The sequence below is a fragment of the Monashia sp. NPDC004114 genome (assembly GCF_053603855.1).
In genome coordinates, this window is the sequence record NZ_JBSGGK010000016.1 from 53,839 (window position 1) to 108,481 (window position 54,643).

Genomic DNA, 54,643 nt, shown 5'->3' on the forward strand with positions numbered 1-54,643 from the left:
CGACCGAAACCTCGCCCAGGCGGTCGGGTCGGCCAACGGCCGCAACCCCATCTCCATCGTCGTCCCCTGCCACCGGGTCATCGGCAGCGACGGCTCGCTGGTCGGTTATGCCGGTGGGCTCGACCGCAAGCGGTACCTCCTCGCGCTCGAGGAGCCTCCCGCGGACCAGGTCGGCCGGCTCTTCTGAGCCCGCTCGCTCGACTCGATCTGGGGGGCTGGTGCGATGCTGGGCCCGACCTCACACTTACGCGGGCTGGAGCGTCTACCGGGCATGAGGACACCGTTCGAGCAGGCCGTCACCGACCACGGGGCCGTGGTGCTGCGGGTCTGCCGCGCTGTCCTGGGCCCCATTGAAGCCGAGGACGCGTGGTCAGAGACCTTCCTGTCCGCGTTGCGTGCCTGGCCGGACCTGCCGGACGACGCGAACGTCCGGGCCTGGCTCGTCACCATCGCCCACCGCAAGGCGCTCGACGTGGTCCGGGCGGAGAGGCGGCATGCGCTGCCGGTCGAGTCGGTGCCGGACCGACCGGGCCCCCAGGCGGACCAGCCCGACGCTGCTCTGCCCGACGAGGCCCTGTGGTCGGCGCTGGCCCAGCTGCCCCCGAAGCAACGCCAGTGCGTGGCCTACCACCACGTCGCCGGCCTGCCACACCAGGAGGTCGCCGTGATCGTCGGAGGCACCGCAGCGGCCGCACGCCGCGCGGCCGCCGACGGCATCGCGCGACTTCGCGAGACCTATCTCACCCGCGAGGAAGTGAGCTCCTATGTCTGACAATGTGATTCAGCTGCTGTCCGATCCCAGCGCCGGTGACGCCGAGCGGCTTGTGGCCCTGCACGATGCACTCGTCGAGCGCGCCACGTCTGCAGCGCTCGTCGACGTCACGTACCGCACCGTCGACTCCCCCGTCGGGCCCCTGCTGCTCGCCGCGACCGATGCCGGCACCGTCCGCGTCGCGTATGCCGTCGAAGACCACGACCGCGTGCTGGAGACCCTGGGCAGGCACATCGGGACGCGAATCCTCAAGAGTGGCAAGCGTTTCGACCAGCTCGTGCAGGAGCTGGACGAGTACTTCAACGGCCGGCGCCACACCTTCGAGACTCCCGTCGACCTTCGCCTCGCGCACGGGTTCCGCCTATCCGTGCTCCAGCACCTGCGCGACATCCCATACGGCTCCACCGAGAGCTACGCCCAGGTCGCCGCGGCCGCGGGCAGCCCCAGGGCAGTTCGCGCCGTCGGGTCGGCCTGCGCGACAAACCCAGTCCCGATCGTGGTGCCGTGTCACCGGGTGGTCCGCTCGGACGGCAGCCTCGGCGGGTACCTCGGCGGCATCGCCGTGAAGGAGCGGCTGCTCGGCCTCGAGTCCGCCGCCTGACCTCCTAGGGGCGATCCTCCCCGTCCCTGTGATCTTGCTCCGTATTCCGGAGCAAGATCACAGGGCGCGAGGCCGCCACCTGCAGGGCGCGTGGATGGCACCATTCCGGCATGGCTGACGGGACGCGACGATGACCTGGCCGGTGCGGCATACCTGCGTGGTGTATGAGAACCCGTGGCTCACCGTCCGGGAGGACGCGGTGGTCCGGCCGGACGGCACCGACGGCATCTACGGGGTCGTCGAGCTCCGCCGCCCGGCAGTGTTCGTCGTCGCCCTGACCGGCGAGGACGAGGTCGTCCTCGTCACGGTCGACCGCCACACCGTGGGGCTCTCGCTCGAAGTGCCGGCGGGTGGCACCGACGGCGAGGACCCGCTGCTGGCGGCGCAGCGCGAGCTCGCCGAGGAGACCGGCCTCGCCGCGGACACGTGGCGCCAGGTAGGCGTCATGAACGCCCTCAACGGCGTATGCCGCGCGCCCGAGCTGGTCTTCCTCGCAACGGGCCTGCATCCCGCCCCGGCCGTCGACCACGACGCGTCGCGCGCCGAGGAGGGCATCCAGGCGGTCTCTCGGGTCCCGGTCGCCGAGGTGCTTCGACGACTCTCCGACGGGTCGATCACCGACGGCGAGACGGTCGCCGCGCTCATGTTCGCCCTGGTGGCGCTTGGTCGGGTGCACTGACCTCGTGCATTTCGCCGCCTGGGCATGCAACGGTTCGGGCGGCTGGCGGGTCCATGAGGTGTACGACAGTGACAGCAGAACCGACAGACCGGCGATCCACGACCTGGCGGGAGCAGATGAGACGCAGGGACGAGGCGGCCTTCCGCACGTTCGTCGTCGAGCAGCAGACCATGCTGCGTCGACGCGCCTTCCTGCTCTGCGGCAACTGGGCCGACGGCGACGAGCTGGTCCAGGAGGCGCTCGCCCGGGTCTACGTCGCGTGGCCACGCATCGGGGAAGGCGCCGAAGCGGCATACACGAGGCGAACCATGTTGAACCTCTACCTCAACCAACAGCGGAAACGACGACGCGAGGTCCTCACCGACACCACACCAGAGCCGGCCATCGAAGGCCCCGACCGCGAGCTCGCGATGACGCTCACGCAGCTGCTCGAGGACCTTCCCGAGAAGCAGCGAGCGGTGCTCGTGCTGCGCTTCTGGGAGGACCTCACCGTCCCTCAGATCGCGGAGTGCACCGGAGTCAACGAGGGGACGATCAAGAGCCAGATCTCGCGCGGGCTGTCAGCCCTGCGCAACAGGCTGGCCGATCCACCACTCACCGGGGCAGGAGCGGTGACATGAGCGACGACATGAGCGAACACCCGATCCGCGACGGCGCGCCCGACCCCGCCGAGCAGGCGCTGCGAAAGGCGCTGGGCACCATGAACGAGCTCGAACCGCCACAGGACGACCTGTTCGTCCAGCGCGCCCTCCTGCGCGGCCGGGCCGCCACGGCCCGACGCCGCTCGGCGCTGATGGGGGCGGCCGCGGCCTTCGTGGTCCTCGGCTCGGTCGGCGGGACCTGGTATGCCGCCAACCACGGCCTGACCGCGAACAGCGCGACCTCCGCGGGCGCCGGGGAGGCGGGCTCCGAGGCCAAGGCGCCTGCGGACGCCTCTGGCGGCTCTGGGTACAGCAGCGGCGGCAATGCGCCTGACGTCCCGCGCGGGCCGGCCGTGGCCCCGCAAGGCACCGCGTCGGTCTGGTTCGAGGGGCCTTCCACGCCGGTCACGCAGGGCTTCGACTCGGTGTGGCCGTCGATCGCCTCGCGCTGGCCCGACACCTTCTCGGGCGCCTACACGACCGATGCCACGAACACGCACCTCGTCGTCGCCGAGACCCAGCCGAACCCGGCCCTCGAGGCGCTGGTGCGGGGCGCGATGCCCTCGCCCAGCGACGTCGAGTTCACCACGGCCACGCACTCGTTCGCCCAGAAGGAGCAGGTGGCGCAGCAGGTGGTCGACGACACCGCGTTCTGGCGCTCCCAGGGCGTCGAGGTCTACAGCGTGCGCCAGGACGGGCGGGCGGACCAGGTCGTCGTCGTCGCGGACGAGGGTTCGACGCCGGGGGTGATCGCCCGACACTACGGCGACATCGTGCGCGTGGTTCCTGCGTCCCCAGCGCCCCCGACCGCTCCCAACGCGAGCAGCCTGCCGAACCTGCACCCCTGAGGCCGTCCTCGACCGCCGGCAGGGTCGGACGCCGCGGTTAGGCTGGCCGCCATGGAGGAGCCGATCCCGCCGCAGGCACCGGTCAGCCCGCTGGAGGCGCTGCGTCGCATCTGCTTCCTGCTGGAGCGGGGCCGCGAGAGCAGCTACCGCATCGACGCGTTCCGCCGCACGATCGAGGCGATCACGCTGGTCCCCGAGTCCGAGCTGCACGAGCGCGTCGAGGCCGGCACCCTCAAGCAGATCAAGGGAGTCGGCGACTCCAGTGCCGCGATCATCACGCAGGCGGTGCGCGGCGTCATGCCGTCCTACCTCACCTCGGCGGAGGAGAAGCACGGCGCACCCCTGACGACCGGTGGCGCCGAGCTCTATGCCGCGCTCCGCGGAGACCTGCACGCCCACTCGAACTGGAGCGACGGCGGCAGCCCGATCGAGGAGATGGTGCTGACCGCCGTGGAGCTCGGCCAGGAGTGGATGGCGCTGACCGACCACTCGCCCCGGCTGACCGTGGCCAACGGCCTGACCCGGGAGCGCCTCGCGGACCAGCTCCGGCGGGTCGAGGCCATCAACGCGAGCCTCGGAGACCACTTCACCCTGCTCAAGGGCATCGAGGTCGACATCCACCTCGACGGGACCCTCGACCAGGACGACGACATGCTCGACCAGCTCGACGTCGTCACCGCCTCCATCCACTCCAAGCTCCGCCAGGCGGCATACGAGCTGACGCCCCGGATGGTCACCGCGGTGCGTAACCCGCGCACCAACGTCCTCGCGCACTGCACCGGGCAGCTCGTCATGGGAAACCGCGGCAAGCGGCCACCGTCCACGTTCGACGCCGAGAAGGTCTTCCGCGCGTGTCTCGACAACGATGTCGCCGTCGAGATCAACTCCCGGCCGGAGCGGTGCGACCCTCCGGACGAGCTCATCGAGCTCGCCCGCGATCTCGGCTGCCTGTTCACCATCGACTCGGACGCCCACGCGCCCGGCCAGCTCGACATGAAGTCGCTCGGCTGTGAGCGGGCCGAGCGGCTCGGGATCCCGGCCGAACGCATCGTGACCACATGGTCGGTCGACGAGGTGCGGGCGTGGGCCAAGGGGTGAGCCGGCGGATTTGGAGCCGTGCCCAAAAACCCCTATAGTTTCGACGTCCCAACGGAGATGGGTCCCCATCGTCTAGCGGCCTAGGACTCCGCCCTTTCACGGCGGCAGCACGGGTTCGAATCCCGTTGGGGATACGCAGTTCAAGTTCATAGCAAGGCCCCGTAGCGCAGTTGGTTAGCGCGCCGCCCTGTCACGGCGGAGGTCGCCGGTTCGAGCCCGGTCGGGGTCGCTCGTAAGGTCGAGTGGCCGCGTCGTCACACGCATCTCGGTGAAGGTTGCCTTCACGTGGGACTGGTGTGACGACGCGGCCACTCGACGTTTTGGTGCACAGCTAGCGGTAGCCGGCGCGCAGGACCAGCTCGAGCTCGAACCGCGCCTCTGGATCGTCCAGCAGGTCCCCGAAGAGCTGCTTCAGCTGGGCGACGCGGTAGCCGACGGTCTGCTGGTGGACGAAGAGGTCCTCGGCGATCGGGGCCCGCTGGCCCTGGTGCCGCAGCCACGCCAGCAACGTCTCGCTGAGGCGCTCCCGCGCGAGCGGCCGGAGGCTGTCTAGCGGAGCCAGCCGGCTGCGCGCGAGGTCGGCGGTGGCCAGCGGCTCGGAGTGCACGACGAGCGCCGCAAGGTGGTCCTCGACCCAGAGCGGCTCGGTGCGCGTCCGGTCCGTCTCGCGGGGGGCCCCGATGTCGTGTGCGGCAGCGCTGTCGGCCAGGTGCAGGCTCTCCGACGCCTGCTGCCACGGGCGTGGCGGCCCGACGATCGCGGCCCTGCCGCGCAGCGCGCGGGCCAGGTCGCGGCGTCGCCTCTGGCCGGCCACGAACGGGTACACGACGAGGGCGTCGGTGCCCCGCTCCGCGACGAGCGCATCCGGGCCCAGCGCGGCTCGCAGGCCGTCCGCGAGCGGCAGCGGGACGAGCGCGACGACGACGGTCTCGGGCAGCGACCAGCCGAGTGCGGCCGAGGCACGGCTCACGGCGCCGTCCGTGGAGTCGCCACGCAGGATCATGTCCACGAGCTCACCTCGCAGGCGCTGATGCTCGCCGGCGCGCTCGGACTGCTCCTGTGCATAGCCCTGCGCACTCGCGGCCGACAGCTCGTCGATGTACGCGAAGAGCGACTCACCCAGCGACAGAAGGACATCCGGCGCCATCTGCGACACGTCGACGTTGTGGGAGATGGCCCGGAACGTCACCCGGGCGCCATAGCGGTATGCCGCGAGCAGCGCCTCGAGGCTGCGGCCCGAGCGGACCTCTCCCCGCCCGAGGCTCTCGTAGACCCACTTGCCGTCGTCCGACAGGGCCGGGAGCCGCGTGCCGGGCAGGTCGAGGAAACGGTGGATCGCCATCTGGACGCCCTGACGCACACCCTGGCCGAAACGGCCCTCCATCGGCATCGCGTAGACCGGCACGTCGCGCGGGATGCCCGCGATGATCGCCTCGACGATGTCGCCGACGACGGGTCGCAACATCGTGCTGATTTCGGCCGGGAGATACAACCACGGCGGGTCGGACGTGGCGTGGGCCACTGTGCCCTCCTGCTTTTTGTCGTCAAACAATAGTTTCTTGTGCCAAAGAGTACGCGCTGGCCCAAGATCCGGACAGGGCTTGGCAAGGACCATGGATGTATGAGCCAGATCCGTGCCCTTCGCCGCGTGGCGTCGATCCTGACGACCCCGCACACACCGGAGGACTTCCTCGGTCTGCTCAACCCGCTCTCCTCGTCACGGCAGCTGCGTGGGGTCGTCACGCGCGTCGTCCGCGAGACCCCGGACTCGACGACGATCCACTTCCGCCCCGGCCGCGGTTGGAACCCGCACCTGGCCGGTCAGTGGGCCCGCATCGGCGTCGAGATCGAGGGCGTGCGCCAGTGGCGCAGCTACTCGCTCTCGGCCGCCGCCGGCCACGACCCCGCGATCACCGTCACCGCGATCGGCGTCGTCTCGACCGCGCTGGCCCGCCGGACCAAGGTCGGCGACATCCTCTTCCTCGACACCCCGCAGGGCGACTTCGTCCTCCCGACCCGCCCGCGGCCGCTGCTCATGCTCACAGCAGGCAGCGGGCTGACCCCGGTCATGTCGATGGTCCGCACTCTCGTCCCGCGCCGTCCGGACGCCGACGTCGTCCTGGTCCACTCGGCGCGCCGGCCCGAGGAGGCGCTGTTCCGCGACGAGCTGCTCGAGCTGGCCGACCAGTTCCCCGGGCTGCACGTGCGCCACTGGTACACCCGGGTCGAGCCCGGGCCCGCCGATGCCGCAGACGTCGAGCAGGCCGGCCGCAGGCTGGACCTCTCGGCGCCCACCGACCTCGACCTGCTGTGCCCCGACTGGCGGCAGCGAGCGGCATACGCCTGCGGTCCCGCTGACTTCCTCGACGACGCGACGGCACTGTGGGAGCGTGAGTCTCCCGGCGGTGTCGACGACACCGGCGCGAACCTGACCATCGAGCGCTTCGCTCCCGTGCTGCTGCCGGGAACTGGCGGCGAGGGCGGGCTCGTTACGTTCGAGAAGTCCGACAAAGAGGTCGAGGCCGGCGGCGACGTGCCACTGCTCGACGCCGGCGAGCAGTGCGGCGTCGTCATGCCGAGCGGCTGCCGCATGGGCATCTGCCGCAGCTGCCTGACTCCCCTCGTCGCGGGCAAGGTCCGCGACCTGCGCACCGGTGAGGTGCACGGCGACGAGGGCGAGCTGATCCAGACCTGTGTCAACGCGGCCGCAGGCCCAGTCCACCTGGACATCTGAGAAGGGAATCCCATGACCGCCACAGCGAACCGCCCCACGACCACCGCGGCCGGCACACCGGTCGCGGCCCAGGGAACAGGGGCACCAGGGGCATCCCAGGGCGCGCTCGTCCGCGCCAGCAAGCCCGTGCTCGCGGCCTCCGGCGGCCCGGTCAAGCGGCCCGGCGCTGCCGCCCACCTCAGTGACGCCGATGTCGAGCGGCTCGGCCAGGAGCTGGACGCCATCCGTGACCGGATCATCGCCTCGCGCGGAGCCAAGGACGCGGCATACATCCGTCGCGTCATCCGGGTGCAGCGCACCCTCGAGGTGGCGGGGCGCGTGACGCTGCTGTTCTCGAAGAAGAAGGCCGCCCTCGTCGCCGGGACGGCCATGCTCTCGGTCGCCAAGATCCTCGAGAACATGGAGATCGGGCACAACGTCCTGCACGGCCAGTGGGACTGGATGCGCGACCCCGACATCCACTCGACGACCTGGGAGTGGGACTTCGTGTCCCCGGCGAAGTCGTGGAAGCACACCCACAACGACCTGCACCACACCTGGACCAACGTCCTGGGCAAGGACAAGGACGTGGGCTACTCGATCCTGCGCATGGACGAGGACCAGAAGTGGGAGCCGCGGCACCTGTTCAACCCGCTCTTCAACGCGGTGCTCGCGCCGTTCTTCGAGTGGGGCATCGCGATCTACGACCTCGAGCTCGAAGCCTGGCGCGACGGCGACAAGTCCACCGAGGCCGTCAAGAGCGACCTCAAGGACACGATGCGCAAGGTCGTCCGGCAGTTCGGCAAGGACTATGTCGCCACCCCCGCCGCGGCGATCCCGTTCGGGTCGGGCAAGGAGGCCTTCATCGGCACGTTCACCGCCAACATGATCCGCAACGTGTGGGCGCACTCGGTGATCTTCTGTGGCCACTTCCCTGACGGCGTCGACACGTTCACCGAGGAGGAGATCGAGGGCGAGACCCGCGGCGACTGGTACATCCGCCAGATGCTCGGGTCGGCCAACATCTCCGGCAGCAAGCTCATGCACATCATGACCGGCAACCTCAGCCACCAGATCGAGCACCACTGCTTCCCCGACCTGCCGAGCAACCGGTATGCCGAGGTCGCGGTCGAGCTGCGCGAGATCTGCGAGCGCTACGGCCTGCCCTACACGACCGGGCCCCTCCCCAAGCAGGTCGGCTCGGCCTGGGCCAAGGTCTTCCGGCTCTCCCTGCCGCCGAAGCGCAACCGGAGGCTGCCCAAGGCCGCGGTGAACACCGTGCCGCCGATGGCGCGACGCTCCCCACTGCCGGTGGCCGCCCGTGTCGTCTGACGCGGTCGCCGCGGTCCCCTCGGCCGCGTTCTTCGACCTCGACCGCACCCTGATCCGCGGCTCGGCGAACTACCCGCTCGCCGTGGCTGCCTTCCGGGGCGGCCACGTGCCCTGGCTGGACCTCGTCAAGGACACGTTCAACGCCATCGCGTTCCACCGCAAGGGATCCACGGACGAAGGGTCGGCCGCGCTGCGTGAGCGGATCCTCCGGGCGGTGGCGGGCGTGCGGCAGGCCGACGTCATCCACCTGGCCCACGGGATCGTCCCGAGCATCGTCCGCAAGGTGATCCCGGCGTCGGCCGTCCTGCTGTCCGACGCGCGGGCGCTCGGCCAGGACCGCATCGTCGTGTCGGCCTCGCCGATCGAGCTCGTCCAACCGATCGCCGACGCGCTGGGACTCGAGGGCGCGGTGGCGACCCGCAGCGAGCTGGACGGCGAGGGCCGCTACACCGGACATCTGGCAGGCGAGTTCTGCTACGGCGCCGGGAAGGTCGTCGAGATCGAGAAGCTTGCGGCGGAGCGCGGCTACGACCTGTCCCGCTGCGCGGCATACAGCGACTCCATCAGCGACCTGCCGATGATGGAGCGCGTCGGCACGGCGGTAGCGGTCAACCCCGATCGCGAGCTGCGCGAGATCGCTCGCCACCGCGGTTGGCGCATCGTCGAGGTCGGCCGCAAGCGCCACTGAGCGAAGCCGGGCCCGCCCGACGCTCAGGCGTTCAGGTCTTGCTGGCGCGCCTCGAGGCTGTCGAGGGCCGAGGTCACGGCGTCCAGAGCAGCCTCGACATCGCGCCTGCACCGCTTGATCTCACTGCGCACGGCCAGGTCGGTGAAGATGTTGTCGAACCAGATGTCCATGCCTCGGGTCAGTCCGTCGAAGTCTCCGAGCCGGATGCCGGGCAGGTGCAGGTCGTCGAGCTCGCGAGTGAAGTCCGCGAGCGCCTCGGCAGCGGACTCCAGCCGCCCACGCGCGTCGTCGAGTCGCTCGTGCTTCATCATCGAGCTGAACATGCCGCCGCCGCCGAAGGTGTCCCATCCAGACCAGGAGTCGGCCTCGGCGACCACCGAATGGGCGTCGCGAAGCGACTCGTGGGCGGCCTGCCCGGCGACGATCGCCTGCTCGATCTCGCGCAGCTCACGACGCACGGACAGCTCGTTCGCGGCCGCTGCGACGGCGTGCGGAGCGGATGCCTCGAGACCGTCGATGCCGCGAGCGACCATCTCGAGCGCCACCTCCAGGTCGGCGTCGGCGTCGGCCAGGGCCGCGGCACTCGCGGAGAGCGCGTCGACCACCGCACCCTGACGGTCGACCTCACGCTCTGCGTGCTCGACGGCCGCGACTGCCGCGTCGACCTCGCCGCGCTCGCGCCCGAGATCGACGTCCCGAGTGCCGCGCAGCGACGACCAGAGCCGCCTCGGCGACGCCCCCTCGAGACGCTCGACGTCGCGGGACTCCGCGGCCAGTGCGTCATGCGCCTGGTCGAGCTGCTGAAGGGCGGCGTCGAGCGCGCGGGACTCGCGGTCGAGGCGCTCGAGGACTCGATCGCGCTCGGCGACGTCGTCGCGGGCCTGCTGCAGCCGCTGCAGGGGTGGGATCACGTCGTCGGGAACAGCCGGGTGCATGGTCATGCATGTAGGGATGCACCAAACCGCGCCGGCGTTCCATGCATCGCACCGTCTCGTGTGACGGGAGTGAGGGGCCGCTCAGTCGACCGGGGTGGAGGCGCGCGCCTGGCGCGGGTTCGATGAGCCAGCCGAAGGTATGCCGTGGGCGGGGGTGATCACCCCCAGCGACGGCATACCTTGTGCTGGTTCACAACGTCCAGCTCGACTTCTCGTAGCCCACGGCCACACAGCGCGTCGGGGTGCACGCGAGCTTGAACGGCTCGAACGCGAGCTTCGTCGGCGACTCCGTCCACGTGCTGCCGTCCCAGGTCCACACGGTGCCGCCGATCCCCGTGGTGAGGCAGCGCTTGCTGTTCTGGCACGCGAGCCGGTCGGACGCGCTCGGCAGCACCCGGCGCACCGACCACGTGGAGCCGTTGAACGTCGAGAACGAGGCCGTGCTGGACGCGACGATGCAGAAACCGGTCGAGGTGCAGCTGAGCTGGTTCGCCTCGGTCACACCCGAGCGACGGACGGCGGACCACGACGTGCCGTTCCAGGTCCGGAACAGTCCGTCATAGGTCATCGCGATGCAGAAGCGCGGTCCACGGCAGGCGACCTCGGGCCTGCGGAAGTCGGAGAACAACCGAGTGGGTGCAGACCACGTCTTGCCGTTCCACCGTCGGACATCGCCGTCCTGGAAAGTGAAGCAGGCGGTGGTCGAGGCGCAGGCGAGGGGCCAGTTCGGGTTGATGCTGTCGAAGGCGATCGCCTTGCCCCAGGCTCCGGTCCACAACCGGTAGGTGCCCTGCTGCATGTCAACGGTCATGCACCAGGTTGCGGACAGGCACGAGACTGAGGAGGGCCGGTTGCCGAGACGCGTCAGCCCGGTCCAGCCGACTCCGTTCCAGCGCACGGCGTTTCCGAGGTCGTCGGCCGCCATGCAGAAGGTGTCGGTCGGGCAGGAGAGGTCCACGACCCACCCGGACGTCGGGTCGAAGCCGACGGCAGGGGTCCACGTCGAGCCGCCGCCGCGCATGAACCGGCCCCGGTCGTCGACGATGAGGCAGGTCGACGCACTGGGGCAGTCGAGGGAGTACTCCGCCCCGTAGAGGCTGGTGATGGCGCGGATCGACCAGGCGGACCCGTTCCACCGTCCGACACGCATGTCGCCGGCTGCCTGGCACGAGGTCGGCGACGTGCACGACAGCGTCTCGACATCGAGGAGCATGCCGCTCTGCGCGTCACCGGCATATCGCCAGGTCGACCCGTTCCAGCGCCATGTGCGGTAGGACGAGCCGCTCGTCGCCAGGCAGAACGTCGTCGAGGTGCACGAGATGTCGAACGTCGAGCTGAAGCTGACCTTGTTGAGGAACGTGGCGACCCATCCAGAGCCGGAGGAGCGCAGCGCGATGGCCCCACCGTCGCTGGCGACACCGATGCCGTGGCAGGTGGTCGCGGACGGGCAGGAGACCGCGTCCACGCGGGAGGCCCAGGGCGCCGTCACGACACCCACGATGGTCGACCCGTTCCAGTAGCCGATCTTGCGAGGGCTGTAGTAGTCGCCGCCCACGACGGCGCAGCGCGTTGCGCTGAAGCAGTCGACGGCGTGGAACGGTGCCAGCGGCGAGGCCACGACCGTCCAGACGCCCGAGCGGTACACGCCGTACGAGTGGGCTGCCACGGCCAGACAGAACGAGGTGGTCGGGCAGGAGACGGCGCGGATGTCGTCGTTGCGTGAGTCGACCCGGGGGAACACGAGCGTGGCCGCGCCCCAGGTGCTGCCGTTGAAGGTCATCGCGCGACCGCCGCGGTCAACGGCCATGCACCACGTCGTGGTCGGGCACGAGACGTCGCTCGGCTGACCACGGTCCGGGATCGCCGTGACCGGCGCGCTCCAGACGGGTGCAACCGCTGCCGCTGCTGATGCAAGCCTCGGCCCGGAACCCGCGGCGGGCACGGACCCGCCGGCCGGGCCGGCCGCGGTGGAGGTGAGCGCGACCAGTGTCAGCGCTCCGAGAATGCGACCGAGCGTTCGTGTGGCACGCACCATGACTCCCCTGTCACTCGCGCGGGCACCGCGACGCCCGCGCGCCGAATGCTAGCCGCTTCCCGGTGCTGCAGCCCGCCAAGCAACGAACGAATATCTCGAATCGTCGCCCCAAGCCCGCTCGACGCGGCTAGAGGGTCCAGCTCGCCTTCTCGTAGCCGATGGCCATGCAGCGGGTCGGCCCGCAAGTGAGCTGGATCGCCTGGAATGCCAGTCGGTTCGGCGAGGCCGTCCATGAGGTGCCGTTCCAGATTGAGACGACGCCGTCCATGTCCGTCCCGAGGCATCGGGTGCTGGTTTGGCAGGCGAGGGTGTCGACGGCTGGCGCCACTCGACGCACCGACCACGCGGTCCCGTTGAACGTCGAGTACAACGTCGACTCCGACTTCACCATGCAGAAGGTGCTGGACGTACAGGTCAGTCGAGTGGCCTTCGTGACGCCGGAGCTCCGGACCGCAGACCAGAAGGTGCCGTTCCAGGTCCGGAACCGACCGTCGTAGGCCATGACGATGCAGAACTTCGGGCCTGTGCACTGGAGCTCTTGGATCCCGCCCACGAGAAGCGATGTCCGGGCTGACCACGTCTTGCCGTTCCATCCGCGCACCGCCCCCGACTGGAGTAGGAAGCATGCTGTTGTCGACCCGCACGCCACCGGCCAGCTGGGGTTGATGGTGTCGAAGGCGATCGCCTTGCCCCAGGCGCCCGTCCACAACCGGTAGGTGCCCTGCTGCGAGTCCACGGTCATGCACCAGGTCGCCGACAGGCACGACACTGAGGACTGCAGGTTGCCCAGCCGCGCCATCCCGACCCATGCGATGCCGTCCCAGCGCACCGCGTTGCCGACCGAGTCGGTGGCCATGCAGAAGGAGTCCGTCGGGCAGGAGAGGCCTGCGGGCCACCTCGAGGTCGGGTCGAAGCCCGCTGCAGGCGTCCACGTCGAGCCGCTGCCGCGCTGGAACCGGCCACGGTTGTCGACGATGACGCACATCGTCGAGGTCGCGCAGTCGACGGCGTAGGTCGCGCCGTAGAGCTTGCTCAGGTCGCGAGTCGACCAGCTGGACCCGTTCCATCGGCCGACCCGCATGTCGCCAACCGCCTGGCAGGCGGTGCTGGAGATGCAGGAGAGAGAGTCGACGGTCAGCTGGGTCTCCCCGGCGTAGCGCCAAGCCGACCCGTTCCAGCGCCACGTCCGGTGCGAGTAGCCGCCCGTTGCGAGGCAGAAGGTCGTCGATGGGCACGAGACGTCGAACGTCGACTCCACGCCCGCCTTCCCGAGATACGACGCGACCCAGCCGGACCCGGATGACCGCAGGGCGATGGCGGCTCCGTCGCTGGCGACGCCGATGCCGTGGCATGTGGAGGCGGACGGGCACGAGACAGCATCAATACGGGCTACCCATGGCGCCGTCGCGAGGCCGACCAGAGCCGAGCCGTTCCAGTACCAAATGCGGCGGGCACTCTGGTCACCCCCGCTGACCACCGCACAGCGGGTCGGGCTGTAGCAGTCGACGGCCCGGAATGGCGCCGCAGTCGAGCGGACGAATGACCACGCGCCCGAGCGGTACACGCCGTACGAGTGGGCTGCCACGGCCAGACAGAACGAGGTGGTCGGGCAGGAGACGGCGCGGATGTCGTCGTTGCGTGAGTCGACCCGGGGGAACACGAGCGTGGCCCCGCCCCAGGTGCTGCCGTTGAAGGTCATCGCGCGACCACCGCGGTCAACGGCCATGCACCACGTCGTGGTCGGGCACGAGACGTCGCTCGGCTGCCCACGGTCCGGGATCGCGGTGACCGGCGCGCTCCAGACGGGTGCAGCCGCTGCCGCTGCTGATGCAAGCCTCGGCCCGGAACCCGCGGCGGGCACAGTCCCCGCGGCGGGCACAGTCTCCGCGGCCGGCCCAGCCCCCGCGGCGGGCACGGACCCGCTGGCCGGGCCGGCTGTGGAGAAGGCGAGCGCGACAACTGTCGACGCTGCGAGGATCCGACCGAACCGACGTCTGGCACCCACGATGACGACTCCCCTGTCACTCGCTCGCGGGCGCGGCGCCGCCCGGCTGCCGAATGCTAGCCGGTCAGGGACGACTCAGCCGGCCGTAAGGCCGAACGAATATCTCGATCGGTCACCAGGAGGTGTGCAGCGGTCGCCCCTCGGCGAAGCCGGCGGTGCTCTGGAGCCCCACGATCGCGCGCTCGTGGAACTCCTCGAGGGTGCGCGCACCGGCATACGTGCAGCTGCTGCGCAGCCCCGCGATGATCTCGTCGATGACGTCCTCGACCGAGGGGCGGGCGGGGTCGACGTACATCCGGGCCGAGCTGATGCCTTCCTCGAAGAGGGACTTGCGGGCGCGGTCGTATGCCGTGTCGCTCGCGGTGCGGTTGCGCACCGCACGCGAGCTCGCCATCCCGAAGGACTCCTTGTACTGGCGCCCGTTGCTGTCGGTGTAGAGGTCGCCCGGGGACTCCAGGGTGCCGGCGAACCACGAGCCGATCATGACGTTCGACGCTCCCGCGGCGAGAGCGAGGGCCACGTCGCGCGGATGCCTGACGCCGCCGTCGGCCCAGACGTTCTTCCCGAGCTCCCTTGCGGCAGTGGCACATTCGAGGACAGCCGAGAACTGCGGACGACCGACCGCGGTCATCATCCGGGTGGTGCACATGGCGCCGGGGCCGACGCCGACCTTGACGATGTCGGCTCCTGCCTCGATGAGGTCGCGCGTGCCCTCGGCGGACACGACGTTGCCGGCGACGATCGGGATCTGCGGGTCGAGGGCGCGGACGGCGCGCAGCGCGTCGACCATCTTCTCCTGGTGACCGTGCGCGGTGTCGATGACCAGGACGTCGGCGCCGGTCTCGAGCAGCTGCGCAGCCTTGGCGGCGACGTCACCGTTGATGCCGACGGCGGCGGCGATCCGCAGGCGGTTGTTCGCGTCGACCGCGGGCTGGTAGAGCCCCGCGCGCAGCGCCCCTCCACGGGTCAGGATGCCGACGAGCTCACCGTGCTCGGACACGACAGGTGCGACCTTGCGTCGCGCCACCGAGAGCCGCTCGAACGCCTCCTGGGGCTCGATGTCCTCAGGGAGCACGACCATGTTCTCGTACATGACGTCCTGGACCTGGGTGAACCGGTCGACGCCGGTGAGGTCCTTCTCCGTGACGATGCCGACGGGCTTCGGGCCGTCGACGACCACGGCGGCACCGTGGGCGCGCTTGCCGAGCAGGACGAGCGCCTCGCCGGCGGTCGTGTGCCGGTCGAGTCGGATCGGTGTGTCATGGACGAGGTGCCGCTGCTTGACCCAGCCGACGACCTCGTGCACGACCTCGACGGGGATGTCCTGCGGGATGACGGCGATCGCGCCGCGGCGCGCCACGGTCTCGGCCATCCGGCGCCCTGCGATCGCGGTCATGTTCGCCACGACGAGCGGGATGGTCGTGCCGGTGCCGTCGACGCTCGAGAGGTCGACGTCGAGCCGGCTGGTCACCGACGAGCGGCTCGGGACCATGAAGACGTCGTCGTAGGTCAGGTCGAACTGGGGCTGCTGGCCGTTGAGGAACTGCACGAAAGACCACTGTATGCCGCCGCGCGGGCTTCCCACGCCGCTGGCCGGTTCGTGGAACCCAGGACAAGCTGCGGGCCCCACCCAAGTCGAGTGGCCGCGCAGTCACGGCGGAGCGACAAGGCAGCTGAGACGACGCGGCCACTCGAGTGGCGCGCGACTGGGCTCGACTCAGGGTCCACCCCGATCCATCCCTGAGGACAACCCCCAAATCTGGCCGCAGCCCTGTGCGGGAGCTAAGAGGCGACCTAGCGTTGACCGAGGGCCGCGTTTCGCGGCGATGACTCCAGCAGAGGGGCAAACGCCATGAATGACAACAAGATCGGCGATGTCGGACGTCTCGCCTGGGTGCCCTCGTCACGGGTCACCAAGTGGGTCGTCGCCGCGTTCTGGCTCATCCTTGCAGGCGTGCTGGCCAGCTCGGCGGGCAAGCTGCAGGGGGCGCTCAACAACGAGGCGGCCTCCTGGCTGCCCGAGAACGCGCAGTCGACCCAGGTCGTCAAGCAGATCGAGGCGTTCCAGAGCACGAACGAGTTCCCAGCGGTCATCGTCTACGAGCGACCGAGCGGGGTCACCCAGCAGGACCTTGCCTCGGTCACGGCTCAGGTCGCCAAGTTCAACGCGCTCCCGTCGGTCAAGCGGGATGCCGTCGGGCCGATCCCGTCCCAGGACAAGCAGGCCATCGAAGTCGTCGTCCCGGTCGACGCCGGGCCGGACGGCTGGGACTCGCTCGGCACGGCTGCCGACCAGATGCGCGACATCGCCAAGGCCTCACCGGCCGGGCTGTCGATGCACGTCACCGGTCCCGTCGGGTATGCAGCCGACTCGTCGGAGGCCTTCTCCGGCATCGACGGCAAGCTGCTCTACAGCGCCGCCGCCGTGGTCATCCTCATCCTGCTCATCACGTACCGCAGCCCGCTGCTGTGGATCCTGCCCGTGGCCTCGGCCGTCATCTCCCTGCTCATCGCCCAGGCCGTCATCTACTTCCTCGCCGACAGCGGCACGCTGACCGTCAACGCGCAGAGCTCGGGCATCCTCACCGTGATCGTCTTCGGCGCGGGCACCGACTATGCCCTGCTGCTCGTCGCGAGATACCGCGAGGAGCTGAGACGCCACCAGGACCGGCATGAGGCCATGGCGTTCGCGTTGCACCGGGCCGGGCCGGCCATCTTCGCATCGGGCTCGACCGTCATCGTCGGCATGCTCTGCCTGCTCTTCGCGACGATGAGCTCGACCAAGGGCCTAGGCCCCGTGGCCGCCATCGGCATCGCCGTCGCCCTGCTCGTCATGCTGACCTTCCTGCCGGCCCTGCTCGTCATCTTCGGCCGCTGGTTCTTCTGGCCCGTCCGGCCGGCATACGGCTCCGTGGACCACACGCGCGACGGCTTCTGGGCCCGGATCGGCACCCGCATCGCCCGCGCACCGCGGCAGACGTGGATCCTCACGTCCGTGCTGCTGGCCGTCGCCGCGCTCGGTGTCCTCCAGCTCAACGCCGTCGGCCTGCAGAACAAGGACTCCTACACCAGCACGCCACAGTCGGTCATCGGCGAGCAGATCGCCGCGAAGCACTTCCCCGCCGGGGCCGGCTCGCCCGTCGTCGTGCTCGCCAACACCCCGCAGGCGGAGGCGGTCAAGTCGGCTGTCGCCTCGACCCCGGGCATCGCCCAGGTCACCGACCCCGTGTCCCGCAACGGCCGCTCGATGATCCAGGCCACTCTCAAGGACGCGCCGGACTCCGACGCCGCATCCACGACCGTCGAGCGGGTGCGCGACGCGATCGCCACCGTGCCTGGTGCCGATGCCATCGCCGGCGGCGACACAGCGACGCGGCTCGACACCTCGCAAGCCTCGAGCCAGGACAACCTCCGGGTCATCCCGGTCATCCTCGGGGTCGTCCTGCTGATCCTCATCCTGCTGCTGCGCGCTCTCACCGCACCGCTCGTGCTGATCGGGACCGTGGTGCTGTCGTTCGGCGCGGCAATCGGCTTGTCGGCGTTGGTGTTCCGCCACGTCTTCGGCTTCGCCGGCGCGGACACGTCGTTCCCGCTGTTCGTGTTCGTGTTCCTCGTCGCCCTGGGCATCGACTACAACATCTTCCTCATGACCCGGGTGCACGAGGAGTCGAACCAGGTCGGGATGCGCCGTGGCGCGCTCATCGGGCTCGCCGCGACGGGTGGGGTGATCACCTCTGCAGGTCTCGTGCTCGCCGGCACGTTCTCGGTGCTCGCGACGATGCCGGTCGTGGCGTTCGCGGAGATCGGCTTCGCGGTGGCGCTCGGGGTCCTGCTCGACACCCTCATCGTCCGCTCGGTCCTCGTCACCGCGCTCAACCTCGACATCGGGGCCCGCATGTGGTGGCCCAGCCGCCTGGCCCGCCAGGACCGAGAGCTCGCCGCTGCAGCCGACGCCGCCGAGGCGGCCGAGGCCGAGGCGGAAGCCTCCGGGAGGCCGGGCAAGGAGCCCAGCCTCGAGCCTGCCGGCTGACGACCCAGCCACGACGAGACACCAGGTATGCCGCCCGCCGAGCCGGGCGGCATACCTGCGTTCTCGTGTGGTGGGGATCTCCGGTTCGAGGTATCCGGGTCAGGTATCAGGTCGCTGGATGCTGCGAGCTTTCACCTCCAGCCGGCTCCTGCGGGCCTTCGCTGACCGCGGGGATCCCGCCGGCCATCCGGAAGGAGAAGCGCGCGACTCGGGGTGCCCATCGCTGGTAGACGGGCATGCCGTGCGGCTCGACGGCGACGACGAGGTCTTCGAGAGGCTTGTACACGTGTGGAAATGCCGCCTCGAGGAAGTCCTTGAAGACCGCTTCCTTGGGCTGCGACATCAGCGCTGAGAACACGTCCGAGACATCCGAGGGGCGCCCGACGAGGATGCCGAGCAGCACGACGACGACCTCGAACTCGCGACCGTGCTCTGGGTCGAAGTCGCTGAGCTCCGTGTCGGGCACGCTGACGCGCAGCATCCGGTAGATGTTCACCAGTCGCTTGGTGGAACGGGGGGTCAGGGACAGGCCGTCAAGCTCGCCGAGAAGCCGTCTCTCCTCCGACGATATGAAGAGCGCCTCGGACCGCGGCAGCGCTGGTGGGGCCTCGGGGGCCGGCGCCTCCGCGTGGTCCTCCGGCTCCTCGGTCTCTCGGTGCCCGTCGGGCGCGGCGTGCTCCCCGCTGGCTGTGTCGTGCGCGTTGGCGTCGTCCTGCCCGGCGTCGTCCTCCCGGGCGTCGTCCTGTCCGGCGCCGTCCTCCGGGGCCGGCTGGGCTCCTCGCGCTGGAGGGGCGGGCTCGCCCGCGGGCGCACCGTTGGCACCCGGTCCGTCCGCCGTGCTCGGGGTGCCTGTCTCGCTGTCGACGACGGCCTGCTGGGAGACGGAGGAGTTCCCGTTCGAGCCCGGCAGACCCGGCGAGGCGGGCGCCGGCCCCGGGCCACGACGCTCGTCCCCGCTGCTTGGCGGCGTCTTCGGCGGAGGTGTCAGCTCCACGATGAGGTCGCGATAGCTGTCGGTCGACATGCGCCGCAGGATGTAGGGGATCTGGAAGATCTTCTCGAGATACTGCGACGGCTCTTCGAGGAGGTTCTCGAAATGGGCGTCCAGCGAGCGGACGAGCCATCGGCTGTCGACGCCGACCACGACGACGAAGAGCTCGAATGCGAGCAAGAGGTGAACGGCCTGAAGCACCGCGACGACCTTGTCGTCCGGACATCGGTCGAGGTCATCGATGAACAGCACGATGCGCTCGGCCTTCTTGATCGGGGCCCTGACCTCTCCCGTGCCTTCAGTCCCAGGCTCTGACCGCACCTGCTGGGTGGCGGGCCCGTCCGCGCTGGCCGGGCTTGGTCCTTCGTCGGACAGGGCGGCGCTCCCTTGGGACTTGCCGTTCTGACTGGCCCCATCGGAGGAGGTTGACGAGATCAGGGCCACGAGCTGCTCGAAGTCGTGCCTGAGCTGCGACATCACACCGAGCCTGCTGCGGTAGTCCGCGCTGGCGGCCCGCTCGCGGACGAAGTTCTGCAGCTGCAGGCCCTGATCGTGAATGTCCCGAACGTCGCGCTCGCGCCTCTCGACCTCTCGCTCGGCGAACTCCTCGGTCGCGCGCGCCTTGACCACCGCCTCACGCTTCAGCTCGAGTGGCCGTTCCCGAGCCTCGCGGGCCTCACGAGCAAGACTCAAGATGCGCGTCGTGGCCGCGAGGGCCGGTGCCAACGCGGCCGCGCCGGCGACGACGACGGCGAGTGCTTTCTGGGCCGTGTCCCAGCTGTTCCCCCAGGCGAGCCAGCCGGCGGCGACCAACAGCACGAAGAACGTCACCAGGGTCGCCGTGCGGCTTCGATGAAGGACCTCCTCCCGAAACAAGCGCCGCACATTCTGCACCTGCTGCCCCACGGTCTCGGCCGCGCCAAGAGCCTCCGCGAGCCGGTTTGCGTCGTCTGTGGACGCGGCCGTGCTGGGGGCGCCGGCCTGGGTGGTGGGCGCACCGGCCTGGGTGGTGGGCGCACCGGCCTGGCCCTCGACCGTCTGGTCCTCGGCTACGGCCTGCTCCGTGGCGACGATGGTCTTCAGGTTCGCCGCCAGGTCCTTGTCTCCGCGCACGACGTGGAGGGCGACGGCAACGGATGGACGCCACGCGGCCGTGGCCTTGCCTGTGCTCTTCTCGAGCACGTCGAGCTGTCGCTCCAGCTCGATGCGATCCTCCTTCGCCGTGTCCACGACGCTGCGGGCACTGTCCAGTGCGTCCAGTGCCTTGGCTGCTGCGTCTTCCTCCGCGCCGTCGGCGAGCGCGTCGAAGAGTGTCGCGGCGAGGCTGGCCCAGAGGTCGGCGTCCACGTAGTGCCAGGCGTTGAAGCGAACCGTGCGGACGTTCCCGCAATATGGCATGGCTTCTGGCACCTTCTTGCCTGCCATCGAGGACAGCTCGCCCATGCGCTCCTCCATGAGCGCCATGAAGAAGCTCTTGCCACTGCCCCAGTCACCGAACAGTCCCACCGCGAGTGGCAGAGGCGTGTCTTTCGCCAAGAGCACCGAGACGAGCATCTCGACCTCTTCGGTCACCCCGAGGCGGTCCGCCTTGCGCACCCGGCCGTCTCCGGGCCTCGGGACGGTGTCGGCCGCTGCACCGGCCAGCAGCTGCGCTCGGCCTGCGGGTCGTGCGGCGGGACCGCTCTGGGTCTCCGGAGGCGGTGTCGTGCTGTCGTCGGGGCGCGAGGCAGTGTCGGCCGAGGCGGCCGAGGCGGCCGAGGCGGCCAAGGCGGCCGAGTCCGCCGCGACGTCCACGGCGGCGCTCTCTTCGCCGGCCCCGCGCCTGGCATTCAGGCCCTCGATGACGCTGCGGAGCACGTCGCTCGACACGGCGGTGACCATGCGCTCGGTGAGGCTCGCGGCCAGGCCGATGACACGACCTCCGGCGAGGATCGGCGCTCCGGCGACGACGACGTCCGGAGCGACGGTGTCCACCTCAACCGAGAGGGACGACGGATCGGGGGAGCTGACCGACCCACGGACCACGCGAAGCTCACCCTCGGAAGCCACCATGACCACATCGACAGCGTCACCGCGGACCGCGGGACCGACTCCGAGGCTGAGCTGAGCCGACGTGGCCTCGAGGGGGGACTGGGGCGCAAGCACAGCAACCCGCCGAGAGGGGTCTGCGCCGTCGTCTCGGACCACCCCCGCCTGGCTCGAGACCTTGGTCCCCAAGGACTCGATGTCGACGAACGGCAGACCGTCAACGGCGGCGAGCGACGTCACCACGGTCTCGTCCTCGACCAGGACGGCGATTCCACGGATCCCCTGCGAGCCGAGCGTGTCGATGGCGAACACCCGATCCAGGTAGGGCGGGACCCAGGGGTTCTCAGCGACCGGGCCGAGAATGCTGTCCCACTCCACGGCCGACTCACTCCTCCAGCGCAGGCCGATCGCGTTGCGTAGGGCTGTCCGCAGGTCTTTCTCGTCAACTCCCAACGAGGACAGCACGACTGGCTCGATACGTTCGTCGTCGAGCGCCGCCGCGAGGACATGGTGTGCGTAGATCTCTCGCGCTCCGACGCGGCCGGCAATGCTGTCCGCACTGCGGATGACGTCCAGCAGCCGCGAGTACGTGTCCGCGTCGGTGTCCTGCAGAACCACCTTCCTGCGATCCACTCCGACCGAGCGCATCGCCCTCGAGACTCGCTCGTCCGATGGCGCCGGAACCATCTCGCGGACCAGCGCGGTAGCCCCGGCCGCGAGCTGTCGCAGGTCCAGCTGCGTGTGCTCAGGCTGGACGAGTATGGCGAGGAGCACGTCGAGCGCGGACACGTCCTTTGCACCGCGAAGGAGGCTCACCGACAACGCCAGCCGCAGCAGCTCGTCAGCCGCAGGACGCAGCGGTCGACGCGAAGGCACCTCCGTCTCGCCCTTCTTCGACGCAGCTGAGGTGGCGGCCTCCACGGCGTCGGGGTCGACTTGCCACGCCGACAGGTCGGAGGCGAGTCGCTCGATGAGCGGATCGTCCGGCTCCCCGCGCCACTCGGTGAGCATGACGGTCTGCATCGCTCGAAACGCGGGCGGGACGGTGCCGTCGATCGAGACCGGCAGCAGCTTGCTTTCGTCCTGGGCGATGGCGGCTTCTCGAAGCACGAACGATGACTTCGCAGACTCCGCTGACCACACGACGACGACCACGGCTGCATCGCCCAGCATCTTCGTCAGCTCTTGGTCGAACCTGCTGCCTGCCGGAACGTCGTCGTCCCAACGAACTGAGAGTCCCCGCGCCCGGAGAGCACCGACCAGCTGAGCAACAGTCGCGTGATCGTTGTGGCTGTAGCTGACGAACACATCGCGGGAAGTCACCATCAGTCCCCTCGTCGCGCCTGACGAGGAGCCGGGACCACAGGAGAAGCCACCGCACCTGAGCCACGGCATTGCCCCGCAGAGCGCGTGACGCCCTTTCCCTTTGTCGTCGGAGCGATTCGATCCTTTGACCAAGTTTATTCGCGTAGCAGTAGGGCAATGTCTGAATCGAAGAACACGCGATCTGGCCCTGGGCGCCAATCGGGGCGGACGGCATACTCCGGTTTCTCCGTGGCAGGTCCGGAGTGCGAGGACGATTGTGCTCGGGGGTCGACGAGGACTCCCCTATGACCAAGGGGGACTGCCATGACTGACGCTGCAGAGCACGTGTGCTTCGACCGCATACTGCCCAAGGACCTGATGCGCCCGCACCGGCGGGCGCAGGGGCCTGACGGCGGGGACCGCGCGATCTCGCCCATCGGCAAGGCCTGGGTGAACGGGACAACGCTCAAGGTGCGCTTCCTTGCGGGCACTCCTGCCCAGCAGGCCACAGCGCGCGAGCAGGCAGCCTGGTGGCAGGCGGCCTGCAACATCTTCTTCGACTTCGGTGACCATCCCGACGCCGACATCCGAATCTCCTTCGACCCCAACGACGGTGCGTGGTCGTACGTCGGCACGGACAACAGGGGCATCCCAGCGAACCAGGCGACGATGAACCTCGGTTTCCTCGACGGCGGCACGGCGGGACACGAGTTCGGCCACGCCGTCGGGCTGGCGCACGAGCACTCAAACCCGGCGGGCGGCATCCAGTGGAACGAACCCGTCGTCCTCAAGGCCCTGGCCGGCCCGCCCAACTACTGGGACGAGGGGACGGTTCGGCACAACGTGTTCATGAAGTACCGGCTCGACCAGATCAAGGGCACCCAGTTCGACGCCGACTCGATCATGCTCTATGCCTTCCCCGCGTCCTGGACGCTCAACGGGGTCGCGACGCACGCCAACGACGTCCTGTCGGCAATGGACAAGGCGTTCGTCTCCGGGGCGACGATGTACCCACGGTCGGCACCGGTGGTCAGCGACGCCACACCGATCACCGTGGGCGGCCCGAAGGTCAACGGCTCGATCGGGAAGCCGGGCGAGGAGGACCTCTACTCGTTCACGGCTGATGCGGACGGGCTGTACGAGGTGTCGACCCGCGGCGTGACGGACGTCTACCTCAAGCTCTTCGGGCCGGACAGCGACACGCACCTCGTGGCCGAGGACGACGACAGCGGTTATGGCCTGAACGCGCGGATCCGGGCTCAGCTGACGCCGGGCAAGTACGTGGCCCAGGTCCGGCACTACAACCCGTCGAGCGGCACGGGCACGTACTCGATCCGAGCCCGACGCCGCTGACGGATGTCCGCCCGCCTGACGCTGGTCACCTCGACGGGTTTCGTCTCCGGGCTACGGGACCTGCCGGAGCCCTGTGATTCTGCTCCGGAATACGGAGCAGAATCACAGGGTGGCGGGAGGAGGGCATGGGTTCCAGTCCGGCCCCGGTCGGGACCCGGACCCGCTGACGGCCAACCTCGATCGGTTGCCGATGCTCGGTAATCGAGTAATGATGATTACATGATTACGGACGAGAAGCTGGAACGGGTGCGGGGCTGGTTCGCCGGCCGACTGCCCGAGGAGTGGCGGAGCGAGGCACCTGAGGTGACCGTCGACCGCGAGGAGATCACCATCGTGCTGACGATCGGAGACGTCGACCTGCCTGACGGGTCGAGCGACGCCGAGCGCGACGAGGCCAGGGCGGGGCGTGCCAAGGCGTTCCGCGAGGACACGCGCGGGCGCCGCATCGAGATCGCACGTGAGGCGGAGCACCGGTTCGACCGCAAGGTGTCGTGGGCCGTGCGGGTCGGCGACCGGACGGAGCTGTTCACGCACGTCGCGGCGCCGGCAATGACCCGGCTGCGTCAACCCGAGCGGCTCGTGCTCGACACGCTCGTCGACGCGGGGGTGGCCCGCTCACGGGCCGAGGCGCTCGCGTGGTGCGTCAAGCTCGTCGGCCAGCACGAGAGCGACTGGCTCGGAGAGCTGCGCGACGCGATGTCGAAGGTCGCGGACGTCCGCAGCAAGGGTCCGGGCGCGTAACGCTCGGACCCCCCGGCTCAGCCCTTGCTGTCGTCCTGGGCGTCGCTGTCGTCCTGGGCGTCGCTGCCGCGCTTGATCGCCGAGATCTCGAACTCGAGCGAGATCTTCTCGGAGACGAGCACGCCGCCGGAGTCGAGGGGCATGTTCCACTCGAGGCCGTAGTCGCGGCGGTTCACGCGGCGGGAGCCCTCGAAGCCGGCTCGGAGCGCGCCGAACGCGTCCTTCTCGACGCCCATGAGCTCGAGCGGGACGGTGATGTGCTTCGTGATGTCGCGGATCGTCAGGTCGCCGGAGACCATGTAGGCGTTCTCCTCGACCTCCTCGATCTGCGTGCTGACGAAGCGGATGTCGGGCCACTTCTCGACGTCGAAGAAGTCGGGGCTGCGCAGGTGGTCGTCGCGCTGCTGGTTGCGAGTGTCGACGCTGCCGGCCTTGAGGGTGACCTCGGCGTACGACTTCGACATGTCCTCGAGGTCGGCGTAGAAGCGGCCCGTGACGTCGTTGAAGGAGCCACGCACGGTCGTGACCATGGCGTGGCGCGCCGAGAACCCGATGCGGGTGTGGGCCGGGTCGAAGTCCCAGTCACCACTCAGCGGCGATCCGTTGTCGGTCATGGCCTCTCCCCTGCGAATGGATGATGGAGTCGCGGCAGTCTTTCACGACCCACGATCATTGAACGTTTCACGATCGGTCCGTTTCACGCAAGTCGGTCCCTGACGTGCCCGCGCGTTCCTCGTGGGGTGGCGCGGGGTGCCACGTCGCATCCCATACCCGCGAGCCTGTCCCAATAGCGGCGATCGCGCCACCCCAAGGGACGGACCAGTCCGCTTCGGACATTGCGGTCAGGCGTCTGATGGCCCTCCCCAGGATGGCGCTGGGGCGGCGCTGGGCTGGCGTTGGTCGGCGCTGTCGGCGTCCGTGAGCCGTTTGGGAGTTCAGCCTGGGGGTCGGCTATAGTTCGTCACGTTGCCCGGCCAGGTAGCTCAGTTGGTACGAGCGTCCGACTGAAAATCGGAAGGTCGGCGGTTCGACCCCGCCCCTGGCCACAACCCCACGAAACCGCAGGTCAGTATGCCGCTGACCTGCGGTTTCGTCGTCTAGCCCGCATCCTGAAGGGCTCGATCCCGTCTGCCATCTCACCTCGCAGGCGGCGGATGCGCTCGCTCCCAATCCATGACGTGCAGCCGTCAACCGGTCGGGCCGCCACCGATGTTTCGGAAATCGAACAGTTGCCTGATGTCGATTCGGGAGGCGCCCGTTCGCGTATCGGTGAGGGCGCCGAGAGCCGGCACCCACCCGATACATCAATCAAACAGGAGCAACGACCATGACCATCAAGTCCAGCCTCTTCATCTCGCTCGACGGCGTCATCGAGGCGCCCGAGACCTGGCACTTCCCCTACTTCAACGACGAAATGGGAGCCGCCGTGGGGGCCCTGATGAGTGAGTCCGAGGCCACCCTGCTCGGCCGCCAGACCTACGACGAGTTCGCGGCCTACTGGCCGAACGCCGACCCGAACGACCCGTTCACCGCGGTGATGAACGGCGCGCGGAAGTACGTCGTGTCCACCACCATCGAGGAGGCCGGCTGGGAGAACTCCACCGTGGTCAGCGGTGACGTCAAGGCCGAGCTCGAGAAGCTCAAGGAGCAGACCTCGCTCGGGACGACCGGCAGCGCCACCCTGGTGCGGTGGCTGCTCGAGCAGGGTCTCGTCGATGAGCTGCACCTGCTGGTCCACCCGGTCGTGGTCGGCAAGGGCAAGAAGCTCTTCGGCGAGGGCGCCCAGGTGCCGCTGGAGCTCAAGTCCTCGACCCAGTTCTCGACCGGTGTCATGCACCTCGTCTATGTGCCGGCGCGGCCCGAGGCGGAGAACTGATCACTCAGGCGCAGCGGTCACGGTGACCCGGCCCCCGGGTCAGGCCCCGTGACCGCTCCACGCGCCTTATACCAGTGCACTACACACCGTGCGTGAGCGCGTGAGTTCTGGTGCACCGCCGGAGCAAGCCGACCTTGCGACGAGTGGAGAATCGCGGGCGACCCATCACCTCCACCCGAAGACCTCGAACGGCGTGTGCCTGCCTCGTCAGGCGGTTTCCTGTTGCGCAACTGGTCCCTGCTGCAGGATCCGGATGGGGTTGCCGAAGGGATCCCGGATGCCCATGTCAGTCCCGTAGAAGTGCTCGGTGGGCTCTTGCGTGAAGTCGGTTACGCCACGCTGGCGCAGCGTCTCGTACAGCCCGCGAGCATCATCGGTAGTGAAGACGAGGCCGCCGAGCGCACCCTTGGTGATGAGCTCGCGGAGGCGCTCGGCCGTCGCCTCGTCGTGGAGGGGCGGTCCGGGCTGTTCCAGAGAGATCTCGGTCGGGTGGTCGCCGGGAACCCGCACGGTCAGCCAGCGATAGTCGCCTTGCTGCACATCGTTGCCCTTTTCGAGCCCGAGCTTGTTGACGTAGAAATCGAGCGCCTCGTCCTTGTCGAGGACGTAGATCGACGTGACATTCAGCCTGCTGATCATGATGTTCTCCAGAGCCGTTCCGAGTGGGTCATCCCGAGCCTACGGAGCCGCCGCCGGGGAGACTTCTCCAAAACTGCTCGATGACGGCAGCGGCTGGACTGTGCTGCTAGGTCGCATCGCCGCGAGCTGGACGCAGTGGGGCGCCACGACCGGGCCATGCCCCGTCCGATAGCCGCGCGGCGTCTCTCCGACGATCTGCCGGAAGGTTCGGCTGAAGGTCCCCACGCTCGTGAAGCCGACATCGAAGCAGATGTCGGTGACCGTGCGGTCAGTCTCACGCAGCAGGAACATCGAGCGCTCAATCCGCCGTCGCTGCAGGTACCGGTGGGGTGTCTCGCCGAACACGGAACGGAAGCAGCGGCTGAAGTGTGCGGGCGAGATATGCGCGACCGCCGCCACGGCGCGGACGTCGAGCGGCTCGGCATACGCACGGTCCATCGCGTCGCGGGCGCGAAGCAGCCGCCGATTCAGATCCTCCGCTTCGCGGCTCACCCGGCCACGGTAACGCGGCACCTACGGATCGGGCGGCGTGGTGACGTCAGTCCCGCCCGGGAGTCGCCGTCGCCAGACCGACCTCACGCACCGACGGGGTCGGCCATCACGTACGGAGATGGTGTTCATAGGCGTAGCGGACGGCCTGGCTGCGGTCTCGGACCCCGGTCTTGGCGAAGATGTGGTTGATGTGGGTCTTGACCGTGGCGTTGGACAGCACCAACGTGCGAGCGATCTCGGTGTTGGACAGCCCACGCGCGACGAGCTGGAGGACCTCGACCTCGCGGCTGGTCAAGCTGTCCGGCATCGGGCGGGGCCGGTCCGCGGCGATGGGCGCGAGGGGCTTCTCGTCAGCGACGACCGAGGCGACCAGGCGGCTTTGGACTGTGGGGTCGAGATGCGTGCGCCCTGCGGCAACGTCCACCAGGGCGCGCTGGATCTCCTCTGCCGTCGCGTCCTTGGTGAGATAGCCGGTCGCTCCGGCCCTCAGCGCCGGTAGGAGGTCAGCGTCCTCGGCGTAAGTGGACAGCACGAGCACCTGGGTCTCCGGATGCTCGGTGCGGATCCGCTTGGTCGCCTGGATGCCGTCCATCACGGGCATGTGCAGGTCCATGAGCACCACGTCCGGGTGCAGGCGGGCCGTCTGCTCGACGGCCTGGGCACCGTCGGCCGCCACGCCCACGACGTCGACGCCATCCAGCAGTCCGAGGATGAGAGCGAGCCCGTCGCGGACGACACGCTGGTCGTCCGCGACGAGCAACCGCAACCGCCGCGCGGACCGACCCTCCAGCGGGCCAGGGCTGCTCACGGATCCTCCTCCGAGTTCGGGACGGCCAGGACCACCCGCCAGCCGCCGTCGACCGGCCCGGCATCCATCGTCCCGCCGAGGCGCTCGACCCGCTCGCGCATCCCGGCCAGGCCGTTGCCGCCGCCGTGCCCTGCGGGCGCAGCCAGGTCGAACGGCCCCGGATCGCGGACGCGCAGATCCGGGGATTGTGCCACCGTGTCGACCTGCACATCGGTTCGGTCGGGCAGGTAGGTGAGCGACACGTCGGTCACAGCGCCAGGGGCGTGTCGGGCGGCGTTGGTCAGGGCCTCCTCCACACCGCGGTAGAGGGCGAGCGCCGGCTCGGGCGCCAGTACGTGCGGGGCACCCCGGACGTGCAGGGTGACATCGAGGCGAAAGTCGCGTCGACAGTCCTCGACGAGCCGCTCGAGCTGGGCCACGGACGATATGCCGGCCCCGCGCAGGGCCTGGACCGCCTGCTTGGCGTTGACCAGACCATCGGCTACCAGCCGGGCGGCTCGTGCGATGGCGTCGTCGAGCGGGGCGCTCACGCCCTCGCGCTCGGCGAGCAGGCGCGCGCCCTGCAGCTGCAGCGCCGCTCCCGAGAGCGCGTGCGCGAGAACGTCATGGAGCTCGGCTGCGATCCGGCCCCGCTCGGCCACGACCGCTGCCCGGGCCTCGGCGTCCCTGGCGTCGGCCAGCTGGGCGAGCAGGACCTCGGTGCGAGCGTTGGCGTCACGCCCCTGCCGCAGCATGTAGGCGATCAGCCCCATCAGAGCGGTGAGCAGCACCGTCGCGACGACCGCCGCGGGGCTCCCCGACCGAGTGGCCGCGACGGCACCTCCGGCGCCCGTCGCGACGGCGACCGCCGCACCGGTGCTGGGCTGCAGTCGGGCGATTGCCATCCACGCTGCCGCGCCTGCCGCCAGCCCGGTGACTCCGCGCGGCTGCAGCCAGGACAGAGCCACACCGCATACGGCCATCGTGACCACGACGGCTACCTGCACCCAGGCGGGCCGGGTCGGGAACCGGTTGCCGATCACCGTGGCGGTCGATGCGGCATACCCAGCGGTGAACAGCGTGACCGCGACGCCTGTGGCGCCCAGCCCTGGGGAGGGCTGCTGCGTGGCCGCGCCGGCGACCACGACCGCGATCAGCGCCCACCCGAGCGGCCGCAGCAGGTCGCGATCGTGGCGAAGCCGTGCCTCGGCACGTTGCTGGGCCTCGGCGACCCGCGCCGAGACGACTGCCTGGTCGGAGCTCATCTTGCTGCCCTCCGCACGACCCGTCCTGACTCGTTCACCAGTCGTGTCACTTCATGGAACCTCGGCGGGGGTCCCGACCGCGAGACCCCAGACGAAACCTCCGGCGAGACCCCGGCAGAAACCCTGCACGGGGCCTCGCAGAGGCCGAGCGCCGCGGTCAGGCCGGCAGACCGGACACGGTCGCTCGCCGGGTCGAGGTGAGCCGGTGCCCGCGCAGGTGGACCACGACGATCCGGGCGGTCACCTCGCACAGGGCCATGGAGACCAGGGCCAGTGGCCAGGCAGCCGCATCGATGTGGTGGGCGATGCTGAAGCTGCGCACGGTCGGCTCGAACCCGTGCTGTAGCGCTAACACGAACACCATGCGTGCGCTGATCCCGGCCACGAGGAACGCCCCGGCGATCCAGCCGACTCGGGCCCATGCGGTCCCGTCGTCGTCGGCCCGGACGAACGTAGCGAATCCAGACAACACGCCACAGGCGAGCCCGACAGCCGTGAGAGCGCCGGCGATGGCGAGGTCGCCGCCGCCGGTCGGGATCGAGTGCACGTAGTACGTGGCGACGAACACGACGATCGCGAGCGGCGCGATCACGCTGCGGACGTCCAGCCGCCGTTCCCTGGCCTGGCGGAGCACGACGAGGACGAAGATGCCGTTGATGAGATAGTCGGTGAAAGTCATGCCTCCACGGTCGCCCGGGCGTGGTGTCGCCCGCATCGGCGCACGGGTCGAGTCAGGGTTGACTCTGGGTTGAGCTTTCGGACTCGTCAGGTCAACCCCCGGTTGGACGCAAACCCACCTGGACGGTGGAGAGGCGATGGCGGGCGTCAGGGTCCGGGCGCCACACGTCGAGGATCCGATGGACGTCGTCCTCGGGCTGAGAAGCGCCAAACCGAGCACCTGGTCGACGGCGTTCTGACGTCCGACGTCGCCGCAGGCGACGAGCCGCTCGCCAGCTCAACGCCTCCACAACTCAGGCGCCAGCAGACCCGTATGGTCGATGGGGAGCAGCCCGTCGTCGAGGCCACGCAGCTGTTCGTACACCCTGCGCAGCTCGCCCTTGTCTGTGATCAGTTTTTGCGTGACGGCACCTTGGAGCACCGTCACTGTCGTCGCGACGGTGATGCGACCGACCCGCTTTCCCTGCTCGCGAAGCCGTTCCAGGCGTGCAGCCTCATAGGCAGCCATCGCGACGCCGCCCTGGTCGTCGATCAGCACCATGACCGGACTCCCGGCCTCGGCCTGCACCGCCGCATGCGCGACGACCATCGTCTCCCCGAGGTCATTACCCGAACGCATCCGCTGCTCCAGCGGTAGCCCGCAGATCCGTGTAACAGCCCTCTCCAGATCCGGGGTCGCCTCATCGGCAAGGATGTCGACCCACGAACCCTCGACCTTGCGCCACACGGCCGCGGCCGGCTCGAACCGCGCGTCCTTGCGGGACTTGCGCAGAACCTCATCAGCGACCACTTGCGGCGCGCAAAGCCGTCCCATCGCCCCGAACAGCAGTCGCTCTTTGCGGATCGACAGGAAGTTCAGGCTCGGGCCCGCATCGATGATCGGACGCTGGTCGGCCCCACTCATCCGTCGCGCTCATCGCGTTCGCCCAGCAGCGCATCGAGCTCGTCGAGATCCACGCCGGGATCCGGCAGCTCGTCCGCGCTCACGAATGGAACCTCCAGCCGGCGCTGCACGATCCCTTCCGCCTCCAGCCTCGCCACCGCGTCAGCGACTGGGAGACCACGCACCCGCGCCACAGCCTCGGCAGACAGCACGCCGGCCTCATACGCCATGACCGCTCGCGCGAGAAGCCTCTGCGGAGCGCGGGCGCGCTGCGAATCCGCGGACAAGGCTTCGTACTGGTCGACCCATCCGTACCTGGCCGCGAGGCCCGGAGTCGTGATCTTGCTCCACTGCGCAAATCGAGCTGGTGTGATCAGTTCGGCACCCTTCAACGCGTGGCGCACGATGTCTGGCGACGCGAGGAACCACTGGACGATGTCCGAAAGCGTGTGAGTGTCATCGACAAGCTGGCCCTTGGTGATCTCGAACAGACCTTCCCGCGGAACCAGCATGTGTCGCGCGTGGGCTCGTGCCCTGGCCTCCGCTATGTCGAAGCCGCCGATGGCCGTAGATCCAGGCTCGCCCCAGTCTCGGAAAATGACGTGCCCAAGTTCGTGGGCCAGGCTGGCTCGCTGGCGCATCGGGTTCTCGGTGGTAGCGACGCCGATGATCACGTGCCCGCGCTGCGGGTCGAAGACGCTGTACCCGTGCTCGTCGTTCGGGGCCGGCATGACGACGACGTCGTGGCCGAGCCGCTCAACGAGAGCGACCATGTCGCCGATCGGCGCGGACCCCAGTCCCAGATCGGCCCGGATCGCTCGAGCCGCTTGCAGCCCGTCAGCCTCCGGGTCGCCGGTCGGGGTCAGTGCGCTCACTGTCCGATGGCCTGCTCGTCGAGATAGTCCGCCAGCTCCAGGTAGCCGAGCAGCCGCTCGTGCATCTCGGTCATGGCCGCGCCGCTGTCGCCCCGCGCAGCACATCGCGTCCTCTCCGCCACTGTCGAGGCCCCGGTGAGGCGCCCCATCGGTGTTCCGGTGGCTCTAGAGATCGCAACCAGCTCCGGCATCGTCGCTGCGCGCTGCCCCTGGATGATCCGGGACACGGTGGCCTGCGAGATGCCCGTTGCGTTCTGGAGCTGCCGTTGGCTCATCCGGGCACGCTCAAGCGCAGCCTGGATGCGCGTGCCATAGCGCGTCCCATCGTTGTCCATGACCAACCCCCACCCCTCTGAATCACTTGGGTCATCAGTGATTCACTGTAGCAGCCCGGCCGGTTCAGCACGGCAGGTTGCCGGGGTCGGCGACGCGGCGAGCATCGACCAGGTGCACCGCGCCGACCGGGCCCGTCCGGCTCACACAGTTCGGCGGATCCTCCTTGGCGCGACCTCAGGCCCAGCCGCCGTACGGGACTGTGAGGATCTCCAAGCTGTGCCCGTTCGGGTCGTTCCAGTAAAGGCCGCGCCCGCCGTCATCGTGGGTGATCTCACCCGGCCGGCGGTGGAACGGGTCTGCCCACCACGGCAACCCGCGCTCCCGGATGCGGGCATGGATCTGGTCGAACTCCTCTTCGGAGACGAGGAACGCGTAGTGCTGCGGGTGGGGTTCGCCGTGGTCTTCGGCGATGTCGAGGGAGACATCGTTGCTGACCTGCACCACGGCGAACGGCCCGAACATCGTCGGTTCAGGCAGGCCGAGGATGTCGACCAGGTGGCGGGCGGTCTCCTGCTTGTCATGAGCCCGGACGATCGTGTGGTTCAGCTGGACGGCCATGGAGCGTCTCCTCCGAACGAGGGTGCGCCATCCATCGTCGCACTGTCGGGCAACGAAGGTCCGGCCGGCCGGTTGCGAGAGGTGGGCGGAAGCGACCCGGGCAGGTGACGCGCTCCTCACGCCAACGTGCTCCCTGAGCTCGCGTTGCGGGGTGTTAGTCGGCCAGGGAGGGTGCGGCGGCATACTCCTCGTCGGTGACCGGCGTCAGCCAGTGCACGACGTCGTGGTCGGCGTCGCCCTCGTTGATGGCGATGTGCACCATGAGCCGGTTGGGCGCGGCACCGTGCCAGTGCTCCTCGTCGGCTTCGAACAGGACGCGGTCGCCGGGGCGGATGACCTCGACTGGGCCACCGCGGCGCTGGCACAGGCCGACGCCCTCGGTGACGAACACGGTCTGGCCCAGCGGGTGGCGGTGCCAGTGGGTGCGGGCACCCGGCATGAAATGCACCAGGTTGGATGTGACGCGCGAGGGGGCCGGGGCGGCGGCGACCTGGTCCAGGTACACGTCGCCGGTGAACCAGTCGCTCGAGCCCTTGACGGTGTCGATCGAGCTACGGGTGATCTGCATGGGTTTCCTTCTCGCTGTTCGGGATCGGGGTGCTGGCCGAGGCAGTCGACGAGGCAGTCGACGAGGCAGTCGTGGGGGCAGTCGACGGGGCCGTTGGCGTGGCCGTCGGCGGGGCCGGCGGCGAGGGAGGCGTCGAGGCCGCCCAGGAGGCGAGCAGCTGGAGGCGCTCGGCGGAGGGTGAACCGGGTTCTGCGGTATAGACCAGGAGGACGAGGCCGGGCTCGGCGGTGATGGCGAGCTCCTCGTAGGCGAGGGTCAGCTCGCCGACGACGGGGTGGTTGAACCGCTTGGTGCCTGTCCCGTGGGTGCGCACGTTGTGTGCGCTCCACAGCCGCCGGAATACCTCGCTGCGGGTCGAAAGCTCGCCGACGAGGTCCTGCAGCCCGCGGTCGTGCGGGTCGCGGCCGGCCTCGGCCCGCATGATGCCGACGCACATCTCGGCGAACAGGTCCCAGTCGGGGTAGAAGTCGCGCGATGCGGGGTCCAGGAACTGGAACCGGGCGAGGTTCGGCAGGCGTCCGCCCTCGCCGATGACGGGCGAGTAGAAGGCGCGAGCAAGGACGTTGGTGGCGAGCAGGTTCTGGTGCGGGTCCCGGACGAACGCGACGCCGTCGCGGATCGACTCCAGCGCCCACTGCAGGCTGGGCCGCGAGGCCGCCTTGCCGGCGGCGCGTCGCCGCGGCCGCCCCGAGGTTGGTATGCCGTCCGCGGCCCGGGCGAGATCGAGCAGATGGGCGCGTTCGGTGTCATCGAGCTGCAGGGCGCGGGCGAGTGCGTCGAGCACGCCTGTCGATGCGCCGGCGATCTGTCCGCGTTCGAGCCGCGCGTAGTACTCGACGCTGAGCCCGGCGATCGTCGCGACCTCGCTTCGGCGCAGGCCGGGAACGCGTCGGCCGCGGCCCGCGGGCAGGCCGACCTGCTCGGGCGTGATGCGGGCGCGGCGGGTCATGAGGAACTCGCGCACCTCTTGGCGGTTGTCCACGTCTTCGAGACTAGGCCGCCTCGTGGTGCGGTCCGAGCCGTCAGGGGTGCCCTGTCAGTACGCCCCTCGACAGGGACTCCCCCGACCCGCGGTCCGCGGGTTCACTCGGGTGATGGGCCTGTTGCGCCCGGCGGGCCTGGGCCCGCGTTCGTAGCGATCGAAGGAGCACACGCGATGCGTGGAGTTGTCATGTACGGACCCGGCGACGTGCGGGTGGAGGACCGCGAGGACCCGAGGATCATCGAGCCGACCGACGCGATCATCCGCCTGTCGGCGACGTGCATCTGCGGCAGCGACCTGTGGCCCTACCGGGGCGCCGAGCCGGTCGACCACCAGGTCATGGGGCATGAGTACGTCGGCGTGGTCGAGGAGATCGGCTCCGAGGTGCGCACCGTCAAGGTCGGCGACTTCGTCGTCGGGTCGTTCTGGGCCTCGGACAACACGTGCGAGATCTGCCAGGCCGGCTACCAGGCGTACTGCGTGCACCGCGTTCTCATGGGCACGCTCGGCACGCAGTCCGAGCTGGCCCGTATCCCGCTGGCCGACGGCACGCTGGTCGCGACGCCCGGCCTGCCTGACGCCGATCTCATCCCCTCGCTCATGGCGGCTTCCGATGTGCTCGGCACCGGCTGGTTCGCGGCCGCCGCGGCCCAGGCCGGTCCCGGCAAGACGGTGGCCGTCGTCGGCGATGGGGCCGTGGGGCTGCTCGGCGTCCTGGCCGCGCGCGAGCTCGGCTCGGAGCGCGTCATCGCGTTCAGCCGGCATACGGACCGACAGGCGCTCGCGCGGGAGTTCGGTGCCACCGACATCGTCGAGGAGCGCGGCGCAGCCGGGGTGGCCCGGGTCAAGGAGCTGACCGGCGGGCTCGGCGCGCACTCGGTCATCGAGGCCGTCGGCACTCAGGAGGCGATGATGCAGGCCATCCACTCGACGCGTCCCGGTGGCCATGTCGGGTTCGTCGGCGTCTCACATGACGTGGCCATCCCCGGCGATGAGCTGTTCATGGCCGGAGTCCATCTGCACGGCGGTCCGGCACCCGTGCGCCAGTATCTGCCGCATCTGATCGAGCTGATCTGGAACCGGAAGATCAACCCTGGCAAGGTCTTCGACCTGACCCTGCCGCTCGAGGACGCTGCCACGGGCTACAAGGCCATGGACGAGCGCACCGCCACCAAAGTGTTGCTGACGGTGTGAGCGCCGGTCTCAGAGTCTCGGCGGACCCGGCGCGAGGAGGCGAGGGACTCGTGGAGCTGCAGGACTTTCTTGACCACGTGAGCAGCGGCCGTGTCATCGAGGGAGGCTCGGCCGCGCACGAGTTCATGCACGGCGCGGCGCAGGAGGCGCTGCAGATCGTGGCCGAGCTGAACGGCGGCTACCGCTCGCCGGAGCAGGTGCGGGCGCTGCTGTCCGGGCTGACCGGGAAGGCCGTGCCCGAGTCGGTCACGGTCTTCCCGCCGTTCTACTGCGAGTTCGGCAAGAACCTCACCATCGGTGAGGGTGTCTTCATCAACATGGGCTGCCGGTTCCAGGACACCGCCGGCATCAACATCGGCGACGGGACGCTGATCGGCCACGGCAGCACACTGACGACCCTGAACCACGCCGTCGACCCCGCGAGGCGGGCGGACATGATCCCGGCGCCGGTGACGATCGGCCGCAACGTCTGGCTCGGTGCCGGGGTCACCGTCGTGCCCGGCGTGACCATCGGCGACGGCGCCATCATCGGCGCCGGCGCTGTGGTGACCAATGATGTTCCCGCCAACACCATCGCCGCCGGCGTCCCGGCCAGGAAGATCCGAAGCACCGGATTCCACGCCTGAGCCCGAAGTCTTGGCGGTGATCAGCCGGTGGTCGTGCGGGCGCCTTGAACGCGAGGGAGGTCCCCGTGTGCGCCTCGCAGCGATGAGCGGGCAAGTCCTTTCGCAGCCTTCGACGTGGCTCCGGCTCGACGAGCCGTCGGTCAGGTTGCCTGCTTCAATGCGTCGGCAATGACCTCGGCGGTGCGCTGCGGAGCCACGTCCGGGATGAGGAACACTGCGCCGGGGATCGTCACCAGGGTCACGTTGGGCGCCGCCTCGAGCGTGGCGCGCTCGGCGTCGGTGAGGCCGTCGTCCCCCTTCTCCTCCGCATGCACGACCCACGCGGGGATTCCCGATGCGGCCAGCTCCGCGCGCATACAGAATCCAGCCGGAGATGGGCCTGGTAGCCGAATCCGCGAACATCGCCCACCAAGTCCGGCCGCGGCTGGATCTTGTAGCGGGCCCAGTGCCTTTCGCCCATGCCCGGTGGCACCACAGTCGACCAGATGCTCACTTGTCGCGCCACATCAACGCCGCGCGCCGCAACAGACGAACCAGTTGGTCGACTGTTGTGCCTCGGTGATGGGCCGTGACACCTTGCGGTGGGGTGGTGGAGCGCCGCTTCCGACTGCCTCCGGAGGGTCGGGCTCGCCGGCGCTTTTTGGGGACTCCCAGACTGACCGGCGCGCTGCCTGGACGTTCCGGGCTTGCGGTGCCCGTTCGTCAGAGAGCGATCACGGGCCACAACACGGCGACGATATTCTCCGGGATCTCCTCCTTGGGGTCGCCTCGGTAGAACGCGCCGAAGTAGCTGCCGAAGCACATGGTGGCGATGGTGTGCTTGTCGATGGTGTCGGACACGGCGCCCTCGGCTTGGAGCTTCGACAGCACGTTCTCGACGAGCGTGACCCGAGGTTCGACTGCGTGCCTGCGTAGCATCTCCAGTAGCTCCGGTGTGTGGATCACTTCGCCGGCGAAGTTGCCCATGAGCACCATGGCGTCCGGGTTGAAATACGCCGGATCCAGTCGGCGGACCGCCTCGACGAGGGCCTCTCGTGGCTCCAAGCGGCTCAGGTCGATGTCGTAGAGGTCGCGCTGCTTCCGGAAGCCGTAGTCCAGGGCGTCGGCCACGAGCTCGAGCTTGTTGTTCCATCGTCGGTAGAGCGTGGGGCGACTGACACCGGCGTCGGCGGCGATGTCGCCAAGCGTCATGCGCGAATAGCCGTCCCGAACGAGGCGGGCGCGGGTGGCCAGAATGATCGCCTCATCGAGGGCAGGGTCGCGCGGACGTCCGCCGCCACGCGAGCCGGCTGCGTCGGAAAGCCTCTTCGGCGTTGCTTGCGCTCGGAGCATCTCCACCTCGCATCGGTACGTGCGTCCCATCCTAGCCAGTTTCGTTACAGACCCTTGATGTAACTCGTTAGGTTACATAGAGTGTTCGTAACGGAACCAGCCCGGTCAGGTCGCGGCTGGCGCAGAAGGAAGGTGTCGCAGATGAAGGCGATCGTGGTGACCGACCAGGCCGCAGGAACCGTCGGGATGAGGCTGGTGGAGCGGCCCGAGCCGACGGCAGCCATCAACGACGTCATCGTTCAGGTGCACGCGTCGGGATGGATCTCGACGGAGCTCGAGTGGTCGTCGACGTGGATCGATCGCGCCGGCCACGACCGGACCCCATCGATCCCCGGGCACGAGCTGGCTGGCACGGTCACCGCACTGGGCTATGGCACGACGGGGATGTCGGTGGGACAGCGCGTGATCGGCCTCGCGGACTGGCATCGCGACGGCACCCTCGCGGAGTACGTGGCGATCGAAGCGCGCAACCTCGCGCCCTTGCCGGACGATGTCGAGTTCACGGTCGGCGCTTCCTTGCCGATCTCCGGGCTGACGGCGTGGCAGGGACTTTTCATCCACGGCCGGCTCCAGTCGGGACAGCGCGTCCTCGCGCATGGCGCGGTCGGTGCAGTCGGAGCGATGGTGACCCAGCTCGCGTCCGAGGCCGGCGCCTACGTCATCGGCACCGGGCGCTCCGCCGACCGAGAAAAGGCCCTGGACCTCGGCGCCCGGGAGTTCGTCGACCTCGACAACGACAGCTTGCACGACGTCGGCCAAGTCGATCTGGTCTTCGACGTCATCGGCGGCGACATCCAGAAGACCTCCGCAGCTCTGCTCAAGGCCGGAGGGACCCTGGTCTCCGTCGTAGGGCCGGTCGAGGAACAACCGGCGAACGGGCGGGCGGTCGACTTCGTGGTCGAGGCGGACCGCGACCAGCTGAATGAGATCGTCGAGCGCGTGCGTGACGGGCGGCTGCGCGCGAACATCGGATCCATCGCGCCCCTCGAGGAAGCCGTCGCCACCTTCAACTCCAGCGAGCGGCTCAAGGGAAAGACGATCATCCAGGTTCGCCCCTGAGAAGCTGACTGGCCGAGGGAGCCTACCGCTGAGGAATCGACGCTCTGCGGTGGCTGCGCCAACGCGCGGAACCCAAGCCGGTGGGGCGGGACACTCACGCACCGGCGACGTATGCCGTCAGGAAGTGGACGCCGTGTCAGCCGAGGTTGTCTCGGGCGCGGTCGTGGTGTGCGCGAGCCAGATGTAGCAGCCCCGGCATGCATCATCGGCGGCGGCCTAGCGCGCCAGGGCCCGTCAGGGAGCTGGCCGCCTCCTACCGTGGTTGACTCGTCGTTGAACCCTCCACGGCGAAAGAGAAGGCTGACATGGCCTCGATGGCACAGCGATTCTGGAAGGCCGGTAACGCGGCGGCCGTGTGGATGTACAGGCGTACCGGCGGCAGGGTCGGCGGTAGGGCGAGGGGCGGCAGCCGGGTGCTCCTGCTCACCGTGGCCGGACGCAAATCCGGGATGCCGCACACGGTGCCCGTGTCGTACGTCGAGCGCGACGGCGCCTACTTCCTCGCGGCATACCCCTCCTTTGCGCCTTACGAGGCGAAGGCGGGCCGCAGGATCGCGATCGCGCGGCTGACCCCGACGGCGTGAGTGGGCCGACCTGCACTGTCTCGGCCGTACCTCGACGGCGGAGCTCAGCCAGCCGATGACCATCGCGCGGCGAGGTGACGCGCACCCGGGCCCGTTGAGCCCGGGTGCAGTGTGCGACGACGCTGGTGTCAGCAGGCTCCGCCCGACCACATGACCGCTACCGGAGAGCTCGCGTCTGCCGGGCTCGAGCCGCTGGTGATGATGTCGAGCTCAGCGCCGGCCGCGATCTGGGCCTGTCCGAGGGTGAATCGGAGTCCGCCGTCGACCTTGGCGAGCTGGATCCTGCAGATGGTTGGATCGACTGGATGACTCGTGGTTGGGGACTCTCCATCGACCTGGGAGAACCCCGCGACGTACGACACCTTTGCATTCACCCCCTTCGCTGCCAGCGCGTGTTCGAGCCCAGTGACATCGGACAGGTCGTAGATCGTGACGATCAGACTCCCGTGGGCTCCGGCCTCCACGGCATACGCGCCGCTCGGTCCGGTGAGGCCGATGCCCACGGTGACGGCCAAGACAGCCGCGGTGCCGGCCAGGCCAGCCGCGAAGCCGATGGAACGGTGACGACGCCGTCGGGAGGCGGCGGACGCAGTCCTGGCATGGACGCTGACGTGCTGGCGCAGCTCGGTGAGCAGGGACTGTTCGAACGTGTCGAGACTCATGGGGTGACCTCCTGGACGATTGGCGTGACGTGTTTCTGGAGCCGGGCCCGGCCTCGGTGAAGCCGGACCCGCGCGGTGCCTGGCTTCACCCCCAGCACTGCGGCGGCCTCGGTGACGGAGAGCCCGTCGAGCGCGACCAGCTCCATCAGCTCGCGTTCGCGTCGCGGGAGAGCGGCAAGGGCGGTGTAGAGCTTGCGTGCGTCGCGCTCCGCGTCGATCTGCTCCTCGATACGAGTGATCGAGTCGGAGTCCAGCAAGCGCCTCCCGGAGACGCGGCCGGCGATGCGACGTTCGCGCGCCTGGCGGCGAAACTCCTTGGTCACGACATGACGCGCGACTCCCACGAGCCAGGCGGCCGGTGCGCCTCGATCCGGCCTGTACGAGGATGCGGAGTCGATCGCGGCCAGAAACACCTCCGCGGTGAGATCTGCCGCAAGGTGCGGGTCCTCGACGCGGCGCGCGACGAACCGCCGGACCGTGACGAGGTGTTCCCGATAGAACGCCTCGAACGCATCAGGGTCTGCCGCGATACGCGCGAGGTCGGGATCCCGAAAGGAGTTCACACCTGATCTTGTCCGCTCGACTTCTAGGCGTTACGTCCGACTTTGGAACGCGCCTCGGTGGACAGCCCTCACATGAGCTCGACCCCGGGGGCGTGTCGTGGTCATGGCCGAGCGGAAGTCCTCTTCCTTGCCTCAGTGTCCTGACGAGTCTCAGTCGAGAGGGTTCGCCCGCGAGAACCGCACCTCTTCCTGGTCGAGTCGTGTCTGGACCCGGCGTAGCACGATGTCGTCGATGCGCTGTTCGTCGCGCAGCTCCAGGAGCGCCTCGCGGCGCCGGGCGATGAGAGCGAGTGAGAGGTTTCGGTACTGGTCGTCGTGCTGGATGACGAGTTCACCCTCCTCGCCTTCCGTGGTGATCAGCTTCCTCTGCTTGTCCAGCTCGTGACGCACCCGTGCGACCACCTTGTCGCCGCTGCCCAGCTCGTTGGCCGTGGTGTCCAGAGCCTCGATTGCCGCGTCCAGGGTGTACTCGTCGGCGAACTGGAGCTCCTCGGCGACCGAGGTGTCGGCTGGCAGTCGGGCGAACCGCACGACCGACGGCAGGATCAGCGCCTGCAGGAGGGTCAGCACGATGACGCCGCAAGCGATGAGCACCATGAGGTCCCTGCCGGGGAACGGAGCACCGGAGTCGAGTGTGTGCGGTACGGCCAGGACCGCGGCGAGGGACACGGCGCCACGAAACCCGGCGGCCGCGCTGACGGTGCGTTGTCGGGCCGACACCCGACGCAGCCGCTGCGCGGGACGCCGATCGAGAACCCGGATGACGTACGGCGTGGTGTAGACCCACGCCCACCGCACCGCGATCACGACGGCGGTGACGACGAGGATGTCGGTGAGGGCCTGCAGAATCGAGGTGCTGTTCAGCGCGCGGAAGGCGGACTGCGCCGAGAGTCCGATCAGGACGAAGAGCGCACTGCTGAGCACCGTGGTGGACAGTGCCCAGAACGGAAGAGCGATCTGGCGCGTCGCGGCACCGGTGATCCGTGGCGTCACCTGGCTCATGAACAGTCCGCAGACGACGACGGCCAGCACGCCGGAGGCGTGGGCGACATCGGCGAGGAGGAATGCAACGAACGGGGTCACCAGCATGGCGATGCTCTCCAGCATCGGGTCGTCCATCCGGCGGCGGACCTGCCAGCTGACCAGTCCGATGAGGACCCCGGCGAGCACGCCGCCGATGTAGGACCACACCAGCAGCCAGGTCACGTGCCAGCCGGTGAGCTGCTCCTCGCCTACGGTCACGCCCACAGCCAGGCCGTAGAGGACGAGAGCGGTGCCGTCGTTGACGAGGCTCTCGGCGCGGAGCACGGTGACCGTGCGGCGTGGCAGGTCGCCGGCCAGGGTGCCGACCGCCGTCGCGTCGGTGGGCGCCAGCGCGGCGCCGAGCACCCACGCCGGCCCCCACGGGAGGCCGAGTGCGTGCGCAGTGGCGGCGATCGCGGCAGCAGTGGCCACGACCAGCACGGTGCTGGTGAGAACCACGACCCGCAGGTTGTTTCGGATCTCCCGCAACGAGGTTGTGAGGCTCTCCCAGTAGAGGAGAGCGGGAAGGAACACGAGCAGCACGACCTCCGGGGGCAGCTGGGCTTCCCGGAGGTGCGGCACGAACCCGACCAGCACGCCGACCAACACCAGCAGGATGGCCGGCGCGATTGGGTAGCGCTTCGCGAGCGCGCCGCATGCGACCAGGGCGACCCCCAACACGACGACCATCTCGAGTCCAAACACGAACTCATCTTGGCCAGTCCGCGCGTCCCACGACCATCTAAGTGACACAGTGGTGGGCCTTGGCGCCGTGACGTGTTTATGGTGCAGCCATGAGGTGGTGCGCCGCGGGGTGGGGATCGGCGTGAGGGCGGCCGTCTATGACCGGTACGGGGGGCCCGATGTGTTGCGTGTCGAGGACGTTCCGTTGCCGTGGCCTGCCCCGGGGCAGGTGCGGGTGAAGGTCGTGGCCACTTCTGTCAATCTCAGCGACTGGGAGGGGCTGCGCGGATCGCCCGCGTACGCACGCCTCGGCGGTTTGCGTCACCCTAGGCGTCGCATCCTCGGATCTGACATTGCCGGCGTGGTCGACGAAGTCGGTGAAGGGGTCACCCGATTTCGGCCCGGCGACGAGGTGTACGGCGACAATCTCGCGATGATGGGTGGCTTTGCCGAGTTTGCGCTGGCCTCAGAATCCGCGATGACTCACAAGCCGGCCCAGCTGACGTTCGCGCAGGCAGCGACGCTCCCGCAGGCGGGGGCGATCGCGCTGCAGGGCACGCAAGGAGCGGTCGCGGGCAGCCGGGTCCTTGTCAACGGCGCGGGCGGAGGGTCAGGAACCTTCGCGATCCAACTGGCCAAGCGGCTCGGGGCACACGTGACCGGTGTCGACAATGCCGCCAAGCAGGCCTTCATGCGGTCGGTGGGCGCCGACGAGGTGATCGACTACCAGCGGGACGACTTCACCCGGACGAGCCGGCCCTACGACCTGATCCTTGACCTGGTCGCGCACAGGTCGGTCCTGGCCTACCGGCGCGCGTTGGCACCTGGTGGCACCTATCGATGTGTGGGCGGGTCGGTGCGCGCCCTGCTGCGCGTGGTCACGCTGGGCTGGGCGGTCGGCCGAGTCACCGGTCGCTCGCTGGGCGTGCTCGTCGTCAAGGAGGGTCCGGCTCATTTCGACCCGATCGCCGAGCTGTGCGTCAGAGGTGAGGTCAGGATCCACATCGACCGCACGTTCAGGCTCGAGGAGGTTCCCGCCGCGCTTGCTCATGTCGGTGAGGGTCGGGCACTCGGCAAGGTCGTTGTCGTTTCCTCCTAGTCGCCAGAAACGTGACCCCGTGCGGCCATAGGACACGCAGGGCGACTGCCTGCTGATGCCGCGTCAGGTGGTCGACTGGCGGCGGATATAGGCACTTGTCGGCCGCGGGTGGCAGGCCTTTTAGGTCTTGGATGTCACGCGACGCGTGCGTGATTTCGGGCCGTCACGGGCGCTCCGCGAGCAGCTGCGTCATCAGACTCAGCAGTTGCCGCTGCTGGGCAGTGGTCAGCGGAGCCAGGAAGGCTCGCTGGACCTCATCAACGACGTTGTCCAGGTCGGCGAGGGTCGCCGTGCCCTCGGTGGTGATGGTGACGATGTTGCGCCGCCGGTGCGTCGGGTCGACCGCGCGGGCGACGAGACCGCGCGACTCGAGATCGTTCAGGGCGTTCGTGACGTCGCTGCGGTCGAGGCTGGTGCTGCGGCCCAGGTTGGCCTGGCTCGCCGGTCCCCGTTCCTCGAGCGCGGCGAGAAGTCGGTAGTGGTAGCCACGAAGACCGCTCTCATGTGCCTCGAAACCGGCGCTCAAGAGGCCGAACGCGCGGGCGTGCAGCCGGCTGACGAGCCAGGTCGCACGGGTCGCCAGCCGCGCCGGGTCAGGGCCGAGATGGGCGGGTCGGGGCATGCGCCAACCCTAGTGGTTGTGGGTTCCACCAACAATCGATATGTTGGCCCTACCAACATTGATGTCCAGCAGGGAGTTGCCATGAACGATCCACGACCCGAGCGGGTGCTCGTCGTCGGCCGCAGCCCCAAGGTCCTGGTCGAGGTCGTCGAACGACTGCGGGACCGGGGGTACGCGGCCAACGCGACCAACCAGTTCGACCGAGTCCTCGCCGACTACGACGTCACCAGTCTCGATGTCCTGGTCTTCGGGGGGATGGTCCCAGCGCAGACCAAGCAGCACCTGCGTGAGCAGGTCCGCAAGCTCAACCCGGAGGTGGTGTTCCTGCAGGGCCTGGCCGGTATCGCGGGCGTGATCGCCGCCCAGGTCCGATCGCTCGCCTCGGGTGACCTGGCCGCCGGGGTCGCGTACGACGATGTCGAACGCACGCTGCGGGTCACGCTCGAGGCGCCCGCCCACGTCACCGTCGAGGCATGGTGGGCGACCTCGTTCACGCCACCTGAGCCGACGAGCACATCGATAACGGTCTGTGACGACTCGTTCTCGGCCGGGGCCTCATGTCATCGCGATACCTGATCAGGTGCCGGCGGTGGCGTCGTTCGCGGCGGTCACCGTCGATGAGCTCGTCCGGGTCTTCACCATCGGAGCCGTGCCTGAGTCCGTCCAGCGCCTGGTCCCGACGTCCTCAAACGACACGCGACTTCCCAGTGTCGCCGGCCTCACCACCCGGGCCGATGACTAACGCATCGCGGGCCCGGTCGCTGCCGGGACAGCGATTCGCCAACGGGCTCGTTCGTGCCCTGCTGGCCACCCCGGGCATCGCGCGGCTCGTCGGCACCCGGCTCGTCACGCTGTACGTGATCGGCAGGACGTCCAAGCGGCGCTACGCCATTCCCGTCGCCTACCTGCCCGACGGGGACGACCTGCTGATCGGCACGCCCTTCGGTTGGGGGCGAAACCTCCGCAGCGGTGAGCCAATCCAGCTCCGCCTCAAGGGCAGGCTGCGCTCGGCCGACGTGAAGGTCGACACCGCCGAACCCGAGGTCGTCCGGGGCTACGCCCACATGGCACGAGCGAACCCCGCCTTCGCCAAGTTCAACCGCATCCGCCTGGGCAAAGACGGAACACCGGACCATGACGATCTCCGACAGGCGTGGCTCGGCGGAGCCCGCGTGATCCGGCTCAGCCCGCGACGGTGACCGCCGTCCGCGACCAGCGTGACGCGTCAAGTGAATCCGCTACCGGCGTGGTGACCTGGCCAGTTCCCCGGTGTGAGGTGGGCCGTCGCGGCGAAGGGGACGCACCACTTGGCGGTAGTGCGGGATGTCGGACGTCGTTGTCGTGAGGGCAGCGGGGGCGGCCTATCGCACCATGCGTATCTCGACCAGCCCGTCGAGATCTGGATCGACCTGTTCGGTCCCGTCGGCTGTGAACCCGTTCTTCTCGTAGAACCGTCGAGCCCGCGCGTTGTCCTTGGCCACCCACAGTTGTGCAGGCCGCTCGCTCAGAGACTGGTCAAGCAGAGCTTGACCGACACCACGGCCGTAGCAGCTGGACAGCACATAGAGCGCGTACAGCTGCTCATCACGCTGCGGCGGGTGCCCGTGGTGGTCAGCGGCCGGCCCGCGCGCGACGAACCCCACGATTCGGCCGTCGCGCCGCGCGACACGGACCCGCTCCCCGGCATCCTCCTCTGAGAGCAGACCCGACCACATCACCTGCCGACGCTCGCGCGCGGCGTCATCGTAGAAACACTCCGGAAGGAGCGCTCCGTAGGCTTCCCGCCACGCCTGAACGTGGACCGAGGCCAGTTCCTCAGCGTCAGCCAGGTGCGGCACCACCACCTCAAAATAAGTCGGCACGGGCACCCACATCCTCACCGGAGACTCACCAGAGGCGTCGCTCCGACTGCGAAGAACACTATCCCCAGTTCAGCACCGCATCGACGCCGAAGAGACCGCGTCGTGGAAGGACGCACGTGGTGCCGGACCAACCGCGCAGTGCGCCTGGCTCGGTACGGCAAGACGCGGGACCGCCTCAAGGCCCTCGCGCGCAGGTGGCGTTATCGTCATTGGTCCAGCCGCACACTGAAGTGGAGGTCCAGTTGTACACGTACAAGGTTGTGGAACTGCGCGAAAAGATGCTCGGAGGCAAGATGTCCGGCGAGAAACTGGAGCGTCTGCTGAATGAGCATGCGCGCGATGGTTGGCAGCTGAAGGCAATCACCGCGGTGGAGGTCAAGGGGCGCGTGGGTCCCGGCGGGGTGGATGGTCTGCTGGTCACCCTTGAGCGTTCAGACAGTCACTAGCGAGACGCCGTCGGGGCGGGGGGCCGGATGGTGGAGGAGCTCTCTCTCATCGAAGCGCTGACCGAGCGTCTCGGGAGTCGGGCGGCTGCAGAGGCCGCCTCCCGCGCCTTCGTGGACCACGACCTCGCCCTCACGAATGACAGGTGGGTTCTCAGCCTGGGCGCCGAGCCCGGACGTGCGTAACCAGGCTGCAGCACCGGCGCCCTCGCTTTCCGCCGTACGCTCCAAGCCTGCCGTGCGCTGAACATGGCCCTCGTGCGCTGGGTCGGCCTAGCGGCATACGCCGGAGGAACGGCCGAGGTGAACCGACCCCGGGGGTGCGGACCTACCCCCAGAGTGCCGCAGGGCTCTGATCCAGTCAGGGCGGGATGACGCGCCTTTCCGGACGTGCGGATGTTGCGGACTCGGCTCGGCCGTGGGCCATTTCGGATCTCAGTGGCGCGCCGGGATGCCGTCTTCGACGCCCCAAGCCGATGCCGGGCAGCGAAGTCTGCGCGAAGTCTGCGCGAAGTCTGCTCAGCCAGGGTCCGTCAGAAGATGGGGCAAGGCTTGTGCGAGCCCGTGCCGCCATGCGGAAAGCTCATGGCCGCCGGGGTGTTCCACATGGACGAGGTCAAGGCCCGCCTGGTCGGCTCTCTCCCAGAGCTCCCGGTTGCACCGCAGTAGGTCGGGATCCTCGACGATGCCAGCCTGCATCCACAGGCGAGGGCCTGTGACCCTCTGGACCGCCGCCACGATCTGGCTGCCGGAAAGGTGCGCGTCGTCGCCCGGCCACCACAGCGCCGCGGAAGCGGTGGCGGCGCCGCCAAAAAGTGCTGGCCAATGCGTGGCGAGGTACAGCGCCGCGTTGCCGCCCAGGCTGTGCCCCAGCACGACGCGTCGGCCCGGGTCGGCGGTGACTGTCCCGGATTGCTCGAGGAAGCCCTCGAGCGTGGCGACCAGCCTGCCCAGGCGCACCGGATCGGTCAGTGACACCACCCGCGTCGGACCCCGCGCCGTCGAGCCCTCGATCGACTCGACGTAGACCGTGGTGAGCGGGCCGATGATCCTCTCGCCCTGCAGCGAGTTCATCGTCTCAGGGATGCCTGCCTCGATCATGGGTCGACCGTCGAAGAGAACCGCCAGCGATGTGCCTGTGGAGAGCGGGTCGCTGGCCCGCTGCACCGAGAGCACAGTCCCGTCCTTGAAGCCGCGGCGTTGCATCCCGTGCTCGCCCCTTAGAGGGAGTCCCTCGTGGCTCCGGCGGCCCGTCATGCGTTCCACAGCACCAGAACACAGCACTCTTGATCAAGGGCCACCGCCCCGAAGGACCGACGCAAGCGGCCTAAGTGGGCGCAATCGACGCGGGTCGGGGGTGTGGGGTGTGCCCCAGCTCAGACACCGGCGACGTATGCCGTCAGCAAGTGGACGCCGTGCCGGTCGAGGTCGCCTCGGGCGCGGTCGTAGTGCTCGGTCGTTCGCGGGTCGGCATGTCGGGCCAGGATCTGCGCGGCGTCACCGGCATGGTGGCGGGCTTGTTGCCCCTGCCGACGAGGTGCAGGACCCGGTGTCCGCGCAGGTTGTCCGCGAAGGGTGTCGGCGTAGTCCTCGATCCGCACCGTGGTCGCTTCGGAGGCGCGTAGGGCGTTGATGCCCGGCAGGTAGGCCAGCGCGCTGTGGTGGACGGTGATCATCTGGGCGACCTGCAGGAACCGGATGAGCTCGAGCCGGTCCAGTCCTTGGGTGCGGGACTCGTCGCGGTGGACCTTCGGGAGGCGTGCGTATACGGCCGGGTCGGATTGGATGAGCCCGTCGATGTGCGCGAACCGGAAGTAGCCTCGCTCGGCATGCATCATCGTGACGACCGAGGAGACCATCAGGCCCCGGTCACCCAGCCGGCGGATGTACAGCTCGAGGTGGGCGCGTTGGATTCCGAGCAGCGGGTCGAGCCCGTTGGACTCGCACCAGGCGAACCATCGCCCACATAGCCCTTGAGCGGTTGATCGCCTTGATCGACTCGGGGGCCAATAGACGGACAGCGCGATGCCATGCTGCGACGATGTATCTCGACTTGGGCCGGCACCGGACGGAGCGGACATATGACGATGCGCGTGGAGCCGTCCTGCACGGCGGCTGAACTGGTGGAAGCCGAAGCGAACTTCGCCATGAGCACTTCGGCGCCGTCGAGTGTTCGTGAGGCTCTGGGAATGGCGGCCACTCGTGTCGGCAGCGGCTTCGTCACCGTGATGCGCAACGACCCCACTGGTGGTGTCTTCAATCGCGCCATCGGCCTCGGCCTGCAGGCGCCCTTGGACGAGAACGTCCTGGATGGGGTCATAGCCTTCGCACACGCCGAAGATCCTCCTCTCCTGCTGGTGCAGGTCGCCCCGTTTGCGCAACCAGAGGACTGGCCATCGCTGCTCGAGTCGCGGGGGCTCACGCCGAGCGCAACGTGGGCGAAGTTCGCGGCCGCCGCTGATGCCGTCACGGTCGAGGCCGATGACGTCCGGGTCGAAAAGTTGGGGCCCGCGGACGGTGACGCGTTTGCGTACGCGTTGTTGTCCGGCTTCGGGCTGGCCGCCGAGGGCGCGGCGCATGCGTGGATATCTGCGCTGTCCGGCGCGGGTGACCCGTGGCATGCGTACGGAGTTCGGGAGCTTGACCAACTGGTGGCTGTGGGCTGGATGTTCCGAGGCCACGAGTCGGCTTCGCTTCTTTCAGCAGCAACACTTCCAGAGCATCGTCGTAAGGGCTATCACCGGGCGCTGGTTCGCCGGAGGATCGCTGACGCGGCTGCGATGGGATGCACCTGGGTTGCCTCAGAGACCGGCATCGACACCGAGGCATCTCCCAACCCGGCGGTCCGTAGTTTGGAGCGCGCAGGAATCCCGGCTGTATACGAACGGCGGAACTGGATCTGGAGACCAGCGGCGAACACCTGATACGTCTGGCCGGTTCACACCCCAGACTCGACCTGAGCCTCGAGCGATCAGACCCTCATTCCGCTGTCCGGTAAGGCGGCAGTAGCGTCCGCCCACGGCCGCTGTGAGCATGGTCGACAGGCGACGGAATGACCCAGCCAAGGAATGTGGTCCAACCGCCAGGACCTCCCAAGGATTCGGGAAAGGCATGCGCTCCCCTGTTCATGCATCGGGCGACTCGCCCCTCGTGCCGAACCATCCGAGCCCCAAGCGCCGATCGAGACCCCGTCCATCGCGGACACCCTGAGCCTCGAAGGAGTGGACGCCCCGGAACGACTATCCCCAGTCTGACCAGACGGCGGGTCGCGCCACGCGCCGGTATTGCTGAGACGATTCGTAAGTGGAGCTCCCCACCCGTGCTTTGACCCGGGGCGTCCGGCTGGCCACGGTCCCGGCCGCGTTCGTGGGCCGCAGCGTTGTCGGGCTCGGCAAGCGCGTGGGCGGCCGGCCCGCCGAGGCGATCGCCGCAGAGGTGCAGGCACGCACCGCGGAGCAGCTGTTCGGGGTCCTGGGACAGCTCAAGGGTGCGGCGATGAAGGGCGGGCAGTGGCTGTCCGCCATGGAGGCGGCTCTGCCCGAGCAGCTCGCCGGACCCTACGGCGAGGCGCTGACGAAGCTGCAGGAGGCGGCACCCCCGATGCCGACCCGCACCGTGCACGACGTGCTCGCTCAAGCGCTGGGTCGCAGCTGGCGCACCCGGTTCACCGAGTTCGACGACGAGCCGGCGGCCGCAGCGAGCATCGGCCAGGTGCACCGCGCCGTCTGGCACGACGGCCGCGAGGTGGCGGTGAAGGTGCAGTACCCCCACGCGGGCGACGCACTGGCGACCGACCTTCGGCAGCTGGACCGGCTCGTGCCCATCCTGCGCGTGGCGATCCCCGGCATCGAAGCCGGTGACCTCTTCACCGAGCTGACCACCAGGATCATGGCCGAGGTCGACTACCAGCAGGAAGCCGAAGCCCAGACGGCGTTCGCACGGGTCTTCCGCGACGACCCTGACTTCGTCGTGCCCAGCGTGGTCGACGTCGCTTCGCGGGTGCTCGTCACCGAGTGGGTCGATGGCACATCGGTGGCGCAGATCGCCCGCCACGGCACCGAGGCCGATCGCGACCGGGCCGGTCTGCTGCTGTGCCGGTTCCTGCTCTCGAGCCCACCGCGGGTCGGTCGGCTGCACGGCGACCCGCACCCCGGCAACTTCCGGCTTCTCGACGACGGACGCCTCGCGGTCGTCGACTTCGGCTCGACATTGAGCACGCCCGACGGGTGGTCGGCCAGGCTGGCGGCGCTGCTTCGCGCCGGGCGCGACCGCGACGCCGACCGCCTGCTCGAGGTGGCGACGGCCGGTGGGCTGGTGCGCGGCGGCGAGGTGACCGCCGAGGCGCTGCTCGACCTGGTGGACCCGGTGCTCGAGCCGCTCAGGCAGGACCGGTTCACCTTCACCCGAGAATGGATGCGCAGCCTGACGACGCGGTTCTCGGACCCCCGGGGCGCCATCTCTCGCACCCAGCGCAGACTCCACATCCCCGTTCGGTATCTCCTGGTCCAGCGGGTCGTCGCCGGCACCACCGGGGTGCTGTGCCTCCTTGGCGCCTCGGTGCCGCTCTCCGCCGAAGCGGGCGCCTGGATGCCCGGCCTCGACGCCGCGGACGAGTGAGCGGTCCCCGCACCGTATGCCGCCCTGCCGCCTCCGAGTCGCCCGCCTCCGAGTCGCCCGCCTCCGAGTCGCCCGCCTCCGAGTCGCCCGCCGAGGAGTCGCCCGCCGACGAGCCGCCCGCCTGCTCTGCCACCGCCACCGCCGCCGACGCCGCTCTGACTGCGCAGGTCAGCGCTCCACCGGCCCGTCAAAAGACGTCGCCAGCACCGACGGGGACGCGCCGTTCAGGTGCGCAGCCCCGTGAGGCACTCCCGCGCACTGTGAGAGCAGGGACAGGACCGCCTCTGAAGGCTCGATGCCGAGGCCTTGCCGGAGAGCGCGGCGGCAGCTCTGAAAGGCGCGCCGGGCTTCGATGAGGTTGCCCTCGGACAGGTGGATCGAGATGACGGCACGGTGCGCACTCTCACGCAGGTCATCGGTCCGCAGCGCCGCGAGGGCCGACTCGAGCGCGAGGCCGTACTGCCCTTGCTCGGCGAGTCGACCCGCCGCAGCCTCGAGCACGTGCAGTCGCAGCTGCCGCAGCCGCTCGCGCTCGGCGTCGAGCCACGGGTCGTCCCAGTCGGGCAGCAGCTCGCCGGGGCCGACCCGGCCCTCGACGGAGGTCACCGCGTCCGGTGCCCCACGGAGCACCGCGTGAGCGCGGTCGATGAGGCCGCTGACGTCGATGTCGGGGGCCAGACCCAGCTCGACGACCCCGTGAGCGGCCACGACGAGGCCGGGCGCGGCCTGGTTGACCCGCCAGATGCCCGTGCGCAGGCTCGCGAGGGCACGGTGCTCGGTCGTGTCGGACCAGAGCATGCCGGCGAGACGGCTGCGACCGGTGCGCCCGCGTAGCGCGAGCAGCGCCACCAGGCGTTGGGCTCCCGCGGGCAGCGCCACGGAACGGCCGTCGACATCGACGGCAAAGGCTCCGAGCAGGCGTATGGAGACGAGCGGCGCCGCCCTGGGTCCTGGCAGTCGCACCCCCAAGTGCTCTGTCACGACGTTACCTCCTGCGCATCGCACGGGTCGTCTCGTCGACGTCGACGCCCGTCGCAGGTGTCTGCGTGCCGCCACCCGGGCGTCAACCTGGTACAGATAAGTCCGCGGAACAACGCGTTTGATACCTGACCATTTCCGACGGTACGCCTCCGCCCAGCCCTTCACTGGCGGTCCGGGAGAAGTGGTCCGTCATGGGGCCCTGGTTGCGCGTGACATGGGTGTGACATCGACGTGACGTGACCCGAGCACCATCGCCGGCATGAGCAGCTTCCCGGGAAGCCCGCGCACGGTGCCGGGCGCGATCGTCGCGGTGGACCCGCTCAGCCCGCTCGCCCGCACGGTGATCTTCCAGTACAACCCCGACGAGGTCACCCGCACCCTGCGACCGCGTGCCGCGCCGTCGGGCGGCAGCTCCGCATCCGACGCGCACCGCATCTGGGGGGCGCCGACAGAGAGCATCTCGATGACGGTCGAGCTCGACGCGACCGACGGCCTCGAGAGCGGCGACCCGCTCGCGGCGACGACCGGCGTGGCCGGTCGCCTTGCGACCCTCGAGATGCTGCTCTACCCGAACAGCGTCACGATCGTGGCGAACGCCGCCCTGCTGCTCGCAGGGACCATCGAGGTGCTGCCGCCCGAGGCGCCGCTCACGGTCCTGGTCTGGGGCCCGGGCCGAGTCGTGCCCGTGCGTGTCGAGAGCCTGACGATCCGCGAACAGGCCTTCACCACCGGCCTCATGCCGATCCGGGCCAGCGTCGAGGTCACCCTCGACGTGCTCTCCTACAACGATCTCTCGCCCACCGACCCCGGCTTCGCCCTGTTCCTCGTGCACCAGGTGCTCAAGGAGACGATGGCCTCGGTGGCCGCCGTGGCTTCCGTCGCGGGCACCGCTGCCGGCGCCCTCGGCGGGTCAGCGGGCGGCTCCGCCGGCGGCTCCGTCTCGATCGGGGGCTGACGATGTCTCGCTACGACGATGTCGAGACCGCGACCTACGAGGCCATCTCCGACGACGGCACCCGGCGACTCGTGCGCTACCACCGGCGACGGTTCCCGCCCGACCCGGCCGACCACACCACGCTGGCCCAGCACCTCGTCGTGCCCGACGACCGCCTCGACCTGATCAGCTTCCGCTACACCGGCGACCCCCTCGGCTTCTGGAGGGTCTGCGACGCGAACGCCGCCCTCGACCCCGACGCGCTCGTCGACGACGAAGCCGTCGGCACCGAGATCGTCGTGCCGGTGCCGGGGGTGACCGGCTGATGTCCTTGCTGGGGGTGACCGCCTGATGTCCCTGCTGGGGGTGCACCTCACCGTCCTCGCCGGACCGACGGTGCCCACCCCCCTGCCGCCGGACGTCACGGCCCGGGTGCGCTCGGTCACGGTGACGGAGTCCGACGGCGCACGCTCCGCCTTCACCATCACCCTCGACGCCGGCCGGTCGGGCCCGACGGCCGTCTTCGACACGCCGCTGCTCACGACATCGCCGCTGCGGGGCAACGCCCGCGTCGTCGTGCTGCTCACCATGGGCGCCCTTCCGCAGGTGCTGCTCGACGGGATCATCACCGAGACAGAGCTGACGCCCGGGAGTGCGTCACAGCACGCGGAGCTGCGCGTCACCGGTCACGACGTGTCGCTGCTCCTCGACCGGCACGAGGTCTCCACCGAGCATGTCGGCCTCGACGACGCCCTCCAGGTGCAGACCATCGCGCTGCCGTACCTCGCGCGCGGCATCGTCGCGCAGGTCATCCCCCCACCGGTGCTCGACCCGCCGCTGCCCATCGAGCGGACCCCCACACAGCAGGCGACCGACTACGCGCACCTGCAGGCACTCGCGACGTACCACGGCTACGTCTGCTACATCAGCCCCGGACCGGTGCCGGGCCTGTCCACGCTCTACTGGGGCCCGCCGGTGCGGGTCGGCCTGCCGCAGAAGGCGCTCTCGGTCGACCTCGGCCCCGACACCAACGTCACCGGCTCCCCCACCTTCCGCGAGGACGTGCTCGGTCCGGAGCTCGTCGAGGGAGAGGTGCAGGACTCCCGCCTCGGCACTGTCGTGCCGCTGCGCACGGTCGGCTCCCTGCGTCCGCCGCTCGCGGCCCTGCCGGTGTGGGCGGTGCACCAGGCCGACCTGCGCACCCGACAGTTCCGTGACACGGGCCTGCCGGCGACCACCGCCCTGGGGCGCGCGCAGTCGATGACCGACCGCAGCGTCAACTGCGTCACCGCCCAGGGCAGCCTCGACGGCGGCGCCTACGGTTCCATCCTCCGCCCGCGCGGACTGGTCGGGCTGCGTGGTGCCGGCTGGTCCAACGACGGGCTCTGGTACGTCCAACAGGTCGTCCACCACATCAGCCCGGGCAGCTACACCGCCGACTTCACACTCGCCCGCGAGGGCTACGGCGCCACCGTCCCGATCGTGAGGGTCTGACATGCCGGTCGACATCGATGAGCTGAGCACCTCCTCACCGCGCTTCTTCGGCAAGTACCGCGGCACGGTGGAGAACAACATCGACCCCATGCAGCTGGGCCGCGTGCAGGTCTCGTGCCCTGCCGTGCTC

General features: G+C 69.3%; 57 protein-coding genes and 3 tRNA genes (2 of these 60 running past the window's edge). 32 read left to right on the top strand and 28 right to left on the bottom strand.

Annotation, left to right across the window (positions count from 1 at the left end):
* From ACWEOW_RS18810 to ACWEOW_RS18850, 9 genes are all read left to right on the top strand, one after another.
* Window positions 1-187, top strand: the end of a protein-coding gene (locus ACWEOW_RS18810) for a methylated-DNA--[protein]-cysteine S-methyltransferase (RefSeq protein ID WP_452270762.1). The gene continues 326 nt to the left of window position 1, outside the view; 187 of the gene's 513 nt are visible here — the last part of the coding sequence; its start codon lies off the left edge, out of view; it ends in the stop codon at window positions 185-187.
* Between the two features lie 84 nt (window positions 188-271).
* Complete coding sequence (locus ACWEOW_RS18815; RefSeq protein WP_452270763.1) at window positions 272-772, top strand: RNA polymerase sigma factor; 501 nt, start codon at window positions 272-274, stop codon at window positions 770-772.
* Window positions 765-1,373, top strand: a complete 609-nt coding sequence (locus ACWEOW_RS18820; protein WP_452270764.1) for a methylated-DNA--[protein]-cysteine S-methyltransferase — start codon at window positions 765-767, stop codon at window positions 1,371-1,373. The genes ACWEOW_RS18815 and ACWEOW_RS18820 overlap by 8 nt, the downstream gene beginning before the upstream one ends.
* A gap of 130 nt (window positions 1,374-1,503) precedes the next feature.
* Window positions 1,504-2,052, top strand: a complete 549-nt coding sequence (locus ACWEOW_RS18825) for an NUDIX domain-containing protein (protein WP_452270765.1) — start codon at window positions 1,504-1,506, stop codon at window positions 2,050-2,052.
* Between the two features lie 116 nt (window positions 2,053-2,168).
* The gene (locus tag ACWEOW_RS18830; RefSeq protein ID WP_452270766.1) at window positions 2,169-2,672 is read left to right on the top strand and encodes an RNA polymerase sigma factor; all 504 of its coding nucleotides are present in this window, start codon (window positions 2,169-2,171) and stop codon (window positions 2,670-2,672) included.
* Complete coding sequence (locus tag ACWEOW_RS18835) at window positions 2,669-3,541, top strand: hypothetical protein (protein WP_452270767.1); 873 nt, start codon at window positions 2,669-2,671, stop codon at window positions 3,539-3,541. The genes ACWEOW_RS18830 and ACWEOW_RS18835 overlap by 4 nt, the downstream gene beginning before the upstream one ends.
* Before the next feature lie 51 nt (window positions 3,542-3,592).
* Window positions 3,593-4,639, top strand: coding sequence for a PHP domain-containing protein (locus ACWEOW_RS18840; RefSeq protein ID WP_452270768.1), 1,047 nt, complete (start codon window positions 3,593-3,595; stop codon window positions 4,637-4,639).
* A 61-nt stretch (window positions 4,640-4,700) separates the two neighbouring features.
* Window positions 4,701-4,773, top strand: a tRNA-Glu gene (locus tag ACWEOW_RS18845).
* Between the two features lie 21 nt (window positions 4,774-4,794).
* A tRNA-Asp gene (locus tag ACWEOW_RS18850) sits at window positions 4,795-4,868 on the top strand.
* A 102-nt stretch (window positions 4,869-4,970) separates the two neighbouring features.
* Here ACWEOW_RS18850 and ACWEOW_RS18855 read toward each other — a convergent pair.
* Window positions 4,971-6,104: a PucR family transcriptional regulator gene (locus ACWEOW_RS18855; protein WP_452270769.1), complete on the bottom strand. Its 1,134-nt coding sequence runs from the start codon at window positions 6,102-6,104 to the stop codon at window positions 4,971-4,973.
* Between the two features lie 156 nt (window positions 6,105-6,260).
* Here ACWEOW_RS18855 and ACWEOW_RS18860 point away from each other — a divergent pair, with 156 nt between their 5' ends.
* Genes ACWEOW_RS18860 through ACWEOW_RS18870 form a run of 3 tightly spaced genes read left to right on the top strand, consistent with a single transcriptional unit; the run spans window position 6,261 to window position 9,372 of the window.
* Entirely contained in the window at window positions 6,261-7,373 is a 1,113-nt protein-coding gene (locus tag ACWEOW_RS18860) for a ferredoxin reductase (protein ID WP_452270770.1), read from the top strand.
* 12 nt (window positions 7,374-7,385) lie between these two features.
* A complete protein-coding gene (locus tag ACWEOW_RS18865; RefSeq protein WP_452270771.1) occupies window positions 7,386-8,684 on the top strand; it encodes a fatty acid desaturase family protein in 1,299 nt (432 codons plus the stop codon).
* On the top strand, window positions 8,674-9,372 hold the full coding sequence (locus ACWEOW_RS18870) for an HAD family hydrolase (RefSeq protein WP_452270772.1): 699 nt from the start codon (window positions 8,674-8,676) through the stop codon (window positions 9,370-9,372). Before ACWEOW_RS18865 ends, ACWEOW_RS18870 begins: the two co-directional genes overlap by 11 nt.
* 23 nt (window positions 9,373-9,395) lie before the next feature.
* On the opposite strand, the gene ACWEOW_RS18875 is transcribed toward ACWEOW_RS18870, so the two are convergent.
* From ACWEOW_RS18875 to ACWEOW_RS18890, 4 genes are all read right to left on the bottom strand, one after another.
* Window positions 9,396-10,313 carry a hypothetical protein gene (locus ACWEOW_RS18875; protein ID WP_452270773.1) on the bottom strand — a complete coding sequence of 306 codons (918 nt, stop codon included), beginning with the start codon at window positions 10,311-10,313 and terminating at the stop codon, window positions 9,396-9,398.
* A 184-nt stretch (window positions 10,314-10,497) separates the two neighbouring features.
* A complete protein-coding gene (locus tag ACWEOW_RS18880) occupies window positions 10,498-12,342 on the bottom strand; it encodes a hypothetical protein (protein WP_452270774.1) in 1,845 nt (614 codons plus the stop codon).
* 127 nt (window positions 12,343-12,469) lie between these two features.
* The gene (locus ACWEOW_RS18885; protein ID WP_452270775.1) at window positions 12,470-14,068 is read right to left on the bottom strand and encodes a hypothetical protein; all 1,599 of its coding nucleotides are present in this window, start codon (window positions 14,066-14,068) and stop codon (window positions 12,470-12,472) included.
* Window positions 14,069-14,459: 391 nt separating this feature from the next.
* On the bottom strand, window positions 14,460-15,896 hold the full coding sequence (locus ACWEOW_RS18890) for a GuaB1 family IMP dehydrogenase-related protein (protein WP_452270776.1): 1,437 nt from the start codon (window positions 15,894-15,896) through the stop codon (window positions 14,460-14,462).
* A gap of 303 nt (window positions 15,897-16,199) precedes the next feature.
* Here ACWEOW_RS18890 and ACWEOW_RS18895 point away from each other — a divergent pair, with 303 nt between their 5' ends.
* Window positions 16,200-18,377 (top strand): MMPL family transporter, encoded by a 2,178-nt coding sequence (locus ACWEOW_RS18895; RefSeq protein WP_452270777.1) that lies wholly within the window; start codon window positions 16,200-16,202, stop codon window positions 18,375-18,377.
* A 106-nt stretch (window positions 18,378-18,483) separates the two neighbouring features.
* Here the strand turns inward: ACWEOW_RS18895 and ACWEOW_RS18900 are convergent, their stop codons facing one another.
* A complete protein-coding gene (locus tag ACWEOW_RS18900) occupies window positions 18,484-22,722 on the bottom strand; it encodes a P-loop NTPase fold protein (protein WP_452270778.1) in 4,239 nt (1,412 codons plus the stop codon).
* Window positions 22,723-23,025: 303 nt separating this feature from the next.
* Between ACWEOW_RS18900 and ACWEOW_RS18905 the strand changes: the two genes are divergently transcribed.
* Both ACWEOW_RS18905 and ACWEOW_RS18910 read left to right on the top strand, forming a co-directional pair.
* The gene (locus ACWEOW_RS18905; RefSeq protein WP_452270779.1) at window positions 23,026-24,054 is read left to right on the top strand and encodes a M12 family metallopeptidase; all 1,029 of its coding nucleotides are present in this window, start codon (window positions 23,026-23,028) and stop codon (window positions 24,052-24,054) included.
* Window positions 24,055-24,273: 219 nt separating this feature from the next.
* A complete protein-coding gene (locus ACWEOW_RS18910; RefSeq protein ID WP_452270780.1) occupies window positions 24,274-24,795 on the top strand; it encodes a hypothetical protein in 522 nt (173 codons plus the stop codon).
* Window positions 24,796-24,812: 17 nt separating this feature from the next.
* On the opposite strand, the gene ACWEOW_RS18915 is transcribed toward ACWEOW_RS18910, so the two are convergent.
* Window positions 24,813-25,409 (bottom strand): YceI family protein, encoded by a 597-nt coding sequence (locus ACWEOW_RS18915; RefSeq protein ID WP_452270781.1) that lies wholly within the window; start codon window positions 25,407-25,409, stop codon window positions 24,813-24,815.
* A gap of 358 nt (window positions 25,410-25,767) precedes the next feature.
* Here ACWEOW_RS18915 and ACWEOW_RS18920 point away from each other — a divergent pair.
* Window positions 25,768-25,841, top strand: a tRNA-Phe gene (locus ACWEOW_RS18920).
* Between the two features lie 281 nt (window positions 25,842-26,122).
* Complete coding sequence (locus ACWEOW_RS18925; RefSeq protein ID WP_452270782.1) at window positions 26,123-26,671, top strand: dihydrofolate reductase family protein; 549 nt, start codon at window positions 26,123-26,125, stop codon at window positions 26,669-26,671.
* A gap of 207 nt (window positions 26,672-26,878) precedes the next feature.
* Here the strand turns inward: ACWEOW_RS18925 and ACWEOW_RS18930 are convergent, their stop codons facing one another.
* The 11 genes from ACWEOW_RS18930 to ACWEOW_RS18980 all read right to left on the bottom strand — a co-directional run bounded on the left by ACWEOW_RS18930 (window position 26,879) and on the right by ACWEOW_RS18980 (window position 34,734).
* Window positions 26,879-27,310 (bottom strand): VOC family protein, encoded by a 432-nt coding sequence (locus tag ACWEOW_RS18930; protein ID WP_452270783.1) that lies wholly within the window; start codon window positions 27,308-27,310, stop codon window positions 26,879-26,881.
* A gap of 39 nt (window positions 27,311-27,349) precedes the next feature.
* Window positions 27,350-27,802 carry a helix-turn-helix transcriptional regulator gene (locus ACWEOW_RS18935; RefSeq protein ID WP_452270784.1) on the bottom strand — a complete coding sequence of 151 codons (453 nt, stop codon included), beginning with the start codon at window positions 27,800-27,802 and terminating at the stop codon, window positions 27,350-27,352.
* A gap of 106 nt (window positions 27,803-27,908) precedes the next feature.
* On the bottom strand, window positions 27,909-28,610 hold the full coding sequence (locus ACWEOW_RS18940; protein WP_452270785.1) for a response regulator: 702 nt from the start codon (window positions 28,608-28,610) through the stop codon (window positions 27,909-27,911).
* Window positions 28,607-29,854 (bottom strand): sensor histidine kinase, encoded by a 1,248-nt coding sequence (locus tag ACWEOW_RS18945; protein WP_452270786.1) that lies wholly within the window; start codon window positions 29,852-29,854, stop codon window positions 28,607-28,609. Before ACWEOW_RS18945 ends, ACWEOW_RS18940 begins: the two co-directional genes overlap by 4 nt.
* Before the next feature lie 157 nt (window positions 29,855-30,011).
* Window positions 30,012-30,533 carry a hypothetical protein gene (locus ACWEOW_RS18950; protein WP_452270787.1) on the bottom strand — a complete coding sequence of 174 codons (522 nt, stop codon included), beginning with the start codon at window positions 30,531-30,533 and terminating at the stop codon, window positions 30,012-30,014.
* Between the two features lie 276 nt (window positions 30,534-30,809).
* Window positions 30,810-31,436, bottom strand: coding sequence for a hypothetical protein (locus ACWEOW_RS18955; protein WP_452270788.1), 627 nt, complete (start codon window positions 31,434-31,436; stop codon window positions 30,810-30,812).
* Complete coding sequence (locus tag ACWEOW_RS18960) at window positions 31,433-32,290, bottom strand: ImmA/IrrE family metallo-endopeptidase (RefSeq protein WP_452270789.1); 858 nt, start codon at window positions 32,288-32,290, stop codon at window positions 31,433-31,435. The genes ACWEOW_RS18955 and ACWEOW_RS18960 overlap by 4 nt, the downstream gene beginning before the upstream one ends.
* Window positions 32,287-32,625, bottom strand: coding sequence for a helix-turn-helix domain-containing protein (locus tag ACWEOW_RS18965; protein WP_452270790.1), 339 nt, complete (start codon window positions 32,623-32,625; stop codon window positions 32,287-32,289). The genes ACWEOW_RS18960 and ACWEOW_RS18965 overlap by 4 nt, the downstream gene beginning before the upstream one ends.
* A gap of 175 nt (window positions 32,626-32,800) precedes the next feature.
* Window positions 32,801-33,184, bottom strand: a complete 384-nt coding sequence (locus ACWEOW_RS18970) for a VOC family protein (RefSeq protein ID WP_452270791.1) — start codon at window positions 33,182-33,184, stop codon at window positions 32,801-32,803.
* Window positions 33,185-33,338: 154 nt separating this feature from the next.
* Window positions 33,339-33,752: a (R)-mandelonitrile lyase gene (locus ACWEOW_RS18975; protein WP_452270792.1), complete on the bottom strand. Its 414-nt coding sequence runs from the start codon at window positions 33,750-33,752 to the stop codon at window positions 33,339-33,341.
* Window positions 33,736-34,734: a helix-turn-helix transcriptional regulator gene (locus tag ACWEOW_RS18980; RefSeq protein ID WP_452270793.1), complete on the bottom strand. Its 999-nt coding sequence runs from the start codon at window positions 34,732-34,734 to the stop codon at window positions 33,736-33,738. The genes ACWEOW_RS18975 and ACWEOW_RS18980 overlap by 17 nt, the downstream gene beginning before the upstream one ends.
* Before the next feature lie 174 nt (window positions 34,735-34,908).
* Between ACWEOW_RS18980 and ACWEOW_RS18985 the strand changes: the two genes are divergently transcribed.
* Both ACWEOW_RS18985 and ACWEOW_RS18990 read left to right on the top strand, forming a co-directional pair.
* Complete coding sequence (locus tag ACWEOW_RS18985; protein WP_452270794.1) at window positions 34,909-35,928, top strand: zinc-dependent alcohol dehydrogenase family protein; 1,020 nt, start codon at window positions 34,909-34,911, stop codon at window positions 35,926-35,928.
* A gap of 77 nt (window positions 35,929-36,005) precedes the next feature.
* On the top strand, window positions 36,006-36,554 hold the full coding sequence (locus ACWEOW_RS18990; protein ID WP_452270795.1) for a sugar O-acetyltransferase: 549 nt from the start codon (window positions 36,006-36,008) through the stop codon (window positions 36,552-36,554).
* A gap of 140 nt (window positions 36,555-36,694) precedes the next feature.
* Here the strand turns inward: ACWEOW_RS18990 and ACWEOW_RS18995 are convergent, their stop codons facing one another.
* Both ACWEOW_RS18995 and ACWEOW_RS19000 read right to left on the bottom strand, forming a co-directional pair.
* Complete coding sequence (locus ACWEOW_RS18995) at window positions 36,695-36,910, bottom strand: alpha/beta fold hydrolase (RefSeq protein ID WP_452270796.1); 216 nt, start codon at window positions 36,908-36,910, stop codon at window positions 36,695-36,697.
* A gap of 346 nt (window positions 36,911-37,256) precedes the next feature.
* On the bottom strand, window positions 37,257-37,916 hold the full coding sequence (locus ACWEOW_RS19000) for a TetR/AcrR family transcriptional regulator (RefSeq protein ID WP_452270797.1): 660 nt from the start codon (window positions 37,914-37,916) through the stop codon (window positions 37,257-37,259).
* 111 nt (window positions 37,917-38,027) lie between these two features.
* Between ACWEOW_RS19000 and ACWEOW_RS19005 the strand changes: the two genes are divergently transcribed.
* A complete protein-coding gene (locus ACWEOW_RS19005; RefSeq protein WP_452270798.1) occupies window positions 38,028-38,945 on the top strand; it encodes an NADP-dependent oxidoreductase in 918 nt (305 codons plus the stop codon).
* A gap of 305 nt (window positions 38,946-39,250) precedes the next feature.
* Complete coding sequence (locus ACWEOW_RS19010; protein WP_452270799.1) at window positions 39,251-39,529, top strand: nitroreductase/quinone reductase family protein; 279 nt, start codon at window positions 39,251-39,253, stop codon at window positions 39,527-39,529.
* Between the two features lie 128 nt (window positions 39,530-39,657).
* On the opposite strand, the gene ACWEOW_RS19015 is transcribed toward ACWEOW_RS19010, so the two are convergent.
* The 3 genes from ACWEOW_RS19015 to ACWEOW_RS19025 form a co-directional block, all read right to left on the bottom strand.
* On the bottom strand, window positions 39,658-40,191 hold the full coding sequence (locus tag ACWEOW_RS19015) for a hypothetical protein (RefSeq protein WP_452270800.1): 534 nt from the start codon (window positions 40,189-40,191) through the stop codon (window positions 39,658-39,660).
* Entirely contained in the window at window positions 40,188-40,754 is a 567-nt protein-coding gene (locus ACWEOW_RS19020; protein WP_452270801.1) for an RNA polymerase sigma factor, read from the bottom strand. Before ACWEOW_RS19020 ends, ACWEOW_RS19015 begins: the two co-directional genes overlap by 4 nt.
* A gap of 150 nt (window positions 40,755-40,904) precedes the next feature.
* Complete coding sequence (locus ACWEOW_RS19025; RefSeq protein WP_452270802.1) at window positions 40,905-42,482, bottom strand: Na+/H+ antiporter; 1,578 nt, start codon at window positions 42,480-42,482, stop codon at window positions 40,905-40,907.
* Between the two features lie 208 nt (window positions 42,483-42,690).
* On the opposite strand from ACWEOW_RS19025, the gene ACWEOW_RS19030 reads away from it, so the two are divergent.
* A complete protein-coding gene (locus ACWEOW_RS19030; RefSeq protein ID WP_452270839.1) occupies window positions 42,691-43,560 on the top strand; it encodes an NAD(P)-dependent alcohol dehydrogenase in 870 nt (289 codons plus the stop codon).
* A 163-nt stretch (window positions 43,561-43,723) separates the two neighbouring features.
* On the opposite strand, the gene ACWEOW_RS19035 is transcribed toward ACWEOW_RS19030, so the two are convergent.
* Window positions 43,724-44,182, bottom strand: a complete 459-nt coding sequence (locus tag ACWEOW_RS19035) for a MarR family winged helix-turn-helix transcriptional regulator (protein WP_452270803.1) — start codon at window positions 44,180-44,182, stop codon at window positions 43,724-43,726.
* 81 nt (window positions 44,183-44,263) lie between these two features.
* Between ACWEOW_RS19035 and ACWEOW_RS19040 the strand changes: the two genes are divergently transcribed.
* From ACWEOW_RS19040 to ACWEOW_RS19050, 3 genes are read left to right on the top strand one after another with little or no spacing between them, the layout of a single operon-like run.
* Window positions 44,264-44,758: a hypothetical protein gene (locus tag ACWEOW_RS19040; RefSeq protein WP_452270804.1), complete on the top strand. Its 495-nt coding sequence runs from the start codon at window positions 44,264-44,266 to the stop codon at window positions 44,756-44,758.
* Window positions 44,759-44,771: 13 nt separating this feature from the next.
* Entirely contained in the window at window positions 44,772-44,924 is a 153-nt protein-coding gene (locus ACWEOW_RS19045; protein WP_452270805.1) for a hypothetical protein, read from the top strand.
* Window positions 44,917-45,381, top strand: a complete 465-nt coding sequence (locus ACWEOW_RS19050) for a hypothetical protein (protein WP_452270806.1) — start codon at window positions 44,917-44,919, stop codon at window positions 45,379-45,381. Before ACWEOW_RS19045 ends, ACWEOW_RS19050 begins: the two co-directional genes overlap by 8 nt.
* Before the next feature lie 162 nt (window positions 45,382-45,543).
* Here ACWEOW_RS19050 and ACWEOW_RS19055 read toward each other — a convergent pair whose 3' ends face one another.
* Complete coding sequence (locus ACWEOW_RS19055) at window positions 45,544-46,050, bottom strand: N-acetyltransferase family protein (RefSeq protein ID WP_452270807.1); 507 nt, start codon at window positions 46,048-46,050, stop codon at window positions 45,544-45,546.
* Window positions 46,051-46,286: 236 nt separating this feature from the next.
* On the opposite strand from ACWEOW_RS19055, the gene ACWEOW_RS19060 reads away from it, so the two are divergent.
* Entirely contained in the window at window positions 46,287-46,490 is a 204-nt protein-coding gene (locus ACWEOW_RS19060; protein ID WP_452270808.1) for a DUF4177 domain-containing protein, read from the top strand.
* A 516-nt stretch (window positions 46,491-47,006) separates the two neighbouring features.
* On the opposite strand, the gene ACWEOW_RS19065 is transcribed toward ACWEOW_RS19060, so the two are convergent.
* Window positions 47,007-47,663 carry an alpha/beta hydrolase gene (locus tag ACWEOW_RS19065; protein ID WP_452270809.1) on the bottom strand — a complete coding sequence of 219 codons (657 nt, stop codon included), beginning with the start codon at window positions 47,661-47,663 and terminating at the stop codon, window positions 47,007-47,009.
* Between the two features lie 200 nt (window positions 47,664-47,863).
* Window positions 47,864-48,346 (bottom strand): hypothetical protein, encoded by a 483-nt coding sequence (locus tag ACWEOW_RS19070; protein WP_452270810.1) that lies wholly within the window; start codon window positions 48,344-48,346, stop codon window positions 47,864-47,866.
* 222 nt (window positions 48,347-48,568) lie between these two features.
* Between ACWEOW_RS19070 and ACWEOW_RS19075 the strand changes: the two genes are divergently transcribed.
* Both ACWEOW_RS19075 and ACWEOW_RS19080 read left to right on the top strand, forming a co-directional pair.
* Window positions 48,569-49,411 (top strand): hypothetical protein, encoded by an 843-nt coding sequence (locus ACWEOW_RS19075; RefSeq protein ID WP_452270811.1) that lies wholly within the window; start codon window positions 48,569-48,571, stop codon window positions 49,409-49,411.
* Between the two features lie 379 nt (window positions 49,412-49,790).
* A complete protein-coding gene (locus tag ACWEOW_RS19080; RefSeq protein ID WP_452270812.1) occupies window positions 49,791-51,104 on the top strand; it encodes an ABC1 kinase family protein in 1,314 nt (437 codons plus the stop codon).
* A 168-nt stretch (window positions 51,105-51,272) separates the two neighbouring features.
* On the opposite strand, the gene ACWEOW_RS19085 is transcribed toward ACWEOW_RS19080, so the two are convergent.
* A complete protein-coding gene (locus tag ACWEOW_RS19085; RefSeq protein WP_452270813.1) occupies window positions 51,273-52,085 on the bottom strand; it encodes an AfsR/SARP family transcriptional regulator in 813 nt (270 codons plus the stop codon).
* A gap of 259 nt (window positions 52,086-52,344) precedes the next feature.
* Between ACWEOW_RS19085 and ACWEOW_RS19090 the strand changes: the two genes are divergently transcribed.
* The 4 genes in view from ACWEOW_RS19090 to ACWEOW_RS19105 are tightly spaced (at most 25 nt apart) and all read left to right on the top strand, a layout consistent with a single transcriptional unit that may run on beyond the window.
* Window positions 52,345-53,040 carry a hypothetical protein gene (locus tag ACWEOW_RS19090; protein ID WP_452270814.1) on the top strand — a complete coding sequence of 232 codons (696 nt, stop codon included), beginning with the start codon at window positions 52,345-52,347 and terminating at the stop codon, window positions 53,038-53,040.
* Between the two features lie 2 nt (window positions 53,041-53,042).
* Window positions 53,043-53,345, top strand: coding sequence for a hypothetical protein (locus ACWEOW_RS19095; protein ID WP_452270815.1), 303 nt, complete (start codon window positions 53,043-53,045; stop codon window positions 53,343-53,345).
* Window positions 53,346-53,370: 25 nt separating this feature from the next.
* Window positions 53,371-54,513 carry a hypothetical protein gene (locus ACWEOW_RS19100; protein WP_452270816.1) on the top strand — a complete coding sequence of 381 codons (1,143 nt, stop codon included), beginning with the start codon at window positions 53,371-53,373 and terminating at the stop codon, window positions 54,511-54,513.
* Window position 54,514: 1 nt separating this feature from the next.
* Window positions 54,515-54,643, top strand: partial view of a phage baseplate assembly protein V gene (locus ACWEOW_RS19105; RefSeq protein WP_452270817.1) — the beginning only. The gene runs 402 nt beyond the window's last position; the window shows 129 of its 531 coding nt (coding positions 1-129); it begins with the start codon at window positions 54,515-54,517; the stop codon falls past the right edge of the window.

What these genes read in the sequence shown, in the direction of transcription:
- ACWEOW_RS18815 (WP_452270763.1), top strand. Translation starts at nt 272, where the DNA reads ATGAGGACACCGTTCGAGCAGGCCGTCACCGACCACGGGGCCGTGGTG.
- ACWEOW_RS18820 (WP_452270764.1), top strand. Translation starts at nt 765, where the DNA reads ATGTCTGACAATGTGATTCAGCTGCTGTCCGATCCCAGCGCCGGTGAC.
- ACWEOW_RS18825 (WP_452270765.1), top strand. Translation starts at nt 1,504, where the DNA reads ATGACCTGGCCGGTGCGGCATACCTGCGTGGTGTATGAGAACCCGTGG.
- ACWEOW_RS18830 (WP_452270766.1), top strand. Translation starts at nt 2,169, where the DNA reads ATGAGACGCAGGGACGAGGCGGCCTTCCGCACGTTCGTCGTCGAGCAG.
- ACWEOW_RS18835 (WP_452270767.1), top strand. Translation starts at nt 2,669, where the DNA reads ATGAGCGACGACATGAGCGAACACCCGATCCGCGACGGCGCGCCCGAC.
- ACWEOW_RS18840 (WP_452270768.1), top strand. Translation starts at nt 3,593, where the DNA reads ATGGAGGAGCCGATCCCGCCGCAGGCACCGGTCAGCCCGCTGGAGGCG.
- ACWEOW_RS18855 (WP_452270769.1), bottom strand. Translation starts at nt 6,104, where the DNA reads ATGTTGCGACCCGTCGTCGGCGACATCGTCGAGGCGATCATCGCGGGC.
- ACWEOW_RS18860 (WP_452270770.1), top strand. Translation starts at nt 6,261, where the DNA reads ATGAGCCAGATCCGTGCCCTTCGCCGCGTGGCGTCGATCCTGACGACC.
- ACWEOW_RS18865 (WP_452270771.1), top strand. Translation starts at nt 7,386, where the DNA reads ATGACCGCCACAGCGAACCGCCCCACGACCACCGCGGCCGGCACACCG.
- ACWEOW_RS18875 (WP_452270773.1), bottom strand. Translation starts at nt 10,313, where the DNA reads ATGACCATGCACCCGGCTGTTCCCGACGACGTGATCCCACCCCTGCAG.
- ACWEOW_RS18880 (WP_452270774.1), bottom strand. Translation starts at nt 12,342, where the DNA reads ATGGTGCGTGCCACACGAACGCTCGGTCGCATTCTCGGAGCGCTGACA.
- ACWEOW_RS18885 (WP_452270775.1), bottom strand. Translation starts at nt 14,068, where the DNA reads ATGGCCGTTGACCGCGGTGGTCGCGCGATGACCTTCAACGGCAGCACC.
- ACWEOW_RS18895 (WP_452270777.1), top strand. Translation starts at nt 16,200, where the DNA reads ATGAATGACAACAAGATCGGCGATGTCGGACGTCTCGCCTGGGTGCCC.
- ACWEOW_RS18900 (WP_452270778.1), bottom strand. Translation starts at nt 22,722, where the DNA reads ATGGTGACTTCCCGCGATGTGTTCGTCAGCTACAGCCACAACGATCAC.
- ACWEOW_RS18905 (WP_452270779.1), top strand. Translation starts at nt 23,026, where the DNA reads ATGACTGACGCTGCAGAGCACGTGTGCTTCGACCGCATACTGCCCAAG.
- ACWEOW_RS18910 (WP_452270780.1), top strand. Translation starts at nt 24,274, where the DNA reads ATGATTACGGACGAGAAGCTGGAACGGGTGCGGGGCTGGTTCGCCGGC.
- ACWEOW_RS18915 (WP_452270781.1), bottom strand. Translation starts at nt 25,409, where the DNA reads ATGACCGACAACGGATCGCCGCTGAGTGGTGACTGGGACTTCGACCCG.
- ACWEOW_RS18925 (WP_452270782.1), top strand. Translation starts at nt 26,123, where the DNA reads ATGACCATCAAGTCCAGCCTCTTCATCTCGCTCGACGGCGTCATCGAG.
- ACWEOW_RS18930 (WP_452270783.1), bottom strand. Translation starts at nt 27,310, where the DNA reads ATGATCAGCAGGCTGAATGTCACGTCGATCTACGTCCTCGACAAGGAC.
- ACWEOW_RS18945 (WP_452270786.1), bottom strand. Translation starts at nt 29,854, where the DNA reads ATGAGCTCCGACCAGGCAGTCGTCTCGGCGCGGGTCGCCGAGGCCCAG.
- ACWEOW_RS18950 (WP_452270787.1), bottom strand. Translation starts at nt 30,533, where the DNA reads ATGACTTTCACCGACTATCTCATCAACGGCATCTTCGTCCTCGTCGTG.
- ACWEOW_RS18955 (WP_452270788.1), bottom strand. Translation starts at nt 31,436, where the DNA reads ATGAGTGGGGCCGACCAGCGTCCGATCATCGATGCGGGCCCGAGCCTG.
- ACWEOW_RS18965 (WP_452270790.1), bottom strand. Translation starts at nt 32,625, where the DNA reads ATGGACAACGATGGGACGCGCTATGGCACGCGCATCCAGGCTGCGCTT.
- ACWEOW_RS18970 (WP_452270791.1), bottom strand. Translation starts at nt 33,184, where the DNA reads ATGGCCGTCCAGCTGAACCACACGATCGTCCGGGCTCATGACAAGCAG.
- ACWEOW_RS18975 (WP_452270792.1), bottom strand. Translation starts at nt 33,752, where the DNA reads ATGCAGATCACCCGTAGCTCGATCGACACCGTCAAGGGCTCGAGCGAC.
- ACWEOW_RS18985 (WP_452270794.1), top strand. Translation starts at nt 34,909, where the DNA reads ATGCGTGGAGTTGTCATGTACGGACCCGGCGACGTGCGGGTGGAGGAC.
- ACWEOW_RS18995 (WP_452270796.1), bottom strand. Translation starts at nt 36,910, where the DNA reads ATGCGCGCGGAGCTGGCCGCATCGGGAATCCCCGCGTGGGTCGTGCAT.
- ACWEOW_RS19000 (WP_452270797.1), bottom strand. Translation starts at nt 37,916, where the DNA reads ATGGGACGCACGTACCGATGCGAGGTGGAGATGCTCCGAGCGCAAGCA.
- ACWEOW_RS19005 (WP_452270798.1), top strand. Translation starts at nt 38,028, where the DNA reads ATGAAGGCGATCGTGGTGACCGACCAGGCCGCAGGAACCGTCGGGATG.
- ACWEOW_RS19010 (WP_452270799.1), top strand. Translation starts at nt 39,251, where the DNA reads ATGGCCTCGATGGCACAGCGATTCTGGAAGGCCGGTAACGCGGCGGCC.
- ACWEOW_RS19015 (WP_452270800.1), bottom strand. Translation starts at nt 40,191, where the DNA reads ATGAGTCTCGACACGTTCGAACAGTCCCTGCTCACCGAGCTGCGCCAG.
- ACWEOW_RS19035 (WP_452270803.1), bottom strand. Translation starts at nt 44,182, where the DNA reads ATGCCCCGACCCGCCCATCTCGGCCCTGACCCGGCGCGGCTGGCGACC.
- ACWEOW_RS19040 (WP_452270804.1), top strand. Translation starts at nt 44,264, where the DNA reads ATGAACGATCCACGACCCGAGCGGGTGCTCGTCGTCGGCCGCAGCCCC.
- ACWEOW_RS19050 (WP_452270806.1), top strand. Translation starts at nt 44,917, where the DNA reads ATGACTAACGCATCGCGGGCCCGGTCGCTGCCGGGACAGCGATTCGCC.
- ACWEOW_RS19070 (WP_452270810.1), bottom strand. Translation starts at nt 48,346, where the DNA reads ATGGTCTCCTCGGTCGTCACGATGATGCATGCCGAGCGAGGCTACTTC.
- ACWEOW_RS19075 (WP_452270811.1), top strand. Translation starts at nt 48,569, where the DNA reads ATGACGATGCGCGTGGAGCCGTCCTGCACGGCGGCTGAACTGGTGGAA.
- ACWEOW_RS19090 (WP_452270814.1), top strand. Translation starts at nt 52,345, where the DNA reads ATGAGCAGCTTCCCGGGAAGCCCGCGCACGGTGCCGGGCGCGATCGTC.
- ACWEOW_RS19095 (WP_452270815.1), top strand. Translation starts at nt 53,043, where the DNA reads ATGTCTCGCTACGACGATGTCGAGACCGCGACCTACGAGGCCATCTCC.
- ACWEOW_RS19100 (WP_452270816.1), top strand. Translation starts at nt 53,371, where the DNA reads ATGTCCCTGCTGGGGGTGCACCTCACCGTCCTCGCCGGACCGACGGTG.